Origin of the sequence: Streptomyces gardneri, assembly GCF_006539185.1 — a bacterium.
Taxonomy (GTDB): Bacteria; Actinomycetota; Actinomycetes; order Streptomycetales; family Streptomycetaceae; genus Streptomyces; species Streptomyces gardneri.
In genome coordinates, this window is the sequence record NZ_BJMN01000027.1 from 56,283 (window position 1) to 111,903 (window position 55,621).

The 55,621-nt window shown below is 71.4% G+C and carries 55 protein-coding genes (1 of these 55 running past the window's edge); 21 read left to right on the top strand and 34 right to left on the bottom strand.

What is annotated here, in order from left to right; genetic code table 11:
- The first annotated feature begins 54 nt into the window (after positions 1-54).
- A complete protein-coding gene (locus tag SGA01_RS20910) occupies positions 55-1,212 on the top strand; it encodes an alkaline phosphatase PhoX (RefSeq protein WP_141297965.1) in 1,158 nt (385 codons plus the stop codon).
- Here SGA01_RS20910 and SGA01_RS20915 read toward each other — a convergent pair.
- The 5 genes from SGA01_RS20915 to SGA01_RS20935 form a co-directional block, all read right to left on the bottom strand.
- The gene (locus SGA01_RS20915; RefSeq protein WP_174867404.1) at positions 1,182-2,216 is read right to left on the bottom strand and encodes an ArsR/SmtB family transcription factor; all 1,035 of its coding nucleotides are present in this window, start codon (positions 2,214-2,216) and stop codon (positions 1,182-1,184) included. The two genes, SGA01_RS20910 and SGA01_RS20915, sit on opposite strands and share 31 nt — an antisense overlap.
- A 53-nt stretch (positions 2,217-2,269) precedes the next feature.
- On the bottom strand, positions 2,270-2,566 hold the full coding sequence (locus SGA01_RS20920) for a hypothetical protein (protein WP_141297966.1): 297 nt from the start codon (positions 2,564-2,566) through the stop codon (positions 2,270-2,272).
- Positions 2,567-2,873: 307 nt separating this feature from the next.
- Positions 2,874-5,585: a pyruvate, phosphate dikinase gene (gene ppdK / locus SGA01_RS20925; RefSeq protein WP_141298041.1), complete on the bottom strand. Its 2,712-nt coding sequence runs from the start codon at positions 5,583-5,585 to the stop codon at positions 2,874-2,876.
- Between the two features lie 366 nt (positions 5,586-5,951).
- Entirely contained in the window at positions 5,952-7,088 is a 1,137-nt protein-coding gene (gene dusB / locus SGA01_RS20930) for a tRNA dihydrouridine synthase DusB (RefSeq protein WP_141297967.1), read from the bottom strand.
- A gap of 62 nt (positions 7,089-7,150) precedes the next feature.
- Positions 7,151-8,032: an MmyB family transcriptional regulator gene (locus tag SGA01_RS20935; RefSeq protein ID WP_229917588.1), complete on the bottom strand. Its 882-nt coding sequence runs from the start codon at positions 8,030-8,032 to the stop codon at positions 7,151-7,153.
- A gap of 110 nt (positions 8,033-8,142) precedes the next feature.
- Here SGA01_RS20935 and SGA01_RS20940 point away from each other — a divergent pair, with 110 nt between their 5' ends.
- Positions 8,143-9,582, top strand: coding sequence for an MFS transporter (locus tag SGA01_RS20940; RefSeq protein WP_055643566.1), 1,440 nt, complete (start codon positions 8,143-8,145; stop codon positions 9,580-9,582).
- Between the two features lie 52 nt (positions 9,583-9,634).
- Here the strand turns inward: SGA01_RS20940 and SGA01_RS20945 are convergent, their stop codons facing one another.
- Positions 9,635-9,826: a DUF6243 family protein gene (locus SGA01_RS20945; protein WP_055643565.1), complete on the bottom strand. Its 192-nt coding sequence runs from the start codon at positions 9,824-9,826 to the stop codon at positions 9,635-9,637.
- 279 nt (positions 9,827-10,105) lie between these two features.
- Between SGA01_RS20945 and SGA01_RS20950 the strand changes: the two genes are divergently transcribed.
- The 3 genes from SGA01_RS20950 (at position 10,106) to SGA01_RS20960 (ending at position 12,575) form a co-directional block, all read left to right on the top strand.
- Complete coding sequence (locus SGA01_RS20950; RefSeq protein ID WP_141297968.1) at positions 10,106-11,134, top strand: aldo/keto reductase; 1,029 nt, start codon at positions 10,106-10,108, stop codon at positions 11,132-11,134.
- A gap of 44 nt (positions 11,135-11,178) precedes the next feature.
- Positions 11,179-11,769 (top strand): TetR/AcrR family transcriptional regulator, encoded by a 591-nt coding sequence (locus tag SGA01_RS20955; RefSeq protein ID WP_141297969.1) that lies wholly within the window; start codon positions 11,179-11,181, stop codon positions 11,767-11,769.
- A 107-nt stretch (positions 11,770-11,876) separates the two neighbouring features.
- Positions 11,877-12,575: a VC0807 family protein gene (locus SGA01_RS20960; RefSeq protein ID WP_141297970.1), complete on the top strand. Its 699-nt coding sequence runs from the start codon at positions 11,877-11,879 to the stop codon at positions 12,573-12,575.
- Positions 12,576-12,645: 70 nt separating this feature from the next.
- On the opposite strand, the gene SGA01_RS20965 is transcribed toward SGA01_RS20960, so the two are convergent.
- The gene (locus SGA01_RS20965) at positions 12,646-14,025 is read right to left on the bottom strand and encodes a glycine--tRNA ligase (protein ID WP_141297971.1); all 1,380 of its coding nucleotides are present in this window, start codon (positions 14,023-14,025) and stop codon (positions 12,646-12,648) included.
- 233 nt (positions 14,026-14,258) lie between these two features.
- Here SGA01_RS20965 and SGA01_RS20970 point away from each other — a divergent pair, with 233 nt between their 5' ends.
- The 4 genes from SGA01_RS20970 to SGA01_RS20985 all read left to right on the top strand — a co-directional run bounded on the left by SGA01_RS20970 (position 14,259) and on the right by SGA01_RS20985 (position 17,490).
- A complete protein-coding gene (locus tag SGA01_RS20970; RefSeq protein WP_141297972.1) occupies positions 14,259-15,281 on the top strand; it encodes a metal ABC transporter solute-binding protein, Zn/Mn family in 1,023 nt (340 codons plus the stop codon).
- Positions 15,282-15,307: 26 nt separating this feature from the next.
- Positions 15,308-16,075, top strand: coding sequence for a metal ABC transporter ATP-binding protein (locus SGA01_RS20975; RefSeq protein WP_141297973.1), 768 nt, complete (start codon positions 15,308-15,310; stop codon positions 16,073-16,075).
- A 30-nt stretch (positions 16,076-16,105) separates the two neighbouring features.
- Positions 16,106-16,999 carry a metal ABC transporter permease gene (locus tag SGA01_RS20980; RefSeq protein WP_055643558.1) on the top strand — a complete coding sequence of 298 codons (894 nt, stop codon included), beginning with the start codon at positions 16,106-16,108 and terminating at the stop codon, positions 16,997-16,999.
- A gap of 80 nt (positions 17,000-17,079) precedes the next feature.
- Positions 17,080-17,490: a Fur family transcriptional regulator gene (locus tag SGA01_RS20985; protein ID WP_141297974.1), complete on the top strand. Its 411-nt coding sequence runs from the start codon at positions 17,080-17,082 to the stop codon at positions 17,488-17,490.
- A 59-nt stretch (positions 17,491-17,549) separates the two neighbouring features.
- On the opposite strand, the gene SGA01_RS20990 is transcribed toward SGA01_RS20985, so the two are convergent.
- The 3 genes from SGA01_RS20990 to recO are packed head-to-tail and all read right to left on the bottom strand — an operon-like array spanning position 17,550 to position 19,662.
- Positions 17,550-18,059, bottom strand: coding sequence for a YcxB family protein (locus tag SGA01_RS20990; protein WP_141297975.1), 510 nt, complete (start codon positions 18,057-18,059; stop codon positions 17,550-17,552).
- A gap of 16 nt (positions 18,060-18,075) precedes the next feature.
- Positions 18,076-18,900, bottom strand: a complete 825-nt coding sequence (locus SGA01_RS20995) for an isoprenyl transferase (protein ID WP_141297976.1) — start codon at positions 18,898-18,900, stop codon at positions 18,076-18,078.
- 12 nt (positions 18,901-18,912) lie between these two features.
- Positions 18,913-19,662, bottom strand: a complete 750-nt coding sequence (gene recO / locus SGA01_RS21000) for a DNA repair protein RecO (protein WP_141297977.1) — start codon at positions 19,660-19,662, stop codon at positions 18,913-18,915.
- Positions 19,663-19,850: 188 nt separating this feature from the next.
- Between recO and SGA01_RS21005 the strand changes: the two genes are divergently transcribed.
- Positions 19,851-21,539, top strand: coding sequence for a CocE/NonD family hydrolase (locus SGA01_RS21005; protein ID WP_141297978.1), 1,689 nt, complete (start codon positions 19,851-19,853; stop codon positions 21,537-21,539).
- A 71-nt stretch (positions 21,540-21,610) separates the two neighbouring features.
- Here SGA01_RS21005 and SGA01_RS21010 read toward each other — a convergent pair whose 3' ends face one another.
- A complete protein-coding gene (locus SGA01_RS21010) occupies positions 21,611-21,826 on the bottom strand; it encodes a hypothetical protein (RefSeq protein ID WP_055643552.1) in 216 nt (71 codons plus the stop codon).
- The gene (locus tag SGA01_RS21015; RefSeq protein ID WP_141297979.1) at positions 21,823-22,044 is read right to left on the bottom strand and encodes a hypothetical protein; all 222 of its coding nucleotides are present in this window, start codon (positions 22,042-22,044) and stop codon (positions 21,823-21,825) included. The genes SGA01_RS21010 and SGA01_RS21015 overlap by 4 nt, the downstream gene beginning before the upstream one ends.
- Before the next feature lie 132 nt (positions 22,045-22,176).
- Here SGA01_RS21015 and SGA01_RS21020 point away from each other — a divergent pair, with 132 nt between their 5' ends.
- From SGA01_RS21020 to SGA01_RS21045, 6 genes are all read left to right on the top strand, one after another.
- Positions 22,177-23,010 carry a helix-turn-helix domain-containing protein gene (locus SGA01_RS21020; protein ID WP_141297980.1) on the top strand — a complete coding sequence of 278 codons (834 nt, stop codon included), beginning with the start codon at positions 22,177-22,179 and terminating at the stop codon, positions 23,008-23,010.
- A complete protein-coding gene (locus SGA01_RS21025; protein WP_141297981.1) occupies positions 22,992-23,192 on the top strand; it encodes a DUF397 domain-containing protein in 201 nt (66 codons plus the stop codon). Before SGA01_RS21020 ends, SGA01_RS21025 begins: the two co-directional genes overlap by 19 nt.
- Positions 23,193-23,232: 40 nt before the next feature.
- Complete coding sequence (locus SGA01_RS21030; RefSeq protein WP_141297982.1) at positions 23,233-24,045, top strand: hypothetical protein; 813 nt, start codon at positions 23,233-23,235, stop codon at positions 24,043-24,045.
- 153 nt (positions 24,046-24,198) lie between these two features.
- Positions 24,199-25,569, top strand: coding sequence for an FAD-dependent oxidoreductase (locus SGA01_RS21035; protein WP_141297983.1), 1,371 nt, complete (start codon positions 24,199-24,201; stop codon positions 25,567-25,569).
- A gap of 60 nt (positions 25,570-25,629) precedes the next feature.
- A complete protein-coding gene (locus SGA01_RS21040) occupies positions 25,630-27,402 on the top strand; it encodes a LuxR family transcriptional regulator (protein ID WP_141297984.1) in 1,773 nt (590 codons plus the stop codon).
- Positions 27,403-27,653: 251 nt separating this feature from the next.
- On the top strand, positions 27,654-29,027 hold the full coding sequence (locus SGA01_RS21045) for an FAD-binding oxidoreductase (protein ID WP_141297985.1): 1,374 nt from the start codon (positions 27,654-27,656) through the stop codon (positions 29,025-29,027).
- Positions 29,028-29,031: 4 nt separating this feature from the next.
- On the opposite strand, the gene SGA01_RS21050 is transcribed toward SGA01_RS21045, so the two are convergent.
- The 3 genes from SGA01_RS21050 to leuA all read right to left on the bottom strand — a co-directional run bounded on the left by SGA01_RS21050 (position 29,032) and on the right by leuA (position 33,275).
- The gene (locus tag SGA01_RS21050) at positions 29,032-29,724 is read right to left on the bottom strand and encodes a TerB family tellurite resistance protein (RefSeq protein ID WP_055643543.1); all 693 of its coding nucleotides are present in this window, start codon (positions 29,722-29,724) and stop codon (positions 29,032-29,034) included.
- Positions 29,725-29,855: 131 nt separating this feature from the next.
- Positions 29,856-31,262, bottom strand: a complete 1,407-nt coding sequence (locus tag SGA01_RS21055) for a choice-of-anchor A family protein (protein WP_141297986.1) — start codon at positions 31,260-31,262, stop codon at positions 29,856-29,858.
- Between the two features lie 249 nt (positions 31,263-31,511).
- Positions 31,512-33,275, bottom strand: a complete 1,764-nt coding sequence (gene leuA, locus SGA01_RS21060; protein WP_141297987.1) for a 2-isopropylmalate synthase — start codon at positions 33,273-33,275, stop codon at positions 31,512-31,514.
- Positions 33,276-33,571: 296 nt separating this feature from the next.
- On the opposite strand from leuA, the gene SGA01_RS21065 reads away from it, so the two are divergent.
- Entirely contained in the window at positions 33,572-34,624 is a 1,053-nt protein-coding gene (locus SGA01_RS21065) for a M4 family metallopeptidase (RefSeq protein ID WP_141297988.1), read from the top strand.
- Between the two features lie 20 nt (positions 34,625-34,644).
- Entirely contained in the window at positions 34,645-34,908 is a 264-nt protein-coding gene (locus SGA01_RS21070) for a protealysin inhibitor emfourin (RefSeq protein ID WP_141297989.1), read from the top strand.
- Between the two features lie 64 nt (positions 34,909-34,972).
- Here the strand turns inward: SGA01_RS21070 and SGA01_RS21075 are convergent, their stop codons facing one another.
- The 9 genes from SGA01_RS21075 to SGA01_RS21115 all read right to left on the bottom strand — a co-directional run bounded on the left by SGA01_RS21075 (position 34,973) and on the right by SGA01_RS21115 (position 42,941).
- A complete protein-coding gene (locus SGA01_RS21075) occupies positions 34,973-35,863 on the bottom strand; it encodes a hypothetical protein (RefSeq protein WP_141297990.1) in 891 nt (296 codons plus the stop codon).
- 4 nt (positions 35,864-35,867) lie between these two features.
- On the bottom strand, positions 35,868-36,218 hold the full coding sequence (locus SGA01_RS21080; RefSeq protein WP_141297991.1) for a peptidase inhibitor family I36 protein: 351 nt from the start codon (positions 36,216-36,218) through the stop codon (positions 35,868-35,870).
- Positions 36,219-36,314: 96 nt separating this feature from the next.
- Positions 36,315-37,340, bottom strand: coding sequence for an AraC-like ligand-binding domain-containing protein (locus tag SGA01_RS21085; RefSeq protein ID WP_141297992.1), 1,026 nt, complete (start codon positions 37,338-37,340; stop codon positions 36,315-36,317).
- A gap of 85 nt (positions 37,341-37,425) precedes the next feature.
- Positions 37,426-38,376 (bottom strand): GTPase Era, encoded by a 951-nt coding sequence (gene era / locus SGA01_RS21090; protein ID WP_099054281.1) that lies wholly within the window; start codon positions 38,374-38,376, stop codon positions 37,426-37,428.
- Positions 38,377-38,427: 51 nt separating this feature from the next.
- The gene (locus SGA01_RS21095; RefSeq protein WP_229917530.1) at positions 38,428-39,399 is read right to left on the bottom strand and encodes a WxL protein peptidoglycan domain-containing protein; all 972 of its coding nucleotides are present in this window, start codon (positions 39,397-39,399) and stop codon (positions 38,428-38,430) included.
- A 65-nt stretch (positions 39,400-39,464) separates the two neighbouring features.
- Complete coding sequence (locus tag SGA01_RS21100; protein ID WP_055643536.1) at positions 39,465-40,799, bottom strand: hypothetical protein; 1,335 nt, start codon at positions 40,797-40,799, stop codon at positions 39,465-39,467.
- Positions 40,800-40,990: 191 nt separating this feature from the next.
- A complete protein-coding gene (locus SGA01_RS21105; protein ID WP_055643535.1) occupies positions 40,991-41,470 on the bottom strand; it encodes a hypothetical protein in 480 nt (159 codons plus the stop codon).
- A 199-nt stretch (positions 41,471-41,669) separates the two neighbouring features.
- Positions 41,670-42,032, bottom strand: coding sequence for a cytidine deaminase-like protein (locus tag SGA01_RS21110; protein WP_055643534.1), 363 nt, complete (start codon positions 42,030-42,032; stop codon positions 41,670-41,672).
- 87 nt (positions 42,033-42,119) lie between these two features.
- Positions 42,120-42,941 carry a helix-turn-helix transcriptional regulator gene (locus SGA01_RS21115; protein WP_141298044.1) on the bottom strand — a complete coding sequence of 274 codons (822 nt, stop codon included), beginning with the start codon at positions 42,939-42,941 and terminating at the stop codon, positions 42,120-42,122.
- A gap of 230 nt (positions 42,942-43,171) precedes the next feature.
- Between SGA01_RS21115 and SGA01_RS21120 the strand changes: the two genes are divergently transcribed.
- Positions 43,172-44,578 (top strand): MFS transporter, encoded by a 1,407-nt coding sequence (locus SGA01_RS21120; RefSeq protein WP_141297993.1) that lies wholly within the window; start codon positions 43,172-43,174, stop codon positions 44,576-44,578.
- Positions 44,579-44,603: 25 nt separating this feature from the next.
- On the opposite strand, the gene SGA01_RS21125 is transcribed toward SGA01_RS21120, so the two are convergent.
- The 5 genes from SGA01_RS21125 to SGA01_RS21145 all read right to left on the bottom strand — a co-directional run bounded on the left by SGA01_RS21125 (position 44,604) and on the right by SGA01_RS21145 (position 49,042).
- Entirely contained in the window at positions 44,604-44,957 is a 354-nt protein-coding gene (locus SGA01_RS21125) for an MmcQ/YjbR family DNA-binding protein (protein WP_141297994.1), read from the bottom strand.
- 4 nt (positions 44,958-44,961) lie between these two features.
- Positions 44,962-46,257 (bottom strand): hemolysin family protein, encoded by a 1,296-nt coding sequence (locus tag SGA01_RS21130; RefSeq protein WP_141297995.1) that lies wholly within the window; start codon positions 46,255-46,257, stop codon positions 44,962-44,964.
- A gap of 4 nt (positions 46,258-46,261) precedes the next feature.
- Positions 46,262-46,759 (bottom strand): rRNA maturation RNase YbeY, encoded by a 498-nt coding sequence (gene ybeY, locus SGA01_RS21135; protein ID WP_141297996.1) that lies wholly within the window; start codon positions 46,757-46,759, stop codon positions 46,262-46,264.
- 12 nt (positions 46,760-46,771) lie between these two features.
- Positions 46,772-47,818 carry a PhoH family protein gene (locus tag SGA01_RS21140; protein WP_055643529.1) on the bottom strand — a complete coding sequence of 349 codons (1,047 nt, stop codon included), beginning with the start codon at positions 47,816-47,818 and terminating at the stop codon, positions 46,772-46,774.
- A 105-nt stretch (positions 47,819-47,923) separates the two neighbouring features.
- Positions 47,924-49,042, bottom strand: coding sequence for a carbohydrate kinase family protein (locus SGA01_RS21145; protein ID WP_141297997.1), 1,119 nt, complete (start codon positions 49,040-49,042; stop codon positions 47,924-47,926).
- Positions 49,043-49,298: 256 nt separating this feature from the next.
- Between SGA01_RS21145 and SGA01_RS21150 the strand changes: the two genes are divergently transcribed.
- Positions 49,299-50,630 (top strand): MFS transporter, encoded by a 1,332-nt coding sequence (locus tag SGA01_RS21150; RefSeq protein WP_141297998.1) that lies wholly within the window; start codon positions 49,299-49,301, stop codon positions 50,628-50,630.
- A 223-nt stretch (positions 50,631-50,853) separates the two neighbouring features.
- Positions 50,854-51,600, top strand: a complete 747-nt coding sequence (locus tag SGA01_RS21155) for a class I SAM-dependent methyltransferase (RefSeq protein WP_141297999.1) — start codon at positions 50,854-50,856, stop codon at positions 51,598-51,600.
- 19 nt (positions 51,601-51,619) lie between these two features.
- On the opposite strand, the gene SGA01_RS21160 is transcribed toward SGA01_RS21155, so the two are convergent.
- The 5 genes from SGA01_RS21160 to SGA01_RS21180 all read right to left on the bottom strand — a co-directional run.
- Positions 51,620-52,615, bottom strand: coding sequence for an adenosine deaminase (locus SGA01_RS21160; protein ID WP_141298045.1), 996 nt, complete (start codon positions 52,613-52,615; stop codon positions 51,620-51,622).
- 34 nt (positions 52,616-52,649) lie between these two features.
- Positions 52,650-53,552, bottom strand: a complete 903-nt coding sequence (locus SGA01_RS21165) for a ribonuclease Z (protein WP_055643525.1) — start codon at positions 53,550-53,552, stop codon at positions 52,650-52,652.
- A gap of 3 nt (positions 53,553-53,555) precedes the next feature.
- A complete protein-coding gene (locus SGA01_RS21170; protein ID WP_055643524.1) occupies positions 53,556-53,915 on the bottom strand; it encodes a histidine triad nucleotide-binding protein in 360 nt (119 codons plus the stop codon).
- A gap of 90 nt (positions 53,916-54,005) precedes the next feature.
- Complete coding sequence (locus SGA01_RS21175; RefSeq protein ID WP_141298000.1) at positions 54,006-55,100, bottom strand: tetratricopeptide repeat protein; 1,095 nt, start codon at positions 55,098-55,100, stop codon at positions 54,006-54,008.
- Positions 55,097-55,621: the 3' end of an ATP-binding protein gene (locus tag SGA01_RS21180; RefSeq protein ID WP_141298001.1), read on the bottom strand. 798 nt of this gene lie beyond the right edge of the window; the window shows 525 of its 1,323 coding nt (coding positions 799-1,323); its start codon lies off the right edge, out of view; it ends in the stop codon at positions 55,097-55,099. Before SGA01_RS21180 ends, SGA01_RS21175 begins: the two co-directional genes overlap by 4 nt.

A 55,621-nucleotide genomic window follows, 5' to 3' on the forward strand; every position in this document is an offset into this window, starting at 1 on the left:
GACCCCGCCGCCGACCGGCGCGGGGCGGTTCATCACCCTCTTCAGGAGTGAGACGTGGAGCGACGCAGTTTCCTGCGTGGAGCGGTCATCGGCACCTCCGCCGCCGCCTTCGGCGGCAGCCTCTGGCACGGGGCGGCCTTCGCCGCCCCCGCCCAGCCCGGCGCCGGCCCCTACGGGGCGCTCGGTGCGGCGGACTCGAACGGCATCCTGCTGCCGGCCGGGTTCACCAGCCGGGTGATCGCCCGGTCCGGCCAGACCGTGTCCGGCACCTCCTACACCTGGCACAACGCCCCCGACGGCGGCGCCTGCTTCGTCGACGGCACCGGCTGGATCTATGTCTCGAACTCGGAGATCAACCCGAGCGGCGGCGCGAGCGCGGTGAAGTTCAACTCCGCGGGCACGATCACCGGCGCGTACCGCATCCTCTCCAACACCCGGCAGAACTGCGCGGGCGGCGCCACCCCGTGGAACACCTGGCTCTCCTGCGAGGAGGTGTCCCTCGGCTACGTCTACGAGACGAACCCCTGGGGCGGCACCGCGACCCGCCGGGACGCGATGGGCCGGTTCAAGCACGAGGCCGCCGCGGCCGACCCGGTCCGCCAGGCGATCTACCTGACCGAGGACGAGTCGGACGGCTGCTTCTACCGCTTCCTGCCGACCACCTGGGGCAACCTCTCCTCCGGCACGCTCCAGGTCTTCAAGGCGAGCACGGCCACGTCCGGCACCTTCACCTGGCAGAACGTGCCGGACCCGGACGGCTCCCCGACCACCACCCGCAACCAGGTCTCCGGCGCCAAGCGCTTCAACGGCGGCGAGGGCTGCTACTACGCCGACGACACCGTCTGGTTCACCACCAAGGGCGACAACCGCGTCTGGCAGGTCAACCTCGCCGCCGGGACGTACGAGCTGGCCTACGACGACTCGCTGGTCTCCGGCGGCGGCGCCCCGCTGACGGGTGTCGACAACGTCACCGGCACCACCTCCGGCGACCTGTTCGTCTCCGAGGACGGCGGCAACATGGAGATCTGCGTCATCACCCCGGACGACATCGTCGCCCCGTTCCTCCGGATCACCGGCCAGTCCAGCTCCGAGATCACCGGACCGGCCTTCTCCCCCGACGGCTCGCGGCTGTACTTCTCCAGCCAGCGGGGCACGACGGGCAGCTCCTCGGGCGGCATCACCTACGAGGTGACCGGCCCGTTCCGCGCGTAGCTCCCCGTGTGACAGCGCAGTTCCACCGTCCGTTGGGCGCCGCCGAGCAGGGCGGCGCCCAACGGCGTCAGTGTGTGCAGGACCGCGTTTCCGTGGCGCAGGGTCGCGATGAGCCCTGCCTCCCGGAGCACGCCCGCGTGCTGGCTGGCGGAGGCGAGCGAGACCCCCGCGCGGCGCGCGAGCTCGCTCGTCGTCCCGCCGTCCCCGATGGCGTGCAGGACCGTCGAGCGGGTCTGGCCGACCAGCTTGGCCAGTGAGGAGCCGCCCGGCTCGCGGACGGTCGGCGCCTCGCCGTGGGTGACGGGGTAGACGAGGACCGGCGGCAGCGCGGGGTCGCGCAGCACCACGGGTGTCCCCCGGCAGAAGTACGAGGGCTGGAGAAGCAGCCCCCGCCCGTCGAGGTGGACGTCCCGGTCGACCGGGTAGTCGGCCTCCAGGACGGGCGCGCGCCAGCGCAGCATCGGCGGCAGCGAGGCGAGCAGTTCGTCGGCTCCGCCGTCGAGCAGGGCCCGGCCGCGGCGCGCCCGGTCGGCCTCGACACGGGCCCGGATGTGCGGCCAGTACGGCTCGATCGCGGCCCGGTGATAGCTCCGCAGCGCCCCCACGAGCCGGTCGAAGGGCTCCCCTCCGCCGTCGGCGAGGGCGCGCAGCGAATGGGGCACGGTCCGGGCGCCGGAGCGGTCCGCGGCGAGCAGGGAGAGCTCGCCGCGGAGCCGGCCGGCGTCGGTCGCGCGGATCGCCTGGAGGCCCTCGTCGAGGCCGTGGACGCCTTCGGCGGGCGTCAGGAAGTCGGGAAAATAGCCGCGGCTGGGAACGAGCGCGGCGAGGAGGCGGGTCTCACCGCCGAGCCTCGCCCGGGCCGCCGAGCGCCATTCCCGGTAGACGACGGATCCGCGCCGGTCCCTTAAGCGGTGAAAGCTGAGAATGGTTTCCCACAGAACATCCGGTCGGGCGGCCGTCCGCACCCCCGCCAAGTCGTTTCCGGTGAAATGAATCCGCAGCATGACGTCCCCACCTGTGCACTCGCAACCACCCCCGACGACGAGTATGCACAGCATCACAGCACGTTACCAGGGTGTTTCAGCCACAGTTGAAAAGCATCGCGGCGATCAGGGGAGAAACGAAAAGCTGTGCGGGTCGGGCAGGAAACCTTCAGGACCGAGGTGACGTGGCGAAGACCGTGGGGGGCTTTGCGCGTCCGGCGGCGGTCGGCGAGGTTGCGGCTCACCTGCCCGACATCGGTAAAGGGCGCGGCCTCCGGGTGGGGATCCGGGGGTCGCGCCCGCCCCGTTCTTTGCGTCGAGGAAACAGAAAAGTTCAATGGCCAATAATTCAATCGGCCGAAATTGAACACGAACTCACATCTGACCGACGGGCAAGCAAAATGAGCGGCCTCGATCGGGGCGAAATACGACGGGGCGGACACCTCCGCACAAAGGTGTCCGCCCCGTCTCTCTTTGGTGCCCGAGGCCGCCGCCCGTCGGTGAGGGTCGAAAGTGACCGACGGCGGCCCCGGTGGTTCCGCTATTTCCGCTGCTGAACGGGGGTTCAGCAGGGATCGACACCGCTGCTGAACCGGCGTTCAGCAGGGGTGGGTACTGCTGCTGAACCGGCGTTCAGGAGGGCCCGACCGCCACTCCTGAACCCCGGTTCAGCAGGACTCAGCGGCTGTCGCTGCCCTTCGCCTCGGCCGCCGCGCGGCCGGCCTCCAGACGCGCCACCGGGATCCGGAAGGGCGAGCAGGAGACGTAGTCGAGGCCGACCTCGTGGAAGAAGTGCACCGACTCCGGGTCGCCGCCGTGCTCGCCGCAGACACCGAGCTTGATGTCGGGGCGGGTGGCCCGGCCGGCCTGGACGGCGCTGCGCACGAGCGCGCCGACACCGTCCTTGTCGATGGTCTCGAAGGGGCTGACGCCGAAGATGCCCTTCTCCAGGTACGCGGTGAAGAACGAGGCCTCCACGTCGTCGCGGGAGAAGCCCCAGACCGTCTGCGTCAGGTCGTTCGTGCCGAAGGAGAAGAACTCCGCGGCCTCGGCGATCTGGCCGGCGGTCACGGCGGCGCGCGGCAGCTCGATCATGGTGCCGAGCGCGAGCTTCAGCTCGATGCCGGTCTGCGCCCGGACCTCGGCGATGACCTGCTCGGCCTCCTCGCGGACGATCTCCAGCTCCTGGACGGTGCCGACGAGCGGGATCATGATCTCGACGCGCGGGTCGCCCTTGGCGTCGATGCGGTGGGCCGCGGCCTCCGCGATCGCCCGGACCTGCATGGTGAACAGGCCGGGGATGACCAGACCGAGGCGGACACCGCGCAGACCCAGCATCGGGTTCTGCTCGTGCAGCCGGTGCACGGCCTGGAGCAGGCGCAGGTCGTTCTCGTGCGGCTCCTTGCGGGACTCGGCGAGGGCGACGCGCACCGACAGCTCGGTGATGTCGGGCAGGAACTCGTGCAGCGGCGGGTCGAGCAGCCGGACCGTGACGGGGAGCCCGTCCATGGCCTCGAAGAGCTCGATGAAGTCCTGCTTCTGCAGCGGGAGCAGCGCCTTCAGCGACTCCTCGCGCTCGACGTCCGTGTCGGCCAGGATCAGCCGCTCGACGTACTGGCGGCGCTCACCGAGGAACATGTGCTCGGTGCGGCACAGGCCGATGCCCTGGGCGCCGAAGCGGCGGGCGCGCAGCGCGTCCTCGGCGTTGTCGGCGTTGGCGCGGACGCGCAGCCGGCGGACGCGGTCCGCGTAGGCCATGACGCGGTGGACGGCGGCGACGAGCTCGTCGGCGTCGTCGGCGCCGGCGTGCATGCGGCCCTCGAAGTACTCGACGACCGGGGACGGTACGACGGGTACCTCACCGAGGTACACCTTGCCGGTGGAGCCGTCGATGGAGACGACGTCGCCCTCCTCGACGACCTGGCCGTCGGCCGTGGTCATCCGGCGGCGCTTGGTGTCGACCTCGAGCTCCTCGGCGCCGCAGACACAGGTCTTGCCCATGCCGCGGGCGACGACGGCGGCGTGCGAGGTCTTGCCGCCGCGCGAGGTGAGGATGCCCTCGGCGGCGATCATGCCGTCCAGGTCGTCCGGGTTGGTCTCGCGGCGGATCAGGATGACCTTCTCGCCGGAGCGGGACCACTTGACCGCGGTGTACGAGTCGAAGACGGCCTTGCCGACGGCGGCGCCCGGGGAGGCGGCGATGCCGCGCCCGATCTGCTCGACCTTCGCGTTCTCGTCGAACTTCGGGAACATGAGCTGCGCGAGCTGGGCGCCGGTGACGCGCTGGAGCGCCTCGGCCTCGTCGATCAGGCCCTGGTCCACGAGCTGCGTGGCGATGCGGAAGGCGGCACCGGCGGTGCGCTTGCCGACGCGGGTCTGGAGCATCCAGAGCTGGCCGCGCTCGATGGTGAACTCGATGTCGCAGAGATCCTTGTAGTGGGTCTCCAGCGTCTCCATGATGTGCATGAGCTGGTCGTACGACTTCTTGTCGATCGACTCGAGGTCGGCCAGCGGCACGGTGTTGCGGATACCGGCGACGACGTCCTCGCCCTGCGCGTTCTGCAGGTAGTCGCCGTAGACGCCGGCGTGGCCGGAGGCGGGGTCGCGGGTGAAGGCGACGCCGGTGCCGGAGTCCGGGCCGAGGTTGCCGAAGACCATCGAGCAGACGTTGACGGCGGTGCCGAGGTCGCCCGGGATGCGCTCCTGGCGGCGGTACAGCTTCGCGCGGTCGGTGTTCCAGGAGTTGAAGACGGCCTCGATGGCGAGGTCCATCTGCTCACGCGCGTCCTGGGGGAAGTCGCGGCCGGTCTGGGCCTTCACGATCTTCTTGAAGTGCTTGACGACCTTCTTGAGGTCGGCGGCGTCCAGGTCGGTGTCGCTGGCGACCTTCTTCGCGGCCTTGGCCTCGTCGAGGGCCTCCTCGAAGAGCTCGCCCTCGACGCCGAGGACGGTCTTGCCGAACATCTGGATGAGGCGGCGGTACGAGTCCCACGCGAAGCGCTCGTTGTCCGCCTGGCGGGCGAGGCCGGCCACGGACTCGTCCGAGAGGCCGATGTTGAGGACCGTGTCCATCATGCCCGGCATGGAGAACTTGGCTCCGGAGCGGACGGAGACGAGCAGCGGGTCGTCGGCCTGGCCGAGCTTCTTGCCCATCTGCTGCTCGAGCGCGTCGAGGTGGGCACTCACCTCGTCGCGCAGCGCGACGGGCTCCGAACCGCTCTCGAGGTAGACCTTGCACGCCTCGGTGGTGATCGTGAAGCCGGGGGGAACCGGCAGGCCGAGGTTGGTCATCTCGGCGAGGTTCGCGCCCTTGCCACCGAGCAGGTCCTTCAGGTCCCTGTTGCCCTCGGTGAAGTCGTAGACGAACTTCTGATCATTAATTTCCGACACGTGTCCCGACTCCTCGATGACTCGGTTGGCTGCCCTGACGGCGAGGAACATACCCAGATCGAAGGCGTCTGTGGAGGTACGCCTGCCGGTCACATGGTCTTAACCACCCGTCCGCCAGCACATCGAAAGTAACTGAGAGGTAGCTTCCGCTTTCAGGCCCCGAAGCTCAGATGACCCAAACTAGAGGTTTAGCGCTCAGACGAGCGCCCATCCGAGCACTTGCGTTCACTTCTTGAACGCAAAAAGGGTGGCACCCGGTGCCACCCTTCAGGCGATGCAGCCGTCCGTAACCTGCTCATGTGAGCGCCACCCCCCTCAGGGGTGGCGAGGATCACTCCTCAGGAAAGGTCGATTCCCGCACGGATCTCACCCGCCGGACGTGTCCAGCTCGGCGTCCTCGCTCACGCCCGAGCAGTCGTAAGGGTCCTTCAACCAGCCATCCGGCAGGACGACTCGGTTGTTTCCGGACGTACGGCCCCGAGGACCGTCCGCACCCACGGGCCACGGCTGGTCCAGGTCGAGCTCGCTCAACTGAGCGCGGAGCTCGTCCAGGGAGGAGGTGATGGCGAGCTTCTTGCGCATCTCGGAACCGACCGCGAAGCCCTTCAGGTACCAGGCCACGTGCTTGCGGAAGTCGATGACACCGCGTGCCTCGTCGCCGAGCCACTCGCCGAGCAGCCGCGCGTGCCGCACCATCGCGTCCGCGACCACGCGCAGACCCGGCTGCGCGTACTCGCCGGTGCCCTCGAAGCCCGCCACGAGGTCGCCGAAGAGCCACGGACGGCCCAGGCAGCCGCGCCCGACGACCACGCCGTCGCAGCCCGTCTCCCGCATCATCCGCAGGGCGTCGTCGGCCGACCAGATGTCGCCGTTGCCGAGCACCGGGATCTCGGGCACGTGCTCCTTGAGGCGCGCGATGGCGTCCCAGTCCGCCGTACCGCCGTAGTGCTGGGCCGCCGTCCGCCCGTGCAGGGCGATCGCCGTGACACCCTCCTCGACCGCGATCCGGCCCGCGTCGAGGTAGGTGATGTGGTCGTCGTCGATGCCCTTGCGCATCTTCATCGTGACCGGCAGGTCGCCCGCGTTGCCCACGGCCTCGTTCAGGATCGCGCGCAGCAGCGGCCGCTTGTAGGGCAGGGCAGAGCCGCCGCCCTTCCGCGTCACCTTGGGGACCGGGCAGCCGAAGTTCAGGTCGATGTGGTCGGCGAGGTCCTCGTCGACGATCATCCGCACGGCCTTGCCGACCGTCACGGGGTCCACCCCGTACAGCTGGATCGAGCGCGGCTTCTCGGTCTCGTCGAACCGGATGAGCTGCATCGTCTTCTCGTTGCGCTCGACCAGGGCGCGCGTCGTGATCATCTCGCTCACGAACAGCCCCTTGCCGCCGCTGAACTCACGACAGAGGGTACGGAAGGGGGCGTTGGTGATGCCGGCCATCGGGGCGAGCACCACCGGCGGCTGCACGATGTGCGGCCCGATGGCGAGGGGGGTGAACGCGGTCATTCAGCCATTGTCGCGCACTGTGGCGGTCATGAGTCAGCCGTACTATCCGCGCATGCCGGAGCTCACACGCGCGCGGCTCCCGCTCCCTCGGTCACCAGGGCGAGAAGCCGCTCGACGCCCGCCCGGGTCGCCTCGTCCACGGGGACGTACGTCACGAGGCACGGCCCGGAGGTCGGGCCGAGCCACAGGTTGGTGTGCTCGAAGCGGAGCACACCGACGAGGGCGTTGTGGATGACCTTGGTGCGCCCGCCCGGGGCGACCACGTCGTGCCGGGCCCAGATCTCCCGGAACTCGGGCGAGGCCCCTTCGAGCCGCTGGACGAGCGCCTTCCAGGCGGGCTCCGCCAGGTGCTCGGCCATGGCGGCGCGGAGCTTCCCGGCGAGGATGGGGAGGAGGTCCGGCAGATCGGTGGCGGCGGCCCGGAAGTCCCGGTCGGTGAAGGCCAGCCAGAGGGAGTTGCGGTCCTCGCGGGGCAGGGCGTCCAGGTCGCGGAAGAGCCGGCCGAAGGTGCGGTTGTACGCGAGGAAGTCGAACCTGCTGTTCTGGACGGCGGCGGGCAGCGGTTCCAGCTGGTCGAGCATCTTCCGCAGCGCGGGGGTGACGGCCGGGGAGGTCGTCCCGGGGTGCGGATCGGACTGCCCGGCGAGCGCGAAGAGGTGGGTCCGCTCGGTCGGGTCGAGGAGCAGCGCGTCGGCGAGGGCGTCGAGGACCTGCGGGGAGACCTGGATGTCGCGGGCCTGCTCCAGCCAGGTGTACCAGGTGACGCCGACGGCGGAGAGGTGCGCGACCTCCTCGCGGCGCAGGCCGGGGGTCCGGCGGCGGCGGCCTCTCGGGAGGCCGACCTGTTCGGGGGTGATGCGCTCGCGGCGGCTGCGCAGGAAGGCGGCGAGCTCGTGCCGCCGGGCCCCGGGCGAAGCCGCGGCCTCCACGACGGGCATCGTCATGATCGTCACGCCTCCAGGGTGCCGGGTCGGCCGGCCGGTTGCCAGGTAGCGGTTGTACCAGGATAAGAAGACTCTGGTACCAGGCTGAGCGCGGGCGGATCGTCGACCGTGTGACTACGACCTCCACCTCTGCCAGAGCCGCTGCGCCGGCCGTCGGCCACGGCCCCGCTGCGCTCGGCCCGCTGGGCCTGTTCACCGTCCTCCTCGGCGCCGCGCTGCCGCTGATCGACTTCTTCATCGTCAACGTCGCCCTGCCGTCCATCGGCCGGGACCTGGCAGCCGGTCCTTCGCTCCTCGAACTGGTCGTGGCCGGGTACGGCCTGTCGTACGCCGTCCTCCTCGTCCTCGGCGGACGCCTCGGCGACCTCTTCGGACGCCGCCGCCTCTTCCTCCTCGGCATGACCGCCTTCGGCCTGACCTCGCTGGCCTGCGGGCTCGCGCCGGACGCGTGGACGCTCGTCGGGGCCCGGGTGGCCCAGGGCGCCGCGGCGGCGCTGATGCTGCCGCAGGTCCTCGCGACCATCCACGCCTCGACGGAGGGACCGCGCCGGGCGAAGGCGCTGAGCCTCTACGGGGCGACCGCCGGCCTGTCGATGGTGACCGGTCAGATCCTGGGCGGCGTCCTCGTCGCCGCCGACCTCGCGGGCTCGGGCTGGCGGTCGGTCTTCCTGGTGAACGTGCCGGTGGCGGTCGCGGGCCTGCTGCTCGCCCTGCGGACCGTGCCGGAGACCCGTTCGGACCGCCCGGCCCCGGTCGACGTCCGCGGCACCCTGCTCCTCGCGGTCGCGCTGCTCAGCCTGCTCGCCCCGCTGACGGAGGGCCGGACGGCCGGGTGGCCGGTGTGGACCTGGGTCTCGCTCGCCGTGTTCCCGTGCGCGGCGGCCGCCTTCTGGCGGGTGGAGCGGCGGGCGGAGGCCCGGGGCGACACCCCGCTGGTCCCGCCGAGCCTGCTCGACCTGGTCCCGCTGCGGCGCGGGCTGCTCCTGGTCCTGCCGCTGTCGGGGGGCTTCGGCGGCTTCATGTTCGTGATCGCGGTGGCGCTCCAGCAGGGCCTGGGCCTGGGGGCGGTGGCCTCGGGTCTCGCGCTCGTCCCGATGGCGGTGGCCTTCTTCGGGGCCTCGCTGGCGGGCCCCCGGTTCGTACGGCGCTGGGGCACCCGGGTGGTTCCGGCGGGCGCCCTGCTCCAGGCCCTCGGCTTGGGGCTGCTCGCCCTGACGGCCTGGCGCTCCTGGCCGGACCTGTCGGTGGGAAGCCTGCTTCCCGGCATGGCGCTCGCGGGACTCGGGCAGGGCCTCCAGCTTCCGGTGCTCTTCCGGGTGGTGCTCTCGGAGGTGCCGCAGGAGCAGGCGGGCGTGGGCAGCGGTGTCCTGGTGACGACCCAGCAGGCGGCGCTGACCCTGGGCGTCGCCACCCTCGGCACGCTCTTCCTGAGCCTGTCCGCCTCCGGCCCGGACTCGGGGACGGCCCTGACGGTGACGCTCCTCCTCCAGCTCGCGACGGCGCTCCTGACCGCGGTGCTCGCGCTGCGGCTGCCGAAGCGGGTGGGATGAGGAAAGGGCCCGGGGTGTTCACCACCCCGGGCCCCTCGTCACTCGGTGACCGCTACTCCTGGCCGGTCTCGGCGCTCTGGGCTCCCTGCGCGCGCTCGCGCATCTTCCTCAGGAGCTCCTGCTTCTGCTCGTCGGCGGTGCGGCGGACGGTGCCGCGGCTCCGTCCGGTGCCGTGCTGGTCGGCGCGGGACAGCTTCTTCCGCTGTCCGCCGACGCCGAGGAGGTCGTTTCGGCTCTTGCCCATGGGGGTTCTCCCAATCAGTGAGGTGTGCGGTGGTCGGTCGGCCTGTGCGGCGCGCTCACTCGTAGATCTGGAAGAACAGAGACATGCCGCCGACGCTACCTCGGCACCACGGCGTCGGCACCCGTTTTTGCCCCCACGCCCTCCCTGCCCTCCCCCTGTCCGCCCCCTCTCCACCCCTCAACGAATGACAGATATTGAAATCTGTCATCGGTCATGTCATGGTTGTCCTGTCACACCTCCCCACCGGGACTCCCTCCACACCCCTCCCAGGAGACCGCCATGACCACCACCACCCACCGCCCCGTCCCCACCCGCCCGCTCGGCACCACCGGCCCCGCGGTCTCCGCCCTCGGCCTCGGCTGCATGGGCATGTCCGCGCTGTACGGGGAGAGCGACCGCGCCGAGTCGATCGCCACGATCCACGCCGCCCTGGACGCCGGGGTGACGCTGCTCGACACGGGCGACTTCTACGGGATGGGGCACAACGAACTCCTGATCGCCGAAGCCCTCCGCAGCGCCCCCGCCGCCGCCCGCGAGCAGGCCCTGACCAGCGTGAAGTTCGGCGCCCTGCGCACGGTCGAGGGCGGCTTCACCGGATACGACGGCCGTCCGGCCGCGGTGAAGAACTTCGCGGCGTACTCGCTCCAGCGCCTCGGCACGGACCACATCGACATCTACCGGATCGCCCGCGTCGACCCCGACGTCCCGATCGAGGAGACCGTCGGCGCCATCGCCGAGCTGGTCGAGGCGGGGCACGTCCGGCACATCGGCCTCTCCGAGGTCGGCGCGGACACCCTGCGCAGGGCGGCGGCGGTGGCCCCGATCGCGGACCTCCAGATCGAGTACTCGCTGATCTCCCGCTCCATCGAGGAGAAGATCCTCCCGACCGCGCGCGAGCTGGGCATCGGGATCACGGCGTACGGAGTGCTGTCGCGCGGCCTGATCAGCGGCCACTTCACCCGGGACCGGGAGCTGGCGCCGGGCGACTTCCGGGGCATGAGCCCGCGCTTCCAGGGCGAGAACCTCGGCCGGAACCTGGACCTGGTGGACCGGCTGAGGGCCCTCGCCGAGACGAAGGGCGTCACGGTCGCCCAGACGGCGATCGCCTGGGTCCTGGCCCAGGGCGCGGACATCGTCCCGCTGGTCGGCGCCCGGCGCCGGGACCGGCTCGCGGAGGCGCTCGGCGCCCTGGACGTCACACTCGACGCCGCCGACCTCGCGGCCATCGAGGAGGCCGTCCCGGCGGGCGCCGCGGCCGGCGAGCGCTACCCGGCCGCACAGATGGCCCACCTGGACAGCGAGCACTGACCGGTGCCCCCGGGGTCCCGACGACTGACGGGTACTGTCATTCCATGGCCGCCACCGAGACCCTGACCGCCGAGCGCATCCTCGAAGCCACCGAGGAGGTGCTCCGGCGCTACGGCCCCGCGAAGGCGACCGTCGTCGACGTGGCCCGGGTGCTCGGCGTCAGCCACGGCAGCGTCTACCGCCACTTCCGTACGAAGGCGGCCCTCCGCGAGGCGGTCACCGAGCGGTGGCTGGAGCGGACGATCGTCGCGCTGCGGCCGTACGCCGAGGGCCGGGAGCCCGCGGACGAGCGGCTCACCGGCTGGCTCACGGCTCTCTTCGCCCTGAAGCGCCGCAAGGCGGGCGGCGACCCGGAGCTGATGGCCACCTTCCAGGTCCTGATCGGCGAGAACAGCGCGGTGGTCGACCGCCACGAGGACCATCTCGTCGAGCAGATCGCCCGGATCCTGGCGGACGGCCGCGACGAGGGCCTGTTCGCCGCCCCGGAGCGGGACGCCACGGCGACGGCCCGCGCGGTCTTCGACGCCACGGACCGCTTCCACAACCCGGCCCACGCCGCCGACTGGTCGGCCCCGGACATCGAGGTCGCCTTCACGGCGGTCGTCTCCCTGGTGCAGCGGGCCCTGCGGGCCTGACAAGCAGGACCTTTTGAAGATCACTTGGCTCGGAGTTTCCCCTTTCGTGTCCGGTGCCTCACTAGCGTTCTCCCGCACTTCGACCGCAGAGGCTTCCAGGGGGAACCATGTCCGCACCCACACCGCCGGCCCGCTCGGGCGCCGCCTCCGCGATCGGCTGGGTCCTCACCATCGGCCTCAACGTGGTCGCGCCGATCCTCACGTACAACACCCTGACCGAGAACCACGGCTGGTCCGAGTTCTCCGCCCTGCTCGCCGGGAGCGTCTGGCCGGTCCTGGACAGCGCGATCATGGTCGCCTGGCGGCGCAAGCTCGACGAGTTCGCCGTCGTCACCCTGGTCTTCCTGGCGATCACGGCACTCGTCTCGCTGATCGGCGCGCACACCGCCCGCGCGCTGCTGATCAAGGACTCGGGTGTGACGGGCCTGTTCGGCCTGCTCTGCCTGGTCACGCTCCTGGCCCCGCGCCCGCTGATGTTCTACTTCGGCCGGAAGTTCGCGACCGACGGCACCCCGGCGAGCACGGCCTGGTGGAACGGCATGTGGCAGTACGAGGGTTTTCGCTCCACCATGCGCACGATGACGCTGGTGTGGGGCGTGGCGTACGTCGTCGAGGCGCTGGTCCGGATCGCCCTCGCGTACGCACTGCCGACGAAGACCATGGTCACGCTCAGCCCGCTCATGATCTACGGAGTCCTCGGCGCCCTGGGCGTGTGGACGGCCTGGTTCGGCAAGCGCCGTGCGGCCGAGGGCGCCCGGCGCCAGGCGGAGGCCGAGGCCGAGGCGGCGGCCGCTGCGGCCGCCTGACCGCACGTACGGGAAAGCCCCCGGTTCCGACATCCGGAACCGGGGGCTTCGCCGTACGCGATCAGGCAGTTCAGCAGCCGAGCAGGCGGCTGCCCAGGTAGCTCTGGATCTGGTCGAGCGAGACGCGCTCCTGCTTCATGGTGTCGCGCTCGCGCACCGTCACCGCGTTGTCGTCGAGGGTGTCGAAGTCGACGGTCACGCAGAACGGGGTGCCGATCTCGTCCTGGCGACGGTAGCGGCGGCCGATGGCGCCGGCGTCGTCGAACTCGATGTTCCAGTTCTGGCGCAGGTCGGCCGCGAGGCCCTTGGCCTTCGGCGAGAGCTGCGGGTTGCGCGAGAGCGGCAGGACCGCGACCTTGATCGGGGCCAGGCGGTGGTCGAGGCGCAGGACCGTGCGCTTCTCCATGACGCCCTTGGCGTTCGGGGCCTCGTCCTCGATGTACGCGTCGAGGAGGAAGGCCAGCATCGCGCGGCCGACACCGGCGGCAGGCTCGATGACGTACGGCGTGTAGCGCTCGCCGGACTCCTGCTCCAGGAAGGTGAGGTTGGCGCCGGAGGCCTTGGAGTGCGCGTTCAGGTCGTAGTCGGTGCGGTTGGCGACGCCCTCGAGCTCGCCCCACTCGCTGCCGCCGAACGAGAAGCGGTACTCGATGTCGGCGGTGCGCTTCGAGTAGTGGGAGAGCTTCTCCTTCGGGTGCTCGAACCAGCGCATGTTCTCCTCACGGAGACCCAGGCCCGTGTACCAGTTCCAGCGCTGCTCCATCCAGTATTCCTGCCACTGCTCGTCCTCGCCCGGCTTGACGAAGAACTCCATCTCCATCTGCTCGAACTCGCGCGTGCGGAAGATGAAGTTGCCCGGAGTGATCTCGTTCCGGAAGGACTTGCCCATCTGCGCGATGCCGAACGGCGGCTTCTTGCGCGAGGTGGTCTGCACCTGGGCGAAGTTGGTGAAGATGCCCTGGGCGGTCTCGGGACGCAGGTACGCGACGGAGCCGGTGTCCTGGGTCGGGCCGAGGTGCGTGGCGAGCAGGCCGGAGAACTGCTTGGGCTCCGTGAAGGTGCCCTTGTTGCCGCAGTTGGGGCAGTTGAGGTCGGTGAGGCTCTCGGGGAGACGACCGTGCTTCTCCTCGAACGCCTCCTCCAGGTGGTCGGCGCGGTAGCGCTTGTGGCAGGAGGTGCACTCGGTCAGCGGGTCGGTGAAGGTGGCGACGTGACCCGACGCCTCCCAGACCTCGGTGGCCAGGATGACCGACGAGTCGATACCGACGACGTCCTCGCGCGCGGTGACCATGTAACGCCACCACTGACGCTTAAGGTTCTCCTTCAGCTCGACACCCAGCGGTCCGTAGTCCCAGGCGGCGCGCTGGCCACCGTAGATCTCGCTGCACGGGTAGACGAAGCCACGGCGCTTGCTCAGGCTGACGATGGTGTCGATCTTGTCGGCGGCCACGGTGCTCTCTTCATTACGACGACGAAGTGCGAATGCCACAGGTTACCGGCGCCCGTACCCCCCGCATCAAATCGGTTCGGTGCCAGGAGCCCTGGGAGGGGCCGGGGAGGGACCGTGAAGGGGCCTGGGAGGGACCGGGGAGAGGCACGGGGAGGGACCGGAGAGGGCGGCGTGGGCCGGACCACACATACGACAATTGACAATCGTTTCCAGTTTTGTTGAAAATGAGTGTCATGAACGTACGTCGACTGATACCCGCCACCGCCGTCACCGGAGCCGTCGCGCTCGGGCTCGTCTCCCTGTCCGCCTGCGCCGGAACGTCCGACGCCGCCGACAAGGGGAGCAGCGGCAAGCTGGACGTGGTCGCGTCGTTCTACCCCATGCAGTACCTGGCCGAGCAGATAGGCGGCGGTCACGTCGCCGTGAACACGCTCACCAAGCCCGGCGTCGAACCCCACGACCTGGAGCTCAAGCCGCGGCAGATCGGCGAGCTCGGCGAGGCCGACGTCATCCTCTACCTCAAGGGCATCCAGCCCGCCGTCGACGACGCCATAGCCCAGGCCGGCGTCAAGAACACCGTCGACGCCGCCACCCTCACGAAGCTCGAGGCGCACGGCGACGAGGTCGGCCACGAGCACCACGAGGGCGAGTCCGCCGAGGAGCACGCCGCACACGGCGAGGAGCACGGCGCCGAGGAAGCGGGCCACGAAGGCCACGACCACGCCACCGAGGCCGGCACCGACCCGCACATCTGGCTCGACCCGGTGAAGTACGCCGAGGTCGCCAAGGGCGTCGGCGCCGCCCTGGAGAAGGCCGACCCGGCCCACGCCGCGGACTACGCGAAGAACACCGACGCCCTGGTGAAGAAGCTCGGCGATCTGGACAGCGCCTTCGAGACGGGCCTGAAGAACACCACCACGAAGACCTTCATCACCACCCACTCCGCCTTCGGCTACCTCGCCGAGCGGTACGGCCTGGAGCAGGAGGGCATCACCGGCATCGACCCCGAGTCCGAGCCGAGCCCCGCCCGCATCAAGGAACTCCAGGACATCGCGAAGAAGGACAAGGTCTCCACCGTCTTCTTCGAGACCCTCGCGAGCGACAAGACCGCGAAGACCCTCGCGGGCGACACCGGTCTCACGACCGACGTGCTCGACCCGCTGGAGGGAATCACGGACAAGTCCCAGGGCGATGACTACATCGAGGTCATGCAGTCCAACCTCGCCGCGCTGAAGAAGGCCCTCGGCGCCAAGTGACCACAGCTCAGCAGGAGGTACGCGCCATGACAGCCCGGGAATCCGTCATTTCCGTCCGCGGAGCCACGGCGACCCTCGGTGCCCGGCCCGTCCTCCGGGGCGTCGACCTCACCGTCCACCGCGGTGAGGTCGTCGCCCTGCTCGGCGCCAACGGCTCCGGCAAGTCCACCGCCGTCCGCTCCGTCATCGGCCAGGTGCCGCTGACCGGCGGCCGGATCGAGCTGTTCGGCACGGAGCAGAAGCGGTTCCGCGACTGGGCCCGCGTCGGCTACGTACCGCAGCGCACCACCGCGGCGAGCGGTGTCCCCGCCACGATCCGCGAGGTCGTCGCCTCCGGCCGGCTCTCCCGCCGCCGGTTCGGCTGGCTGACGAAGGCCGACAAGGCCGCCGTCGAAGCGGCCATCGACCTCGTCGGTCTCTCCGACCGCGCCAAGGACTCCGTCTCCGCGCTCTCCGGCGGCCAGCACCAGCGCGTCCTGATCGCCCGTGCGCTCGCCTCCGAGCCCGAGCTGCTGATCATGGACGAGCCGATGGCCGGCGTGGACCTCGCGAGCCAGGAGATCCTGGCGTCGACGCTGCGCGAGCAGGTCGCGGGCGGCACCTCCGTCCTCCTCGTCCTGCACGAGCTGGGCCCGCTGGAGCCGCTGATCGACCGGGCGGTCGTCCTGCGCGACGGCTGTGTCGTCCACGACGGCCCGCCGCCCGAGGCCGTCGGGCAGCACGCGCTCCCCGGCCACGACCACGTCCATCCGCACGCGGCCGGTGAGCCGCTCCGTACGGGTCTGCTGACCTGAGACAGCCGACTCTAGGAAGCTGACCTGATCATGGAAATGCTCGATCTCGCCTTCATGCAGCGCGCGCTCCTCGCGGCCGTGCTCGTCGGCATCACCGCGCCCGCCGTCGGCATCTACCTCGTCCAGCGCCGCCAGGCGCTGATGGGCGACGGCATCGGCCACGTCGCCATGACCGGCGTCGGTCTCGGCTTCCTGCTGAACTCCAGCCCGGTCTGGATGGCGACCCTGGTCGCCGTCGTCGGCTCGGTCGCCATGGAGCTGATCCGGGCGTACGGGAAGACCCGCGGCGACCTCGCGCTCGCGCTGCTCTTCTACGGCGGCATGGCCGGCGGCGTCCTGCTGATCAACCTCTCGCCGACCGGCTCCAACGCCAACCTCAGCTCGTACCTCTTCGGCTCGCTCTCCACGGTCTCGTCCGAGGACATCACCGCGATCGCGATCCTCGCGGCCTTCGTGGTCCTGGTCACGGTCGGCCTGCGCCGCCAGCTCTTCGCCGTCAGCCAGGACGAGGAGTTCGCCCGGGTCACCGGCCTGCCGGTGCGCGCCCTGAACCTGCTCATCGCGGTCACGGCCGCGGTGACGGTCACGGTCGCGATGCGGGTCGTGGGCCTGCTGCTCGTCAGCGCGCTCATGGTGGTGCCGGTGGCGGCGGCCCAGCAGCTGTCGAAGTCCTTCCGCACGACCTTCGTCCTCGCCGTGGCGACCGGCATCACGGTCACCCTGGCGGGCACGGCCACCTCGTACTACCAGGACGTCCCGCCGGGCGCGACGATCGTCCTGTACGCGATCGGTGTCTTCGTCCTCCTGACGCTCCTGGCCACCCCGCTCGCCAAGCGGCGGGCCCGGGCCGCCGAGGCGGGCGCGGAGAGCTGCGACGCACCGCTTCCGCCGCGGCCGCGGACGAGCGACGACGTGCAGGTCTGACCGGGGCCACGCGGGCTGGCCGCGGGCACACGGGGGGCTGGCAGAATGGCGGGGGCAGACAAGCATTCAAGGAGGCCCTCGTGGTGACGGCAGGACCCCCCGTACGAGGCCGCTCGACCAAGCAGCGGGCCGCCGTGTCGGCGGCGCTGAACGAGGTGGACGAGTTCCGCAGCGCCCAGGAGCTGCACGACATGCTCAAGCACCGCGGCGACTCGGTCGGCCTCACCACCGTCTACCGGACGCTCCAGTCCCTCGCGGACGCCGGCGAGGTCGACGCGCTGCGCACGAGCGACGGCGAGACGGTCTACCGCCGCTGCTCGACCGGCGATCACCACCACCATCTGGTCTGCCGTGTCTGCGGCAAGGCCGTGGAGGTGGAGGGCCCGATGGTGGAGCAGTGGGCCGAGACGATCGCCTCGGAGCACGGCTTCGTGAACGTGGCGCACACGGTCGAGATCTTCGGCACGTGCGCGGAGTGCGCCGCGAAGTGAGCTGACGTACGAAGAAGGGCCCGCACCGAATCGCTTCGGTGCGGGCCCTTCTTCGTACGTCACATGCGGGCGGCGTTCCGGTCCAGGACCGTACGGAGCCGGTCCACGTCGGCGGGGTCGGCGAAGGCCCGCTTGGGCAGCGCGCCCACGCCCGCGCCGCTCTTGTCTGCGGAGAGCAGGACGAACTGGGTCGGCGTCTCGGCGTACCGGGCCATCAGCTGCCAGCGGCCCACGACCTCGCTCTGGCCGGTCACCCAGCGGACCCCCGTCTCGTCGACGCTCGCCCGGTGCTCCCCCTGCCGCTCGATCATCGGGAACATCAGCCGGGCGACGAGCCGCGGCATCGCGGGCACGAGGACGGCTGCGACGAGGCCGAGCGACACCATCAGCGCCAGCGGCCCCGTCTCCGCCCCGCCGGGGCCGGTCATCATCAGGCCGACGGTCAGGAACGCCAGCACGGCCGCGGCCGGCAGCACCCACCGCAGCCACCGGAACAGGCCGTACCGCAGCTGCACCCGCACCGCGTCGACGAGGTCCTCGCGCGTCGGCGTGTACACGACCTCCATCACGTCCCCCCGCTCCCGCTCAGGCCTTTTCGAGGACGGCCAGGTCCGCCGGGTCGACGCCGCCGAAGCGGCGGTCGCGGGACGCGTACTCGACGCAGGCGCGCCACAGGTCTCGGCGGTCGAAGTCCGGCCACAGCACGTCCTGGAAGACCATCTCGGCGTACGCGCTCTGCCAGATCAGGTAGTTGGAGGTGCGCTGCTCGCCGCTGGGCCGCAGGAAGAGGTCCACGTCCGGCATGTCCGGGTAGTACAGGTACTTCTGGATGGTCTTCTCGGTGATCTTCGCCGGGTCGAGCTTGCCGGCCTTCACGTCCTCCGCCATCGCCTGCGCCGCGTCCGTGAGCTCCGCGCGACCGCCGTAGTTCATGCAGAAGTAGAGCGTGAGCTTGGTGTTGTCCTTGGTCTGCTCCTGCGCGACCTGGAGCTCCTTGGCCACCGACTTCCACAGCTTGGGCATCCGGCCGACCCAGCGCACCCTGATGCCGAGCTCGTCGAGCTGGTCGCGGGTCTTGCGGATGAAGTCGCGGTTGAAGTTCATGAGGAAGCGCACCTCCTCGGGCGAGCGCTTCCAGTTCTCGGTGGAGAAGGCGTAGAGCGAGATCGATCCGACGCCCATCTCGATCGCACCCTGGAGCACGTCGAGCACCTGCTCGGCGCCCACCTTGTGGCCCTCGGTGCGGGGCAGGCCGCGCTCCTTGGCCCAGCGGCCGTTGCCGTCCATGACGATCGCGACGTGCTCCGGGACGAGCTCGGACTGGAGCTTCGGCGGGCGGGCACCGGAGGGGTGCGGCTCGGGGGTCGTGTACTCCCGGCGCTGGCGACCGAGCAGTCGTGCGATGGCCATGGGTGGTCTCTCCTAGCTCTTTTCTACATACCGCAGGGAGCGCAGGCCGCGCTCCAGGTGCCAGTGCAGATAGGCGGACACGAGTCCGCTGCCCTCTCTGACGTGACGCGGCTCGCACGCGTCCGCCGTCGCCCAGTCGCCGGTGAGCAGCGCGCTGAGCAGGCCGATGGCCTCCGCAGAGGGTACGACGCTTCCGGGCACCCGGCAGTCGCCGCATATGACCCCGCCCGCTCCGACCGAAAAGAACCGGTTCGGCCCGGGGAGTCCGCATTTCGCGCAGTCGTCGAAGCTGGGCGCGTAGCCGTTCACGGCGAGCGAGCGGAGGAGGAAGGCGTCGAGGATGAGGTGGGGTGCGTGCTCGCCCCTGGCGAGCGTCCGCAGGCCCCCGACCAGCAGCAGGTACTGCTGCACGGCGGGTTCGCCCTCGTGGTCGGTGAACCGTTCCGCCGTCTCCAGCATGGCCGTGCCGGCGGTGTACCGGGCGTAGTCGGTGACGATCCCGCCGCCGTACGCGGCGATCGTCTCGCTCTGCGTGCAGAGCGGCAGCCCGCGTCCGACCAGCTCACTCCCCCGGGCGAAGAACTGCACGTCCACGTGCGAGAACGGTTCGAGCCGCGCCCCGAACTTCGACTTCGTCCGCCGCACCCCGCGCGCGACGGCGCGTACGCGCCCGTGACCGCGCGTGAGGATCGTGATGATGCGGTCCGCTTCACCCAGCTTCTGGGTGCGCAGCACGATGCCGTCGTCGCGGAACAGACTCATGCGGCCCATTCTCCCGTACGGGAGAAACCCTCCGGACCGATTACCGGTACGAGACCTTCCAGGGTTTGAAGCGCACCGGTCACTCGAACGAGCGGTCGGGGCCGTTCTCTCCCCTGCGGGGATCACCGCACGGAGATCCTGGCGCTGTCACTTCGACACCACCCCTGCCATGGAAGGCGGCAACAGCCATGTCCGTTGACGACTACTCGGAGAACCCGTTCGCACTCAGCGCCGACGACGCCGCCAAGCTGGACGCGATCGAGCAGGCGTTACTCGACCCGTCGCCGCGTCGCATCGGCCGGCTCGATCAGTGGGGCCTGGCCGACACCTACGAGGTGCACGCGGAGATCGCCGAGTACCGGCAGCTCTCGATCGCCATGGCGGACGGGACGATGATCGACGCGTCGCTGAGCCTGCCGCGCAACCTCGCGCCCGGACAGACCTGTCCCGCGATCCTGATGCCCGCCCCGCTGAACGACCTCGGCCACCGGGCCTACCTCCCCATGATCCCGCGCTGGGCCCTCGGCGGCTACGCCGTCCTGGCCTACAGCCAGCGCGGCCTGGCCAAGTCCACGGGCGAGATCCACGTCGCCGGACCCCAGGACGTGGCCGACGCCACCGAGATCGTCAACTCGCTGATCCAGATCGAGGGCATCGACCCGGAGCGGATCGGCTGCTTCGGCGCCTCCTACGGCGCCGGTACGAGCCTGCTGGCCGCCGCGAACGACCTGCGGATCAAGGCCGTGGTCGGCACCAGCGCCTGGACCGACCTCTTCGCCTCGCTGTACGAGAACGGCACCCGGCACCTGGCGGCCTTCGAGGCGCTGGTGAAGCTGTTCAAGGAAGAACGGTGCTCGGCGGAGTTCAAGGGCATCATCCAGAAGATCCGCGGCAACATCATCGACGACGAGGTCAGGAAGTTCGCCGGGGACCGGTCGCCTAAGAACCACCTCCAGGCGTACAACGACCGCCAGGTCCCGATCCTGATGACCACCGCCTGGCACGAGACGATCTTCTCCGTGCCGGCCGTCATCGACACGTTCAACGACCTCACCGGGCCCAAGTCGCTGCTCGTCCAGATCGGCGACCACGGCAACAGCGAGCTCCCCGGCCTCCTGGGGCTCGTGTCCAAGCCCACGGAGATGGCCTACCGGTGGATGGACCACCACCTCGGCGGCACCGCCGGCGACGGAGCCCAGCCGCAGTTCGGGGTCCGCTCGGAGTACATGCACAACCTCCTGTCCGACCTCCGCCACGAAGACTGGCAGAGCTACGCCCTGCCCAAGAAGCGGTTCCACCTCGCGGACGCCGCCGCCGGTGAGCGCGACGGGCGGATGGCCGAGGGCACGCCTCACCAGGGCTGGACCCGCTCCGTCAAGGTCGCCGTCCACGACACCGAAGCCGTCGTCGCCCCGAAGCTGATCCAGACCGGCCTCGCCGAGCGGGCGGGCCTCCCCCACGTCTACAAGACCGCGGACATCGACCGCGGCCTCGCCGCGATCTGGACCACCGCGCCGCTGCCGCAGGCCATGCGCGTCCAGGGCGAGCTGGAGCTGCGGGTGACCCTGACGCCGCAGGCGCCGGACGCCACGATCGTGGCCTACCTGATGGACTGCGACCCGGCCACCGGCACGGCCAACATCATCACGAACGCGCCCTGCACGGTCACCAACGAGGAGCCCGGCCAGGCCACGACGGTGACCTTCCCCCTCCAGCCGGCCCACTACGTCCTGCGCAAGGGCCACCAGCTCCAGCTGATCATCGACACCCACGACCAGTTCTACGCCGGCGCCAACCGCGCGCCGTCCAGCATCGACCTCACCTCCCCGCAGGGCAGCGAGTCGTACCTCGACATCCCGCTCAGCACCCTGTCGTAGCCCCCGCACGAGGAACGCCCGGCCGGAGGTCCCCTCCCGGCCGGGCGTTCCGCGTTCCGCGTCGGGCGCTCTCAGGGCACCTCGCCACGGCTCCGCGCGTTCACGTGGGCCGTGGCGGCGCTCAGCCGCTCGGACGAGGTCGCCTCGCGCACGCCCTCGGGCTCCACGTCCCACTCGCGCCCGCCGCCGAGCGGGCGGATCTGGACGTAGGGCCCTTCGTGCCCCATGACTCTTCCGACCCGTCCGGTGCGGATCTCCACGACGTACGACCCGATGGGCAGTGTCATGTCCTGTTCTCCTCCCCCGGCAGTAGGGCGGCGGCGATGAGCCGCGCCGTTTCCGCCGTGCAGCATCCCAATTCGACGAGCGGCCTCGGGGGGTCGGCGGCGAGGGTGACGACGTCGAGCCCGAGCGAGGGAAGAGTGATTCCCGCCCTCGCGAGCGCCTCGCGCAATTCCGTCACTGCCTCTTGCGTGGCTTCGATGGCCCCCGTGGTCGTCTTCATGATGTCTTCCTTCACCAACGTATGCCTTTCTGAATCCATTTCCCGCTTCGCCTCACCAGGGTGGGCCCGGATCCGTAGAATCGGCAGATGCGCAGGTCGTACAACTGCGGCGTAGGGTTGGGGAGTTAATCCATGGCCAAGGGCAAGCAGGACGAGGCTTGGGAGTTCTTCGGGGAGCTCCTCAAGGAGCGCCGGGAAGCTGCGGGGCTCTCGCAGAGCGAGCTGGGCAGACGGGTGTTCGTTTCTGGCGGATACATCGGACTATTCGAGCAGGGAATTCGAAAGCCCCAGCTGGACGTGGCCGAGCGGCTCGACGAGGTGCTACAAACCGGCGGTATTTTCGAACGAACGTGGCGCAAACTCATCGACAAGTCGCCGTACGCTTCCTATTTTCAGGCCACTGCCGACCTGGAGGACATCGCCACAAAGATCTGCGAGTTCGAGTCCACCGCCATCCCAGGTCTCCTCCAGACACCGGCGTACGCAGAGGCCGTCATCCACGCAAGCAACCCGCTCGCCACCGACGAGTACGTCGCAGACACGGTCAAGGGCCGGATAAGGCGCTCCGCGATTCTCAAGGACGCCACAAGGCCCATGTACTGGGTGATCCTGCACGAAACGGCCTTGCGCATCCCGGTGGGTGGACCGGCGGTCATGGCCGAGCAACTGGACCACCTCGTGGCCCAGGCACGCGCGCGCGTGGTCCTGATCCAAGTGCTGCCGTACGCAGCGGGCGCCTACCCTCAGATGGGCAAGCCGCTCAAGCTCATGGAGTTCGCGGACGCTCCCCCAACCGCCTATACAGAGGCGGTGTATTCGGGAAATCTGCTGGACGATCCGGCGGTGGTGAAGCGCGCGCAGGGCACCTACGATCTGCTCAGGGCCGCCGCTCTGTCGCCGGAGGCGTCCCTGGCCCTGGTCGAATCGGCGGCGGAGGACTACAGACGATGCGCGCGTACGACCTGAGCAACGCCCGCTGGCGCAAGAGCTCCTACAGCGACGGCGACGGCGGCAACTGTGTCGAGGTCCTCGACGACGTCCCCGGCGTCGTCCCCGTCCGCGACAGCAAGAACCCCACCGGCCCCGCCCTCCTCGTCCCGGCCGCCGCCTGGTCCGCCTTCGTCACCGGTATCACCGCCTGCGACTGAGCGACTTCACGGACCGTCAGCGCGCCCCTACGATCGCGCCATGTCGATCACGCCGTCCATACCCGCCATCAGAGGCCCCCAGGGCACCGGCCTGCGCGCCGAGGGCGATGCCCTGCTCCTGCGTCGCCCCCAGGAGGAGATGCACATCCCCCTGAAGGCCATCGGGCGTGTCCGCGCCGAGGGGCGGGCCGTCGCCATCGAGCTGACCGCCGCCGCCGGGGCCGTACCGGCGGTCCACCGGTACGAGGACGTGGACGAGGCCGCCGCGACGGCGTTCGCCGAAGCCGTGAACGCGGCCCTGCCGGAGGAGAAGGAGGCGGTGGACGGCACCCGGTACCTCTCGGGCAACCGCCTGACCGACCTGCACGTGACGAAGCTCTTCCGCCGGCTCAAGCGGGCGGCGCTCTACGGCGCCCTCGTGATCGTCGCCCTGTGCGTGCTCCTGATCGCCACCGGCCACGCGGTCGCCGGCGTCGCGATGATTCCGGGCGGTGCTTTCGCGCTGTTCTTCCTGGTGATCGGCTCGGGGGCCGGCTACCCCTCGTACGAGGAGTGGCATCTGCGCAAGCGCGGTGTCACGGTCGCCGCCGAGCAGGTCCCGGGCGAGCCGGGCATGTACGTCTACGTCGACCCCGTCGGGCTGCACCGCACCGTGCGGAAGTTCGCCGGCACCTGGACCATCGATGTCGCCTACGATCCGCAGGACCCGGGGCGTGTGGTCGTCCTCCGGTCGCGGGGCCGGCGGTGGCTGGACATCGGCCTGGTGGCGTCGGGGATCGGCATCGGCCTGCTCGCCGCGGCCGGGGTGCTCACGGTCGCGGTCCTCGGGTTCCTCGGCATGAGCGGCCTCTGACCCCCACCCCCTATAGGACCCCCTATAGACCCCATAAGTTCGCCTTATGAGTCCATAGACCGGGCCCGGGTACCACTTTGCGCGTGTTGTTATTTAGGGTGACCTAAGTGTCGGCGGCTCCGCCGCCACCTCGCTTGCGAAGGGAATCCCGTCATGCCCCGCCCCCTCCGGGTCGCGATCGTCGGCGCCGGCCCCGCCGGAATCTACGCCGCCGATGCGCTGCTGAAGTCCGAGGTCGCCGCCGAACCGGGCGTGTCCATCGATCTCTTCGAGCGGATGCCGGCCCCCTTCGGCCTCATCCGCTACGGCGTCGCCCCCGACCACCCGCGGATCAAGGGCATCGTCAACGCCCTCCACCAGGTCCTCGACAAGCCGCAGGTCCGCCTCTTCGGCAACGTGAACTACGGCACCGACGTCCACCTCGACGACCTGCGCTCCTTCTACGACGCGGTGGTCTTCTCCACCGGCGCCATGTTCGACCGCGAGCTCCGCATACCGGGCGTCGAGCTCGACGGTTCGTACGGCGCCGCCGACTTCGCCTCCTGGTACGACGGCCACCCGGACGTCCCGCGGACCTGGCCCCTGGAGGCCGAGAAGGTCGCGGTCCTCGGCGTCGGCAACGTGGCGCTCGACATCGCGCGCATCCTCGCCAAGACGGCGGACGAGCTCCTCCCGACCGAGATCCCGGCCAACGTCTACTACGGCCTCAAGGTCAACAAGGCCGTCGAGATCCACGTCTTCGGCCGTCGTGGCCCGGCCCAGGCCAAGTTCAGCCCCATGGAGCTGCGCGAGCTGGACCACTCCCCCACCATCGAGGTCATCGTCAACCCCGAGGACATCGACTACGACGAGGGCTCGATCGCCGAGCGGCGCAAGAACAAGCAGACCGACATGGTCGCGAAGACCCTGGAGAAATGGGCGATCCGCGACGTCGGCGACCGCCCCCACAAGCTCTTCCTGCACTTCTTCGAGTCGCCGGTCGAGATCCTCGGCGAGGACGGCCAGGTCGTCGGTCTCCGCACCGAGCGCACCGAGCTCGACGGCACCGGCAACGTCAAGGGCACCGGCGCCACCACCGACTGGGACGTCTCCGCCGTCTACCGCGCGGTCGGCTACCTCTCCGACGAGCTCCCGAAGATCCCGTGGGACACCACGACCGGCACCATCCCCGACCAGGGCGGCCGCGTGATCGAGGAGTCCGGCGAGCACATGGCCTCCACGTACTGCACCGGCTGGATCCGGCGCGGCCCCGTCGGCCTCATCGGCCACACCAAGGGCGACGCCAACGAGACCGTCGCGAACCTCCTGGACGACTTCGCGAACGGCCGTCTGCTGACGCCCGAGACCCCTGAGACGGACGCGGTCGTGTCCTTCCTGGAGGGCAAGGGCATCACGTACACGACGTGGGAGGGCTGGTACGCCCTGGACGCCGCCGAGAAGGCGCTCGGCGAGCCGCAGGGCCGCGAGCGCGTGAAGATCGTCGAGCGCGAGGACATGCTGCGCGCGAGCGGCGCCATCCAGTAGTCACGCGAGCCTTCGCCTCTTCCCGGTCCTACCCTGAAAGGACCGGGAAGAGGCGAAGCCATGTCCGCACCCACTCTCCACCCAGCGCACACCGCCGACGCGGTCGAGCGCGCCCGGGACGCGGCCGAGCGGGAGTCCTGGGCCGAGGCGTACGCGCTGCTGCACGCCCACGACCTGCACCCCTCCCGCGCGCTGACCGCCGACGACCTGTCCGTCCTCGCCGACGCCGCCTGGTGGTCGGGGCACATCGACGAGTCCGTCACCGCCCGCCTCCGCGCCCACGCCGCCTTCCTCGCGGCCGGTGACCACCGGGGCGCCGGGCTCGCCGCCTGGTGGCTGCACTACGAGTACCGCAGCCTCGGGCGGCCCGCCGCCGCGGCCGGCTGGCTCCACCGCTCCCGGCACCACCTGGAGGACCAGCCGCCCTGCCCGGAGCAGTGCTTCCTGGCCTGGACGGACGCCGAGGAGGCCGAGCAGCACGGCGACCGGGCCGCCGCTCTCGCCGCGGCCCGCCGGATGACCCGCCTCGCGCTCCGCTCCGCAAGCCCCGACCTCGTCGCCCTCAGCCGCCAGGCCGAGTCCGCCGTCCTCCTCGCGAACGGCCGCAGGACCGAGGCGCTCGCCCTCCTCGACGACGCGATGTGCGCGGTCACCGCCGGCGAGCTGAGCGGCGTCTTCACGGGCTGGCTGTACTGCCTGGCCCTCACCCAGTGCATGGAGGCCGCGGACTTCGGCCGGGCCGTGGAGTGGACGAACGCGGCGATGGAGTGGTGCGGGCCCCCGTGGACGGGCCGCCCGCCGGAAGCGGTGCCGGGGGCCACGTCGGAGACCGGTCCCGAGAGCGGGCCCGCGAGCCTGACCACGCCCGCCGCCAGGGCCGTGGCCTCCGGCGAGAACCCCTTCCGGGGCGTCTGCCGGGCCCACCGCGTCGAGGTCCTCGACCTCCTCGGCACCTGGGCGCTCGCTGAGGAGGAGGCGCGGCAGGCGTGCCGGGAGGTGCCGGTGGACTGCCTGGAGTCGGCCGCCGCCGCGTTCTACGCCGCCGGGGACGTCCAGCGGCGGCAGGGCCGCCTCGACGAGGCCGCCGTGTCGTACGCGCACGCCCATGAGCTGGGCAGGATCCCGCAGCCGGGGCTCGCGCTGCTGCGCCTCGCGCAGGGCAGGGCGGACGCGGCCGTCGCGGGCGTCGACCTCGCCCTCGCCTGCCAGAGCGACCCGCGCCACGACCTCCTGGGCCGGGCCCGGCTGCTCGCCGCCCGCACGGAGGTGGCGCTCGCCGTCCGGGACGTGCCGGGCGCCTCCAAGGCCGCTCGGGAGCTGGACGCGCTGGCCGGGGACGTACCGCTGCTGCGGGCGACGGCCGACACGGCCCTGGGCGCGGTCGCCCTGGCCGAGGCCCGGTCCGGCCCCGCGCTGCGGCTGCTGCGGCAGGCGCTCGCCGGCTGGCTGGAGCTCCGCGTCCCGTACGAGGCCGCGCAGGTGCGGATGCTGCTGGCGGCGGCCGACCGGACGGTGGGCGACGAGGAGGCGGCGCGGCTGGAGCTGGCGGCCGCGCGGACGGTCTTCGAGCGTCTCGGGGCCGTACCGGACGCCCGGCGCGCGGCGGCGCTGCTCTCCGGCGGGAAGCGGCGGCGGCTGCCGGGCGGGCTCACGGCCCGCGAGGCGGAGGTCCTGCGGCTGGTCGCCGGGGGCGGCACGAACAAGGACATCGCCCAGGCGCTCGTGATCAGCGAGCACACGGTCTCCCGGCACCTGAACAACATCTTCGCCAAACTGGGCGTGGGCTCCCGAGCCGCCGCGACCGGTTACGCGTACGCCCACGACCTGGTCTGACCGCGCCCGCCCACCCGCCTCGACGCGCACCCCGTGCGCTGTACAGCCGGTGCGGGTCCAGGCGCAGAGGGCGGAGGCGCCCGCAACGGCGCCGTCCCGTGTGCCCACCCTCCCCCAGAGGGGGACCCCCAGCCCAGCGGGACGATTGCCCACACGGGGGGGGGTGGGCCGAACCGCCCATGCCGTTCCCACCCCACCCATGGGCCTTTCCGGCGATGCGCGCCCCGGAGGCAGCGGGCTACACCGGAAGCATGACCACCACGACCAACCCCCTGGACACGCTCCGCGGTGCCGTGCGCGGCACCGTCGTGACCCGTGGCGACCCCTCGTACGACGAGTCCCGCCGGGTCTACAACGCCCTGCACGACCGCCACCCGGCCGTCGTCGTCCACGCCGTGGACGCCGGTGACGTCATGGCGGCGGTGCTCCACGCCCGGGAGCACTCCCTCCCGCTCGCCGTGCGCGGCGGCTCCCACTCGGTCGCCGGTTTCGGCACCGTGGACGACGGCCTCGTGGTCGACCTGTCCCGCATGCGGGGCATCCGGGTCGACCCGGAGGCGCGCACGGCCCGGGCCGAGGGCGGTGCCACCTGGGGCGACTTCAACCACGCCACCCACGCCTTCGGTCTCGCCACCACCGGCGGGGTCGTCTCGACGACCGGTATCGCCGGCCTGACGCTCGGCGGCGGCATGGGGCATCTGGCCCGCCGCTGCGGCCTGAGCTGCGACAACCTGATCGCGGCGGACGTCGTGACCGCCGAGGGCACGCTCGTCTCCTGCGACGCCGAGCGGCATCCGGACCTCTTCTGGGCGCTGCGCGGCGGCGGCGGGAACTTCGGGGTCGCCGTCTCGCTCGCGTACCGGCTGCACCCGGTCTCGGACGTCTTCGCCGGCCTGACCTGCTACCCGCTCGGCCCGGACGTGGTCCGCGCCTGGCAGCGGATGAACGAGGACGCGCCGGTCGAGCTCAACACGATCCTCGTGCTCGCGCTCGGCCCCGAGGAGCCGTTCCTGCCGGAGCGCTGGCACGGCCGCCCGATCTGCGCCGCGTTCACCTGCTTCAGCGGCCCGACGGCGGACGACGAGAAGGTCCTCGGCCTCCTCGACGGGCTCGGACCGGTCGTCGGCCGGTTCATGGAGCGGATGCCGTACCCGGTGATCAACACCCTCTTCGACGAGCAGCTGCCGCCGGGGCTCTTCCACTACTGGAAGGGCGCGTTCAGCCGTGATCTCCCGGACGGCGCGATCGACGCCCACATGGAGTACGGCGGGACGATGCCGTCGATGGAGTCGGACACCGCGATCTTCCCGATCGACGGGGCCTGCCACGAGGTGGGGCCGGAGGAGACCGCGTTCGCCTACCGGGACGCCGTCTTCTCGCACTCCATCGGCGCGACCTGGTCGACCGGCACGGCGGACGCGGAGGCGAACATCGCCTGGACCCGCGCCTACGAGAAGGCGCTGCGCCCGCACACCGGGGAGGGCGGGTACGTGAACTTCATGGACAGCGACGACCAGGACCGGGTGCGGGTCAACTACCGGCAGAACTTCGACCGGCTGCGTACGGTCAAGCGCCGGTACGACCCCGACAACGTGTTCCGGCTCAACCAGAACATCGTGCCCTAGGGCCCTAGGAGACGGTGCGGGCCGAGGCGAGGAGGCGGACGGTGTCGTCGGGCGCGAGTGCGAGCGCGTTCCCGACGGTCCCGAGGACCTCCATCTCGGTCGGGCTGTAGACGCCGTCGGCGAGGGCGATACGGGCGGCCTGGAGCAGGATCGACTCCCGCCCGGCGGGCGCCAGGTGCGGGGTGAGCGGCTCCAGGGCCTCGTGGAGTTCGATCGCGAGGAGGCTGCCCTCGGGGTTCACCTCGGGCATGAAGCGCCCGGTGTCGGCCTCCAGGGCCTCGACGAGGTCGACGAGCTGGACGGCCGTGCACTCGGCGAAGCCGGCGGACCGGACCGCGCTCACGGCCCGGTCGAGGACCGCGCGGGAATCCGTACCGCCGGCCGCGAGCACGGCCAGGGCGACGGTGTGCACGCCGTCCCGGAGCATGGCCGAGAAGCGGCTCGTCGTGGGGCGGTCGAGGACCTCCGTGCCGAAGTGCGTGTGACAGGCCGCGCACTCGACGACGGGGCCCGTACAGCCCCTGGGCAGGACCGGGACGCCCAGGACGGCGAACCTGCGGCGGCCGGTGCGCCGCCGGTAGTTCCGGTCGCCGCCGCACTCCTCGCAGAAGAACTCGCCGTCTCCGACCGTGTTCCAGGAGGTGCGGATTCCGCAGACGCCCACTTTCCCACCACGTGAATTCCGGGCAGACCGCACACGCACCTCCTCAACGGCCCGGCTGCACTGCCGGCGTTGGCGTGATGTTAGCCACATCCTTGATGTGGCGTCAGCACCCCGTCAGCAGATCGCCGTGGAGATGGCCGAGACACGACACCGTCCGCGGGCCCTCAGGAGGCGCGGCGGCGACGCTTTGCGAAGGCCAGGAAGCCTCCGCCGACGAGGACCGCGGCCGCGGCGGCGGCGATCGTGCCGGGTCCGATGGCCGAACCGGTCGTCGCGAGATCACCCTCCGGGGTGGCGGACGGCGCGGGGGTCGAGCCGGCCGGGGCGGTGGTGGCCTCGCCGGGCGTCGACGGGGAGACGGAGCCCTCGGGGGTCCCGGCGCTCTCGGCGGGCGTCGACGGCGACGCGGAGGTCTCGGGGGTCTCCGGGGACTCGGAGGCGCCCGGGGTCGCGGGGGCCGTGGGCGTCCCGCCGCCCTCGCTCGGGGTCGGCTCGGGGGTCGCGGGCGGGGTGGGGACGGGCGTCTCGGTCGGCGTGGGCGGCTCGGGGGTGACGACGGGGCCGGGCGCGGTCTCCTTCGGGAGGCAGCCGCCGAAGTTCATCTGGTGGGTCTCGGCGCCGGGGACGGTGACGAGCTCCTCGGCGACGACGGAGCCGTTGACGTGGCCCGGGCCGATGTTCGCGCCGCCCATCTCGACCTTGGCGTTCGGCGCGAGGATCGTGCCCGGCCAGGAGGTGTAGTTCTTCTTCACGCTCTCGGCCTGCGGGAAGTTCCACAGCAGCTTGGAGCGGATCTGCCGGTGCTCCTCGCTCGCCAGGGCGTAGTCGTCGATGACCGGGGCCGTACCGTCCGCGCCCTGGTAGTAGACGCCGTAGGTGGCGTTCTTGCTCATGTCGTACGAGGCGCCGAGGACGTTCACGAGGGTGGAGGAGCCGGCCGGGACCTTGAGCGTGATCGCCCGGGCCTTCTCCAGGTCGGCGGCGTCCACCGCGAAGACGTTGAGCTCGGTGTCCGCGCCGGTGAGGAAGAGGCCCTGGGAGCCCTTGTCGCCGGCGACCGTGCCGTTGGGCGTGGTCGCCGCCCAGCCGGTGGAGAGCGCGCGCAGCTCCGCGAACTCCTTGCCGAAGTCGATCGGGGAGGTCGCGGAGGCGCCCTTCGCGTGCGAGCCGTCGACGGCGAAGCCGGCGCCCTTCACGGAGCGGTCGTCGAGCGATCCGTACACGCCGGAGCCCTTGTTGATCACGACCTGGTTGGCATGGAGGGTGCCGCCGACGACGAGGCTGTGGCCGCCGGGCAGCTTGGCGAGGTCGGCGCCGGTGAGCTTGTGGCCGATGGAGAAGCCCTGGCCGACCTTCGCGTCACCGAAGTACGCGTCGCCGCCGACCGCGACCGCGCCCTCGGAGTCCGAGTAGCGGGTGGAGTCCTTCTCGACGAACTCGGCGTAGAGCCCGGCCGTGCCGAGCGGATTCGTCACGCACGACGTGGCGGGGGCGGCGGAGGCGGCGGGGGCCCAGGCGAGGGCGGTGCCGGTCACCGCGAGAACAGCGGCCACGGCAGCGGTCGTGCGCATGCGAAACTCCAGGTCAGGGAGGTGCGAAGGGGGCGCGTGGGGGGAGTGTCCAAGGGAACGAGCCGACCTTCCGCCATTCCCCGATGTGCCGTCAACTCACCTGATATGACGCCGATTCCGACATGACGTCGTGATCTTCCTTAAGCGAACCTGAAACCGTGACGCAGCTCACACATGCCGCTGCCCCGCACCCTCCGGGAGGAAGAGTGCGGGGCAGCGGACGTGAGGAACGCCGGGAGGCGTCGCGGGTCAGCGGGCGGAGCGGTTGACCGCCGAGATGACGGCCTTCAGCGAGGCGCGGGTCGTGTTGGCGTCGATGCCGATGCCCCACAGGACCTGACCGTCGATGGCGCACTCGATGTACGAGGCGGCCTGCGCGGAGGCGCCCTCGCTCATCGTGTGCTCCTGGTAGTCCAGCAGGCGGGCGTCCACGCCGATCGCCTGCAGGGCGGCGAAGAAGGCGGAGATCGGGCCGTTGCCGGAGCCGGACAGGACGGTCTCGGCGCCGTCGACGATCGCCTCGACGGTCAGCGTGTCCGTGCCGTCCGTGTCGGAGGTGGTCTGGCCGGAGCGCAGCTGGATGCGCCCCCAGGCGTTGTCCGGGTTGGGCAGGTACTCGTCCTGGAAGACGGACCAGATCGCGGCCGGCGTGACCTCGCCGCCCTCGGTGTCGGTCTTCTGCTGGATGATCTTCGAGAACTCGATCTGCATCCGGCGGGGCAGGTCCAGCTTGTGGTCGTTCTTCAGGACGTACGCGATACCGCCCTTGCCGGACTGCGAGTTGACCCGGATGACGGCCTCGTAGGAGCGGCCGACGTCCTTCGGGTCGATCGGCAGGTACGGGACGGCCCACTCGATGTCGTCGACGGTGACGCCCTTGGCGGCCGCGTCGGCCTCCATGGCGTCGAAGCCCTTCTTGATGGCGTCCTGGTGGGAGCCGGAGAAGGCGGTGTAGACCAGGTCGCCCGCGTAGGGGTGGCGCGGGTGGACCTCCATCTGGTTGCAGTACTCGCTCGTGCGGCGGATCTCGTCGATCTGCGAGAAGTCGATCTGCGGGTCGACGCCCTGGCTGAACAGGTTCATGCCCAGGGTCACCAGGTCGACGTTGCCGGTGCGCTCGCCCTGCCCGAACAGGCAGCCCTCGATGCGGTCGGCGCCGGCCATGATCGCCAGCTCGGCGGCGGCCACGGCCGTACCGCGGTCGTTGTGCGGGTGGACCGAGACGCAGATGTGCTCGCGGCGGGTCAGGTTCCGGGACATCCACTCGAAGCGGTCCGCGTGCGTGGACGGCGTCGAACGCTCCACGGTGGCGGGCAGGTTCAGGATGATCTCGCGGCCCGGACCGGGCTGCCAGACGTCACAGACCGCCTCGCAGACCTCCAGGGCGAAGTCCAGCTCGGTGTCGGTGAAGATCTCGGGGCTGTACTGGTAGCCGAAGATCGTGCGCTCGTCGAGCAGCTTCTCCGCGTACTCCATGACCAGGCGGGTGCCGTCCACGGCGATCTGCTTGATCTGCTCCTTCGAGCCGCGGAAGACGACCCGGCGGAAGGTGGGCGCGGTGGCGTTGTACAGGTGGACGGTGGCGCGCTTCGCGCCGACCAGGGACTCCACGGTCCGCTCGATCAGGTCCTCGCGGGCCTGGGTCAGTACGGAGATGGTGACGTCGTCCGGGATCGCGCCCTCTTCGATGATGGAGCGCACGAACGCGAAGTCGGTCTCGCCGGAGGACGGGAAGCCGACCTCGATCTCCTTGTAGCCCATGCGCACGAGCAGGTCGAACATCTCGCGCTTGCGGGCCGGGGACATCGGGTCGATCAGGGCCTGGTTGCCGTCGCGCAGGTCGGTGGACAGCCAACGCGGGGCCTTGGTGATCCGCTGCTCGGGCCACGTGCGATCGGGGATCTGCACCTGCTCGTACTGGCCGTACTTGTGGATCGGCATCCCGGACGGCTTCTGCAGCTGCGTCGCGTTGGTGATCGGCGTGGGGCGGCTGACGAAGGGGGACTGGCTCATTGCGTTGGGCTCCTCGGGTCCAGCATCAAGAAGGACGGCCGACTGTCGAACGCAACACCAGGTCCCGCGGGGAGGGGGTCGGCCTACGACTACAGGCCCTCGCCGCGGCAGCTAAGGAGAAGCAGCCCGAAACGCATGATGTGCCGCAGCTTAGCCGAGGGACGTCGGAGGCGGACGTCCCGTTTCAGTATGCGGGACGGGTCGTACGTCAAGGCCGATCAGTGACGCATCACTCCATTTCGCCAATCCTCGTCTCAGCTCGTGACAGTGGCGTCACGCAGTGCCACATTGCTGGGATGAATCCCCACACGCCCGTCTTCTGCACGATCGTCCCGCCGCACCTCCTGGAGCACCTGGCGCGCTCCTCGAACCCGGCCGTCGCCGCCGCCGCGCGCCGCACCCTCATCGCGGACGCCTCGGCCCGTACGAGCCGGGTGCTGCCGCTGCCCGGCAGCGCGCCGACGCTCGCCCCGGCCGACGTCGGCCGGCCCCACCGCACCGTGTACGACTGCCAGCGCGGCACGGAGCTGCCGGGCGTGCGGGTGCGCGCCGAGGGCGAGGAGGCGACCGGCGACGCCACGGTCAACCGCGCGTACGCGGGCCTCGGCGCCACCTTCGACCTCTTCCTGGACGCCTTCGGGCGGGACTCGATCGACGGCTCGGGGCTGCCGCTGCTGGCCTCCGTCCACTACGACGAGAACTACGGCAACGCCTTCTGGAACGGCGAGCAGATGGTGTTCGGCGACGGCGACGACGAGATCTTCCTCGACTTCACGCTGCCCGTGGACGTCATCGGCCACGAGCTGGCCCACGGCTTCACCCAGCACACGGCGAACCTGGAGTACTTCAGCCAGTCCGGCGCCCTCAACGAGTCCGTCTCGGACGTCTTCGGCTCCCTCGTGAAGCAGTACGCCCTCGGGCAGAGCGCCGACCGGGCCGACTGGCTCATCGGCGAGGGGCTCTTCCACCCGAACGTGGAGGGCACGGCCCTGCGCTCGATGAAGGCCCCGGGGACCGCGTACGACGACGACGTCCTCGGCAAGGACCCGCAGCCCGGCCACATGGACGACTACGTCCGCACGAGCCGGGACAACGGCGGGGTGCACATCAACTCGGGCATCCCCAACCACGCCTTCTACCTGTTCGCGACCGAGCTGGGCGGGAACGCCTGGGAGCGGCCCGGACAGGTCTGGTACGACGTGATGACCGGCGGCACCCTCACCCCCGAGACCCGGTTCTCCGAGTTCGCGGCGGCCACGGTGGCGGCGGCCAAGGCCCGGTACGGCGACGGCGAGGAGATCCAGGCCGTCCTGAAGGCCTGGGCGGCCGTGGGGGTGCCCACCGACTGACCGGCTGGTAGACAGGGCCCATGCGGATTCGAGTGCGGCGCACGGGCGGTTTCGCGGGCATCGAGCGGTCGGCGGAGGTGGACACCGCCGGCCTGGCCGACGCCGACGACTGGCACACCCTGGCCGTGGCCGTCCTCGCGGACGGCGACGACGACGGCCGGGGCGTGCCGGACGGCTTCTCGTACGAGATCAGCGTCGACGGCCGGACGGTCCGCTGCTGCGACCCGCGCCTCACGGACTCCCAGCGGTCCCTCATCGCGAAGGTCCTCAAGGAAGGCGCCTGAGCCGCGGGCTCGCCCTCTGTTCGTTGCGGGTCGCAGTTCCTTGCAGGTCACGCCTCCTTGCGGGTCACGCGCCGCCCGTCCTCCGCAGGGCGCGCTCGCGCAACTCCCTGACCTGGGTGGCCTTGGCCCACGAGGTCTTCGGCAGCTCGGCCTGGACCCGCTCCTGGGCGGCGCGGGTGACCGCCGCGAGGTCGCCGCGGCCCTGGCAGAGCGCGTCGCGCCGGGCCAGCTCCCGCTCGCGGCGGCCCGCCGTCAGCAGGGCCTGCCGGTCGTCGCCGGCCGCGGCCACCGCGTCCTGGACGAGGCCGCGGGCCTCCTGGAGCGTGGTGACCCGCTCCCCCTGCTCCGCCATGCAGTCGGCCCACGTCCGCTGCGCCGCCCGGAACTCGGGGGCGGCGGCGACCCGGGCGACGACCTCCGTGCTCGCTCCGGTGGCGTCGACCTCCGCCTGCTCCCATGCCTCGCCGTACACCTCGCGGCGGGCCAGGTAGACACAGCCGTCGGTGTTGACGAGCAGTGACGGGGCCCCGCTCGCCGTCAGCGTGACCTGGCGCTTCCCCGTGCCGATGAGCGCCTGCTGCCAGGCCGTGCGCCGGGCCTCGGGCAGTTTCGCCAGGGCGGGGCCGTTGGGGTCGGCCGGGCGGTCGTCGAGCGCGGCGGACGCGAGGCCGTACCCGTCGGCCCTGGCCGCGTCCTCCGTGAGGAGGCCGTAGGGGTTGGCGGAGACGGGCCGGAAGGCCGGCACCGGCTCGTAGGCGAAGCCGCGCCGGGTCATGCACGCGTCGACGGCCCGTTCCTCGGCCTCGTACAGCGTCCCGGCCTGCCGCTCGGGGACGACGGTGGCCCCGTCCAGGGGGACGGGGAGGGTGCTCGCGTCCCGGTGGGCGGGTGCCGAGGAGCACCCGCCCACTGCCAGCAGGCACAGGACGAACAGAGCCGCTGGTCGCAGGTTCACGGCATCAGCACCAGTGGTTCGAGGCGACGTTCTTGTAGAAGGCGCTGCCGGCGAGGTTGCCGATGCCGTAGCCCCTGGGGATGTTCACGGAGGAGCCGGTGCGGCCGGTGCCGCTGTAGATGCGGACGGCGCACTGCGTACCGGAGTTGGACACCGACACCGCGTTGTTGAACTTGTTGTACTGGAGCAGGTTGCTGTTGTTGCCGTAGACCGTGCCCGGGTCGCCCGCGTAGTTCGTGGACAGGTAGGCGCAGAGCGCCCCCGACGGGCACGGGTCCGCGGCGGCCGGCGTGGCGGTGACGCCGAGTCCGGCCGCGGCGATGACGGCGACGCTCGCGATCAGCTTCTTCAGCATGGGTTTCCTCCCGTTGCGGTCGGTGGGGGTTCCACCGCCGGGCAGGACGCTAGCCAGCCCGGTACCGCCGGGGCATTCGCACTCCGTGCCCAGTCGTTACCTCTGCGTGCCCGCGCGGAGCAGCGCCCGGTGGCGGTACTCGCCGGGCGGCATGCCGTACGCGGTGCGGAAGACACGGCTGAAGACGGCGGGCCGCGGGAAGCCCCAGCGGGTGCCGATCGCGTGCACGGTGAGGTGGCTGAGGTGTCGGGCGGCCAGGTCGCGGCGGCAGTGTTCCAGGCGCTGGCGCCGGATGAACTGGGCGACCGTCGTGTTGTGGTGCCCGAAGAGCCGGTGCAGGGCGCGGAGGGACATCTGGTGCGCCGCGGCGACGGCGGCCGGGGTCAGCTCCTCGGAGCCCAGGTGGGCGCGGATGAAGGACTCGATCCGCAGGAACAGGACGTGCTGATGCGTGTGGGCCGGCAGTGAGCGCTCCCGGTCGAGGTGGTGCGCGAGGACCGCGCCCGCGAGGTCGAGGGCGGCGCTCTGCAGCCTGCCCGTGTCCTGGGGCGTGCAGTGCGGTGCCTCCTCGCCGAGGCCGGTGAGGAAGCGGGCGAGGATCCCGCCCACGCCCTGCCGGGCGGGGAGCGGGACGGCGAGGAGCCGGGAGAGCTGGGCGTCACGGAAGGGCAGGAGGCGCTTCGGGACGTTCAGGATGAGCGAGTCGGCCAGGGCCCCTTCGGCGGTGACCGAGGCCTCGTACGGCCGTGAGGAGTCGTACAGCACCAGTTCGCCCCGGCCCAGCGACACCCGCCGGCCGCACTGCTCCAGGTTCTGGCGGCCGCCGGTGATCAGGGCGAGCTGGTACAGCTCGGGATCCGACCTCCTGATGAGCGCCGGAGTCCGCCGGCAGGCCAGGGAGCCGTAGGTCAGCGCCGCGAGCTGGACGCCGTCCCGCAGGGCCACGGCCTTGAGCCGGACCTTCAGGCTGCCCTCGTCCGGGAAGCGGACCTGGGTGACGCAGAGGGCCTGGTCGGCGAGCTCCTGCCAGCCCGCGGCCCTTGCGGCGGCCGGTAACAGGTCGCTGTCGAAGACGACGTCCATGTGTTCCCCCATGTTCGACCGGTCGGTACGCGTCGACACGTACCGACCGGATGATGGCGCCGCATCCACGGGGGGACAACGCGGCGCGAGGGGGCGTGGCGGGAAGGCCGGAGGACCTCCCCGACTAGAAGCCGAGCTTCCGCAGCTGCTTGGGGTCGCGCTGCCAGTCCTTCGCGACCTTCACGTGCAGGTCGAGGAAGACCGGGGTGCCGAGCAGCGCCTCGATGTGCTTGCGGGACTTCATGCCGACCTCCTTGAGGCGGCTGCCCTTCGGGCCGATGATGATGCCCTTCTGGCTGGGGCGCTCGATGTACACGTTGGCGTGGATGTCGAGCAGCGGCCGGTCCGCCGGGCGGTTCTCCCGCGGGATCATCTCCTCGACGACCACGGCGATCGAGTGCGGCAGCTCGTCCCGGACGCCTTCGAGCGCGGCCTCGCGGATCAGCTCCGCGACCATGACCTGCTCCGGCTCGTCCGTGAGGTCGCCCTCCGGGTAGAGCGGCGGGGACTCGGGCAGCAGCGGGATGAGCAGGTCCGCGACGAGCTGGACCTGCTTGTCGCCGACGGCCGAGACCGGGACGATCTGCTGCCACTCGAAGCCCAGCTCCTTGCCGAGCTGGTCGACCGCGATGAGCTGCTCGGCGAGCGTCTTGGAGTCGACCAGGTCGGTCTTGGTGATGATCGCGACCTTCGGGGTCTTCTTGATCGCGGCGAGTTCCTTGACGATGAACTTGTCGCCGGGGCCGAGCTTCTGGTCGGCGGGCAGGCAGAAGCCGATCACGTCGACCTCGGCCCAGGTGGTGCGCACCACGTCGTTGAGCCGCTCGCCGAGGAGGGTGCGCGGCTTGTGGAGGCCCGGGGTGTCGACCAGGATCAGCTGCGCGTCCGGGCGGTGCACGATGCCGCGGACGGTGTGCCGGGTGGTCTGCGGCCGGTTCGAGGTGATGGCCACCTTCTGGCCGACCAGAGCGTTCGTGAGGGTGGACTTGCCCGCGTTGGGGCGGCCGACGAAGCAGGCGAAGCCGGCCCGGTGGACGGCTTCGGTTTCAGGGTTGCGAGCGCTCATGGGGGCCATTGTCCCCGATGAGCGCCCGCCTCACGCACTCAGGACGTCCCGGGGCCCGCCTCAGGCCTCGCTCAGGGCCCGGCGGCGGCGCATCCGGAGGCCGAAGAAGCCGGTCACGGTCGCGACGAGGAGGATCCCGGCGGCCAGCCAGGGCAGGGCCGCGAAGGACACGGTCCCGGTCTCCTTCACGTCCTTCGCGCTGGCGGTGAGCGTCACATCGCCCCAGTCGAACTGCGGGGAGCCGTCCCATCGCTCGGTGAGCCGGATCTTCTGGCGTGGCAGCAGCTCGGACGGCACCTTCGCCAGGTCGCGGTCGAGGAGCGTGCGGCCGAAGAGCCCCTCGGCCTTCAGGACGACCTTGGGGTTGAGGGTGACGTTGCCCCGGTTGTGCAGGGTGTACGAGACGAGGGCGCTGCTGGCGCCGACGCCGGGGACGAGCGGCCGGTCCTGGTCGAGGGTGACGTCCTCCACCGCGAGGGCGGGGACGGTCGGTCCGTTGACCCGGAGGTAGACGCGGGCGCCGACCGCGCGCTGGACGCCGACGGCGACGGAGCCCTGCCCGCTCGGGCTGATCCGCTCGTCGAGGGCGACGAGGGCGCCGGGGTGGTCGCCGGGGTCGGCGTCGGCAGGGACGGTCAGCGTGTACGGGACGGTGACGGCGGAGCGCGGCGGGACCGTGACGCGGGTCCGCTGCGGCTTGATCCAGGCCCCGGCGCCGGTCTGCTTCTCCGCCTGCGTGCGGATGGCGAAACCGCCGTCCCGGTCGGTGTTGTAGGCGTCGGCGCCGTACAGCCGGAAGGTGAGCGGGGCGGCCGTCTTGTTGGTGACGGTGACGCGCTCGGTGAGCGAGGTGCCGGGGTCGACGGAGAGGTAGAAGTACGGGCGGCTGCCGAGCTTCGCCGCGGCCGGGTAGACGGCCCACTCGCCGTTCTCGGCGGCGGCGGCCCGCGGCGCGGCGCCCAGGAGCACCAGGAGCGCGCCCAGGAGGAGCGGCAGGGAGAGCGGCAGGAGGACGTACGGCTTGCTGCGCACAGTGCGGAGAACCCCCGGGTGCGGAGCGGGCCGGCCGGGGGTCGCCCGGCCGGCCCGCCGGGTGGTCAGGACAGGGTCAGCGTCAGCACGCCCGCGTACGAGCCGGGCGCGGTGAACGCCGGGACGTCGAGGGAGAGCTTGGCGTCGACGGTGAACTCGCCGCCCGTGAGGGTGCCGTTCGGCGTGGAGGCGAGGGTCGCGCCGCCGCTGCCGACGGGACCGGCCGAGCCGGCCGCGCAGGTGCTGGGGCTGCCGGCCTTGGCGGCGCAGGCAGGGGTCCAGCTGAGGTTCCCGGCGCCGATGGCTCCGCCGGGGCCGGTGAAGTCGGTGACCTTGCCGGTGAGGGACCAGCCCGCGGGGCCGCCGCGGAAGTCCTTGACCGTCACCGTCTTCAGATCGCCGGTGGCCGCGCCGCCCTGGCCGAAGTCGACCGAGGTCAGCTCGACGGCGTCGCCGGCCTGGCTCATGGAGAGCTCGCCCGCCGTGACGGCCGCGGTGATCGTCTGGCTGTTCGGCGGGGCCGGTACGACGACCTTGTACGCGGCGGGTCCGGCGCCCTTCTCCGGGTCCCAGGCCGCGCCCTCGTATGCCACGACACCGGTGGTGGCCGGGTCGTTGACCTTCAGGCGCGCGGCGAAGCCGCCCTCGCTGTCGGTCGTGACGGTCATCTTGTCGGCGGTCTCCGCGCCGCCGGCCCGGCCGACGACGGTGACCTCGGCGAGCGGGGTGAACTTGGCGCCGGTGACGGTCACCCGGACCCCGGGGTCGCCCGAGGCGCTGTCGAGCTGGAGCGTCCGCGCGTTGGGGCTGGTCACGGGGCTCGCGACGACCGTCTCGGAGACCGGGGCGGGCGGGTTGAGCACCGTACAGGGGGTGTCCAGCTCCATGAGGTAGCTGGTGTGGATGTTGTAGTCGCCCGGCGAGAGGGTGATCGATCCGGCCTCGGTGACCGTGAAGGTGCCGGTCATGGAGAAGGCCGGGAAGGAGCCCTTGCCCGGGATGGGCGGGTTCTTCTTGGGTCCGGTGACGTTGACCGCGCCGGCCTGGGCGCCGCCGAGGACGACCTTGCCGCTCGGGGTCATGATGTCGGCCGGGAGCGCGAGGTCGACGGGGTTCGACGCGGCGGGCTTGGTGATCGTGTAGGTCACCGTGACCGTGTCGCCGACCTTGGGCGCGGCCTTGTCGACCGTGATCTCGGCGGTCGTGGTGCCCGTGATGGGCGGGATGCCGGCGATCGGCGGCGGGACACACCGGGTCTGGAACTCCACGGGGGTGGAGTTGGTGGTCGCGTGGGCCGGAGCGGCGATGGCGCCGCCTGCGGCGACCGCGAGGGCGGTCGCGCCGAGGACGGCCGTCCAACGCCGTCTTCGGGTCGCCGCCCTGGATCGGTTGAGTGCCATGTGTGGGCCCCCTCCTGAGGGATGAGAGGGCGCCATTGACGGCTGCGGGCCAAGAGAAGTCAATGGAATCGAAAACCATCGACTGATGACCCATCAGATTCTGTCAAGATCAGCTCATACCTGACATTTGCCCAGGTCACGCCAGAGACCGGTGCCGCCGTCGGCGGCACCGGTCAGGGGTGGGGCAGGGCTCAGCTGAAGACGAACGGGCCAGGAGTCTGCGAGGTCACGGCGTCACAGTTCACCGTGACCCCGAAGATCACCATCTTGAGGGCGACACCCGCGAAGTACGAGTTGAGGCTGTCGCCCGAGGCCACGGTCCCGCTCAGGGGACCGATGGTGACGGGCTGCCCGGCGGCGACCGCCGGGTTCTTCTTCCCGGTGAACACCCGGGTGCCGCCGCCCGCCTTGGCCAGCGTCAGCGTCGCGTTGATCTGGTTGGCGCCGACCGCGATCGGCGTCGTCACGGCCGTGCTGATGGTCATGGTCGCGGCCGTGCCGCTCTGGGTCGCGGTGATGTTGGCGGTGCCGCCACCCCAGCTGCCACAGTCGTACTGAGCCGAGGCGGACCCCGGCGAGACGGCTCCGGCCGTCGGGGCGAAGGCGAGTCCGGCGGCGGCGAGCGCTCCGGTGAGTACCGCGACCGTCCCTAAGGTGCTTCTGCTTCTCATGGCGAGTTCGAACCCCTTCCGATGACGAACGCAGGGGTGCGGGCACTGCGTGAATGGCGAATATCTGACGGTCCGTCGGGCGAACCGATGCTCATTGAGACGCAGACCGCCGGGGAAGGCAAGAGAAGATGCGGTGATCCTTCACAAACGCGCAAGGGCCCGGCGTCCCGCCGGGCCCTCGATGTCCTGGTTCCGTTCCTCAGCCCGCGGTGACGGCCTCGCGCAGCTTCCCGTCGGGACCGGCGAGCAGCACCGGCGTCTCCGGGCCGCCGAGGTCCCGTACGGCCGCGCGGTCCTCCGCCGAGGCCGCCCCGGCGTTCGACACGACGGCCGCCGCCTCCAGGGACTGGGCGCCGCTGGCCACCGCCATCGCCACCGCGGTCTGCAGCGCGCTCAGCTTGAGCGACTCCAGCTCCACGGTCCCCGCGACGTAGGTCCGCCCGGTCTCGTCCCGTACGGCCGCCCCCTCGGGCACGCCGTTGCGCGCGCGGGCGCTGCGCGCCAAGGTGATGATCTTGAGGTCCTCGGCGCCGAGGTCGCCGTGCTCGCTGCTGAGTGTCATGGCCCGAGCATAGGTCGGAGGCCGCGCACACCCGGTCGCCGTCTCACCCCACGGCCGTACGGATCTCACCCCACGGCCCGACGGAACTCAGCCCGCGACCGGGTACATCGCCCCGCGACGCCCCTCCGGGGAGACCAGCCACTCCAGCTTCGCGGCCGTGTCGGCCTCGGGCAGCGGGGTGTGCATGACGATGACCAGGTCCGGCCGGGCCGGGACCCTGAGCTGCGTGGCCTCGACGACCAGCGTGCCGACCAGCGGGTGCTCCATCTCCTTGCGGTTCTGGCCGCCCGGCAGGATGTCCCGCCGCTCCCACAGCTCGGCGAACTCCGGGCTCAGCTCCTTGAGCTCCTCGACGACCGTCCGGAACCCCTCGTCGTCCGGGCACTCCGAGCAGGCGGACCGGAACTGGGCGACGACCCGGGGCGCGAGCTCCTCCCAGTGGCCCATCCGCGAGCGGTACAGCGGGTCGGTGAAGAAGGTGACGAGACAGTTCTGCGAGGCTTCCGGCCGCATCCCGAGCACGATCGCCGCCGCGTCGTTGTAGATCACCGTGTTCCAGTACGCGTCCATGATGTGCGCGGGGAACGGCATCCACGTGTCGATCAGCCGCCGCAGCCCCTGGCACATGTCCCGGTCCTCCGGGGCGGCCTCCAGGGCCGGCGGGTTGAGCGCCGCGAGGACGTACAGATGGCGCCGCTCCGCCGGGCTCAGCCGCAGCACGCGCGCCACCGAGTCCAGCACCTGCGGCGAGACCGTGATGTCGCGGCCCTGCTCCAGCCACTGGTACCAGGACACCCCGACGCCCGCGAGGACCGCGACCTCCTCGCGGCGCAGGCCCGGCGTGCGGCGGCGCGCCCCGCCGTCCGGGAGCCCCGCCTCGGCCGGGCTCACCCGGGCCCGGCGGCTCATCAGGAACTCGCGCAGTTCGCCGAGGCGGTGCTGCTTCGCGCTGGTGCTCTCAAGAGCGGTGGCCACGTCTGCTTCCTCCCCCTGGATGCTGCCTGTGGTGCTCGGTGGTGCGTGGTGGTGCCTGGTGGTGCTCGGTGGTGCTCGGTGGTGCCTGGTGGTGCCTGGTGGTGCGACCAACAGGATAAGTACCCGCTCCCCACCCTTGTTCCCGTGGCGCGAGAGTCGTCGGCATGGCAACGACGACCACTTCACCCGCTCCGCCCGCCACTCCCCCGGCCGCCCCGGCCGCCCTCACCGGCCGCAACCGGCTCATCCTCTTCGTCCTGTGCGCCGCCCAGTTCATGGTGGCGCTCGACTTCTCCGTCCTGAACGTCGCCCTGCCCGCCCTCGGCGCCGACCTCGGCCTCGGGCAGTCCGCCCTCCAGTGGGCCGTCACCGCCTTCGCCCTGCCCTCCGGCGGCTTCCTGCTCCTCTTCGGACGGATCGGCGACCTCTACGGGCGCAAGAAGCTCTTCCTCGCCGGGCTCGCGCTCTTCGGTGCGGCCTCGCTGCTCGCCACCTTCGCCTGGAACCCGGCCGCCTTCCTCACCGGGCGCGCCCTCCAGGGCATCGGCGCCGCCGCGATCGTGCCCACCGGCATGTCGCTCCTGACGACGACCTTCCCCGAGGGCCCCCTGCGGGACAAGGCGCTCGGCATCTCCGGCACCCTGCTGTCGCTGGGCTTCACCGTCGGCATGGTGCTCGGCGGGGTCATGACCGACACCCTCGGCTGGCGTTCCACGATGGGCCTGCTCGCGCTCTTCACCGTGGTCGTGCTGCCGCTGGCGCCGGGCCTGCTGCCCGAGTCCCGCACCCCCGAGAGGCCCCGGCTCGACGTGCCGGGCGCGGTGACGGTCACCGGTGGCCTGCTCGCCCTGATCTACGCCCTGTCGACGGCCGCCGAGCACGGCTTCGGCCGTACGGACGTCCAGGTCACGCTGGTGGCGGGGCTGCTGCTGCTCGCGGTCTTCGTCCGGGTCGAGTCCCGGCACGCGGCCCCGCTGGTCTCGCTGCCGATGCTGCGGCGGCGCACGGTCGCCTTCGGCAACCTGGGCGGTCTGATCACCTTCGCGATGATGTCGACCGTCGTCTTCGTCCTGACCCTGTACCTCCAGGAGACGCTGGACCTGTCGTCCTTCGCCACCGGTCTCGTCTTCGGCGTCCAGGGCGTCTTCGCGGTCGTGGCCGGGATGCTCGCGCCGAAGGTGATCGGCCGGCTCGGCGCACGCCGGGTCCTGGTCGGCTCGCTCGCCGGGCAGGGCCTGCTGACGGCCGCGATCCTCGGCGTGGGACGGGACTCAGGCGTGCTCCTGGCGACGGTCGCGGCCTCGCTGGCCTGCATGTTCCACCTCGGCGCGATCATCTCGTACGGACTGATCGTCACCTCGGGCGTCCCGGACGAGGAGCAGGGCCTGGCGACCGGCCTGGTGACGACCACCCAGCAGGTCGGGCTCACGATCGGGATCCCGCTGCTCGGGGTGCTCGCGACCACGGGCGGAGACCTGTTCGGGGGTGTCCGCACGGTCCTCGCCCTGGACGCGGCGATCGTGCTCGGTACGGCGGTCCTCGTCGCCCTCGGCCTGCGGCGACGCGCCTGACCCGACGGGAATTGTCAGACAGGCCCTAGGGCCGGTCGAGGCGGAGCCGGACCGCCTTGGGCAGGCCGGCGACGACGAGGTCGTACGAGTCCTCGACGAGCTCCCGGACCATCCGGTCCGGGAGCTCTCCGACGGTCACGGTGTTCCAGTGCCGCTTGTTCATGTGATAGCCGGGGGCGACGGCCGGGTGCTCCTCGCGGAGGCGTACGGCCTCGTCCGGGTCGCACTTGAGGTTGACCCGCAGCGGCTCGCCGTCGAGCGCCGACAGCGCGAACAGCTTCCCGGCGACCTTGAAGACGGAGGTCTCCGGGCCGAAGGGGAACTCCTCCGTCGCGTCGTTGAAGTCCAGGCAGAAGGCGCGCAGCTGGTCGGGGGTCATGCGGCTACTCCTCGGGTTCCTGCGGTTCCAGGGGTTCCACGAGCACGGTGACGATCTTGTTCCGGCGGCCGGCCGGGGACTCCGCCGTGAGCCGCAGCGAGCGCCCGTCCGGGAGCTCCACGACGGCCTTCGCGCCCGCGATCGGGACGCGGCCGAGGGCCTTGGCGAGCAGTCCGCCGACGGTCTCGACGTCCTCGTCGTCGTACTCGTCGGGGCCCAGGCCGTACAGCTCGCCGAGGTCGCCGATGTCGAGCCGGGCGGTGACGCGGTGGCGGTCCTCGCCCAGCTCCTGCACGGGCGGCAGCTCGCGGTCGTACTCGTCGGTGATCTCGCCGACGATCTCTTCCAGGATGTCCTCGATGGTGACGATGCCGGCCGTGCCGCCGTACTCGTCGATGACGACGGCGACGTGGTTGCGCTCCTGCTGCATCTCGCGCAGCAGGTCGCCGGCGTTCTTGGTGTCGGGGACGAAGGCGGCGGCCCGCATCGCGGTCGACACGAGGTCCGCCTCGGACTCGCGGTTGATGTGCGTCTTCCGGACGAGGTCCTTCAGGTACACGATGCCGACGATGTCGTCCTCGTTCTCGCCGGTGACCGGGATCCGGGAGAAGCCGGAGCGCAGCGCGAGCGTGAGGGCCTGACGGATCGTCTTGTACCGCTCGATGCAGATGAGGTCGGTGCGCGGCACCATGACCTCCCGGACGAGCGTGTCGCCCAGCTCGAAGACGGAGTGCACCATGCGGCGCTCCTCGTCCTCGATCAGCGACTCCTGCTCGGCGAGGTCGACCATGGCCCGCAGCTCGGCCTCGGAGGCGAAGGGGCCCTTGCGGAAGCCCTTGCCCGGGGTGAGCGCGTTGCCGATGAGGATCAGGAGCTGCGGGATCGGCCCCATGATCCGGGCCAGCGGCAGCAGGACGTACGCGGCGGCCGTCGCCGTGTTCAGCGGGTGCTGGCGGCCGATGGTGCGCGGCGAGACGCCGACGGCGACGTACGAGACGAGGACCATGACGACGATCGCGACGAGCAGCGCCTCCCAGGTCTCCGGGAAGGCTTCGAGGCAGGCGTACGTGACGAGGACGCCGGCAGCCATCTCGCAGGCGACGCGCACGAGCAGCGCCACGTTGAGATAGCGGGTCGGGTCGGAGGCGATCTGGGCGAGCTTCTCGGCCCCGCGCCGCCCGGACCGTACGGCCTCGGCGGCGCGGAAGCTGGTGACGCGGGCGAGACCGGCCTCGGCGCATGCGGCGAGCCAGGCGACGACGACCAGCGCGACGGCGCCGAGGATCAGCGAGACGTCCATCGGGTCAGGAGACGGTCGGCGCCGGGGACGGGCCGGTGTGGCCCTTCTCCGCGCGCCAGCCGTCGACGATCGCCGCCTGGAGGCCGAACATCTCGGCCTTCTCCTCGGGCTCCTCGTGGTCGTACCCGAGGAGGTGGAGCACGCCGTGGACGGTGAGGAGCTGGAGCTCCTCGTCCATGGAGTGCTCCGTCGGCGCGTCCTTGCCCTGCTGGGTGGCGACCTCGGGGCAGAGCACGATGTCGCCCAGGAGCCCCTGCGGGGGCTCCTGGTCGTCCTTGGCCGGCGGACGCAGCTCGTCCATCGGGAAGGACATGACGTCCGTCGGCCCGGGCAGGTCCATCCACTGGATGTGGAGCTGCTCCATCGCCTCCGCGTCCACGACGATCACCGAGAGCTCGGAGAGGGGGTGGATGCGCATGCGCGCGAGCGCGTAGCGGGCGATGTCGAGGATCGCCTGCTCGTCGACCTCGGTACCGGACTCGTTGTTGACGTCGATCGACATGGTGCTGTTTTACTACTTCCCGTTGCGGCCGTTGCGGCTGTCGTACAGCTCGTACGCGTCGACGATACGGCCGACGAGCTTGTGCCGGACGACATCCTGCGACGTGAGCGTCGAGAAGTGGACGTCCGGGACACCGTCCAGGATGTCGCGGACCTGACGAAGACCGCTCTTCGTGCCGTTCGGCAGGTCGACCTGGGTGACGTCACCGGTGATGACGATCTTCGAGTCGAAGCCGAGGCGGGTGAGGAACATCTTCATCTGCTCGGGGTTCGTGTTCTGTGCCTCGTCGAGGATGATGAACGCGTCGTTGAGCGTCCTGCCTCGCATGTAGGCCAGCGGCGCGACCTCGATCGTCCCGCTCGCCATGAGCTTGGGGATCGAGTCGGGGTCGAGCATGTCGTGCAGTGCGTCGTAGAGCGGGCGCAGGTAGGGGTCGATCTTCTCGTAGAGCGTGCCGGGCAGGAAGCCGAGCCGCTCGCCCGCCTCGACGGCAGGCCGGGTCAGGATGATCCGGGTGACCTGCTTGGACTGCAGGGCCTGGACCGCCTTGGCCATGGCGAGGTAGGTCTTGCCCGTACCGGCGGGTCCGATGCCGAAGACGATCGTGTGCTTGTCGATCGCGTCGACGTACCGCTTCTGGTTGAGCGTCTTGGGACGGATCGTGCGGCCCCGGCTGGAGAGGATGTTCTGCGTGAGCACCTCGGCGGGGGTCTCGCCGCCGCCGTCCGCCGATCCGTTGTCGCTCGCCCTGAGCATCGCGATCGAGCGTTCCACTGCGTCCTCCGTCATCGGCTGACCGGTGCGGAGCACCAGCATCATCTCGTCGAACAGGCGCTGTATCAGGGCGACTTCCGCCGCGTCTCCGACCGCGCTGACCTGATTGCCCCGGACATGGATGTCGGCCCGCGGGAAGGACTTCTCGATGACGCGGAGCAGCGCGTCACCGGAGCCCAGGAGGCTCACCATCGGATGCTTGGCGGGGACGGTGAAGTGGGCGCGGGCCTGGTCGGGCTTCCCGTCGAGGGACGCTCCGTCGTGGGCTGTGGGTGTCTGAGTCATGGGCCGGCACTGTGGCCTGCGCATACCTCCCGTTGCGGGGTTCTCGCTGCTCGACAACCTCTCGGCTTCCAAGCCTACGACTTGGCGGCGACGGTCCGAAGGGATTTACGAAGCGGCCGCTCGGAAGCCGATCGTGGGCACCGCGCGGCGCAGCGGCCAGGGGCGCGCGGGGGCCGGCAGGAGCCGCTCCAGGAAGGCGTACCGGCCGCGCAGGGCCTCCGGGTCCTGCTTGGCGTGGCCCTGGACGTGCTGCCACCAGGCGGCGATCTCGCCCCAGGTGGGGGCGGACAGCGAGCCGCCGAACTCCTGGACGGAGAGGGCGGCGGTGAGGCCCGCGAAGGCGAGCCGGTCGGCGAGGGGCCAGTCGGCGAGGGTGCCGGTGACGAAGCCGGCGACGAAGACGTCCCCGGCGCCGGTCGGGTCGAGGGCGGAGACCTGGATGGCGGGGACCTCGGCGGTCTCGCCGGTGGCGCCGTCGACGGCGTAGGCGCCCTCGGCACCGAGGGTGACCACGGCGTAGCGGACCTTGTCGGCGAGGGCGCGGGCGGCGGCCCGGGGGCAGTCGGTGCGGGTGTACCGCATGGCCTCGGCGGCGTTGGGCAGGAAGGCCTCGCAGTGCTCCAGGTCGGTGAGGCCCGCCAGGTCCCAGCGGCCGGTGTCGTCCCAGCCGACGTCGGCGAAGACCTTGGCGCCGCCGCGCGCGGCCTGCGCGACCCACTCCTCGCTCCGGCCGGGAACGAGGGAGGCGACGGCGGCGCGGGCGTGCGGCGGATAGGCGGGCAGGGCGCCGTCGAGCGGCGGGGCCTCGTGGCCGTGGGAGACCATGGTCCGCTCGCCCTCGTAGGCCATGGAGACGGTCACCGGGGAGTGCCAGCCGGGGACGGTGCGGGAGAGCGTCAGGTCGATGCCCTCGCCCTGCTCCAGGGCGTCCCAGCAGTACTCGCCGTAGTGGTCGTCGCCGAAGGCGGCGGCGAGGGAGGTGCGCAGGCCGAGGCGGGCGAGGGCGGTGGCCATGTTGGCGACGCCGCCGGGGCTGGAGCCCATGCCGCGGGCCCAGGACTCGGTGCCCCGGACCGGGGCGCTGTCGAGTCCGGTGAAGATGATGTCGAGGAAGACGGTGCCGGTCAGAAAGACGTCGCAGTCGGGGTCGGTGGGCTCGCGCAGGCACACCAACGGGTCGACCCCGGCGTGGTGTTGCGGCTGGTCTCCCCTTGGTGTGGTCACGGCGGCTCCCCGAACGTGGTGCGGATCAAATCAGTGTGCCCGATGAGGGACGGGTGACGGGTGGGACGCACGAGGAAGGACGACCCCATACCCGTAAACCCGCACGCCAAACCGATAGTGACCCGGATCACACACTTTACTCTCGGGAACCACCTTTTCGGGCAACTCACCTGCTTGATACACATGGTTCCGCGACCCCGTGCCCCGTGCACCACCGGGCGCTCCACCCCTCCCCTTTTCGTTCCCGGGAACGCCCATGTCGTCGCGGCCTCGCGGCTCGGGGGCCCTCGTCGCCCTCGTCGCCCTCTTCACCGCCGGTTACCTCGCCCCGTACCTGCTGCCGACCGTCGTCGGCCGCCTCGCCTCGGGGCTCGGCATCGGCCCCTCCCAGGCGGGCCTGGTCGGCTCCGTCCTGCTGCTCGGCTCCTCCACCGCCGGCTTCACCCTCGCCGCGCGCGGGGAGCGGATCGGCCCCCGCACGGCGGCCCGCGCGGGTCTCCTCGCCATGGCCGTCGGGTACGGCTCCGCCGCCGCGACCCACTCCGTACCGCTGGTGGTCGCGGGCGCGGTCCTCGGCGGCCTCGGTTCGGGCACGGCGACGGCGGTCGCCGCGGCCGGGATCGCGGGCCAGAGCGACCCGCACCGGGCCTCGTCACTGGGCCTGCTCACGGTCTCGGCGACCGCGGGCGCCCTCTACCTCACCCTTCCGCACCTGAGCGCGGGCCACGCGCCCCCGCTGCTCGCCATCGCCTGCGCGGCGGCCCTGGTGTGGCCGCTGACGAGCCGGCTGCCGGGCGCCACCCGCTCGGTACGGGAGGCCGCGCCGGCCGCCGGCCCGCTGCCCTACCGCCGGGCCGGGGCCGTGCTCGCCGGCGGCATCCTGTGCTGGTCCCTCGCGCAGAACGCGCTCTGGGGCGTGAGCGGCCGGATCGGGCTCACCCAGGCCGGACTCTCCGAGGTCACCGTCGGCGCGGTCTTCGCGGCGGCGCTCGGCGCGGGGCTCGCGGGGGTCACCGCGGCGGGCGCGCTCGGCTCGCGCCTCGGCCGGGCGGTGCCGATCGGCGTGGGCACCGCCGTCATCGCCGCCTGTGTGCTGCTGAGTTCGGCCGCCGGGAGCCTGGCCTCCTTCGCGACCGGCGAGATCCTGTGGAACGCCGTCTACCCGGTCGTCCTCTCCTACCTCCTGGGCCTGGCCGCCTCCCTCGACCCGCGCGGCCGCTGGGCCGTCCTCGTCGGCTCGGCGTCCTCCCTGGGCGTGGCCTGCGGCCCGGTCGTCGGCAGCCTGCTCTCGGAGAGCGCCGGGTACACGGGCATGGGCGTGGTCCTCTGCGCCCTGCTCCTCCTCGTCGCGGTCCCCATGACGGCGGTGGCCCGCCACGCCTCCGGCCGCCCCCTCGTCCCGGGCTCCGTCCGGCGCCGCGGCGGCGCCCCCGCCGCCGTCCTCGCGGGCACGGCCTCGGCCTCCTCCGCCCTCGTCCCGCAGATGGGCGCCCCGGAACAGCCGGTGACCGAGTTCCCCGTCCGCGCCGCACGCCGACGCACGGTGAAATCGGCCTTCCGTCTGGCGCGTCCGTCGGACCGCGGGTAGCGACGGTTCCGCCCCCTGCCACCTGCGGCGTTCCTCCCGCCGTGGATCTGCTTGTTGGGTGATACGAGGATCGCCCTGCCGACTTCTTCGTGTGATCCGCTCATACGACAGCCGGACGGCGCGGGCGCAGACTCACTGCCACGACCGCCGCCCGGTAACCCTCCTCTTCCGGAGGGCTGTTCGGCGTGGCCACCCACAGGCGAACCGTAGTTGGGGGAAACACGTGAACGTGCAGGATCAGTACGACGAGATCGGCGAGGCCTTCGAGGGCTTCAAGTCCCTGCCGCTGATGCGTTACGGGGAGGTGCCGAGCTTCCTGGGCCTGGTCGGGGACGTGACCGGCAAGTCGGTGCTCGACCTGGCGTGCGGCACCGGCTTCTACAGCCGGGAGTTCAAGCGGCGCGGCGCGACCGAGGTCTTCGGCGTCGACATCTCCGTCGAGATGATCGCCGCCGCGCGGGAGATCGACCAGCGCGCTCCGCTGGGCGTGGTCTACGAGGTCGGCGACGTGGCCGAGCTGCGGCAGCTCGACCGGCGCTACGACATCGCGCTGGGCGTGCAGTGTCTCAACTACGCCGGGGACATCGCGGAGACGGAACGGATGTGCGCCAACATCCACCGGAACCTGGTGCCGGGCGGGGAGTTCTTCCTGCTCGTCCAGACGCCCGACTACCGGTACGACGGCCCGCCCCTGGACAAGTACGGCTTCCGCATCGAGGCGACCGGCGAGGAGATCGAGACGGGCAGCCGAGGGCGGCTCACGGCCCTCCTCGACCCGCAGCCGATCACCATCATCACCACGTGCCCGCGCCGTGAGGTCTACGAGCGGTCCCTCAAGGCGGCCGGGTTCGGCGAGCTGGAGTGGGTCCCGCTGTCGGTGTCCGAGGCCGGCATCCGCGAGTACGGCGAGGAGTTCTGGGCGGACATGCTCTCCAACCCGCCGCTGGAGCTGTTGCGCTGCCGCGCCTGACGCCCCTCGCCCCTCGCCTCTACGCCCCGAAGTCGTAGGCCTCCACCTCCGCGAGGTACCGGGCCCTGCGGGGCTCGTCGTCCTCCAGGAAGGAGGCCTCGAAGGAGTTGCGGGCGAGGGCGCGGAGCTGCTCCGGCTCCAGGGCGAGGGCGGCTTCCACCGCGTCGAAGTTGTCGCCCGCGTAGCCGCCGAAGTAGGCCGGGTCGTCGGAGTTCACCGTCACCAGCAGGCCGGCCGCCAGCATCGCGCGGAGCGGGTGGTCGGCGAGCGTGTCGATGACGCGGAGCCGGACGTTCGACAGGGGGCAGAGCGTCAGCGGCACCCGCTCGCGGGCCAGCCGGCCGACCAGCTCCGGGTCCTCCATGCAGCGCAGCCCGTGGTCGATCCGCTCCACGCCGAGGACGTCGAGGGCCTCGCGGACGTACTCCGCGGGGCCCTCCTCGCCCGCGTGGGCGACGCGGCGCAGCCCGAGCCGGGCGGCCTCCTCGTACACCTCGCGGAACTTCGCGGGCGGGTGGCCGACCTCGGCCGAGTCCAGGCCGACGCCGGTGATCCGGTGCAGGTACGGCTTCGCGGCCTCCAGGGTGGCCATGGCCGACTCGGCGGACTCGTCGCGCAGGAAGCACATGATGAGCCGGGTCGAGATCCCGTACCGCTCCTCGGACCGGTCGAGGGCGGCGCCGAGGCCCTCGATCACGGTGCCGATCGGGACTCCGCGGGCGGTGTGCGCCTGCGGGTCGAAGAAGATCTCGGCATGCCGGACGCCCTGGGCCGCGGCCTTCTCCAGATAGGCGTCGGCGAGCTCGGTGAAGTCCTCGGCGGTGCGCAGGACCGCCATCAGGCCGTAGTAGAGGTCCAGGAAGGACTGGAGGTCGCTGAACTCGTACGCCTCGCGCAGGGCGGTGGTGTCCGCGTACGGCAGGGTGACGCCGTTGCGTGCGGCGAGCGCGAAGGCCAGCTCGGGTTCGAGGGTGCCTTCGATGTGGAGGTGCAGTTCGGCCTTGGGAAGGCCCACGGGGAGGTGCTGGGGGAGGTGCATGGGTGGTGCTCTATCTCTTCGGTACGGGGACCCTCATGAGGTCCTGGGCAATGCTCAGTTCGCCGTCGAACCCGGCCGCCCGCGCCTGCCGCTCGAACTCGCCCGGGTCGCTGTAGCGCTGGGAGAAGTGGGTCAGGACGAGGTGCCGCACGCCCGCGTCCCGCGCGACCGCGGCGGCCTGTCCGGCCGTCAGATGGCCGTGGTCCGTGGCGAGCCTGACGTCCTCGTCGAGGAAGGTCGACTCGATGACGAGCATGTCGGCGCCCTCGGCGAGCGCGTGCACCCCGTCGCAGAGACGGGTGTCCATGACGAAGGCGAAGCGCTGCCCGCGCCGCACCTCGCTGACCTCGTCGAGGGAGACGCCGTTCAGGCTGCCTTCCCGCTGGATCCGGCCCACGTCGGGGCCCTTGATGCCGTGCGCGGCGAGCTTCTCGGGCAGGATCCGGCGCCCGTCGGGCTCGGTGACCCGGTAGCCGTACGACTCGACGGGGTGCGAGAGCCTGTGCGCGTCGAGGGTGTACGCCTCGGTGACCGCGAGGGGACCGTCGGCGGCGACCGGCGACTCGGTCAGCCGCACGGTCTCGCGGTAGGCCGTGGCGTACCGCAGCCGCTCGAAGAAGTGCTGCCCGCTCGCCGGGTAGTGGGCGGTGACCGGGTGCGGGACCTGGTCGAGGTTGATCCGCTGGATCACCCCGGCCAGGCCGAGCGAGTGGTCGCCGTGGAAGTGCGTGACGCAGATCCGGTCGAGGTCGTGCGCCGCGACCCCGGCCCGCAGCATCTGGCGCTGGGTGCCCTCGCCCGGATCGAAGAGGATGCCCTGGCCGTCCCAGCGCAGCAGGTAGCCGTTGTGGTTGCGGTGCCGGGTCGGGACCTGGCTCGCGGTCCCGAGGACGACCAGTTCGCGTACGGACACGGCTTAGCCGGGAGGCCAGTTGAGACCGCGGCCGCCCAGCACGTGCGCGTGGGCGTGGAAGACGGTCTGGCCCGCGCCGGCACCGGTGTTGAAGACGATCCGGAAGCCGTGGCCGTCGATCTTCTCCTGCGCGGCGACCTCTCCGGCCTCACGCAGTATGTCGGCGGCGACGGTCGGCGCCGCGGCGGCCAGCGAGGCGGCGTCCGGGTAGTGGAGGCGCGGGATGACCAGGACGTGCGTCGGCGCCTGCGGGTTGATGTCGCGGAACGCGACGGTCGTCTCCGTCTCGCGCACGATCGTCGCCGGCACCTCCCCTTCCGCGATCTTGCAGAACAGGCAGTCGCTCTGCGGCTCTCCGGCCATGGCCCGGGCCTCCTCGCTGTTGTGGATGGGTCCACCAGGCATGCTATCGGCCGCCGCCGACATGATCTCGACGTCCGGCCGCTCGCCCGATCAGTCCTTCGGCGCGCGGCGGTTCAAGGCCGAGCGGCTCACCCAGTACGTGATGATCACGCCCCAGAACAGAGGCGTCCCGAATCCGCTCACCACCCCCGAGTCGAAGGACCACAGGGCGAGCTCCGCCAGCGAGTAGAGCCCGAGAAGCCCGACGGCCCCGGCCATGAACAGCACGGGCCGGCAGTTGCGTGCCACGAGGAGCAGGGGGCGGCGCAGCCGGGGCGGCACCCGGCGGGCCATCCACACCGCCCACCCGGCCCAGGCGCCGACGAGCACGGCCCCGCCGAGCAGGAGCGGGACGGCCGCGTCGGACCAGGTCGCGCCGACGGGGATCCAGGCGATGGCGACGGCGGAGGCGATGAAGCCGAGGAGGGCCACCCAGCGGGCCCCGGCCGCGGTGTTCCAGGCCATGGCCTCCAGGTTGTAGCGGGCCTTGCGGTCGTCGAGGTCGAGCGCGGCGGAGGCCACGAAGCCCTCGGCGGCCTGCGTCCAGGCCCCGCGCCGGAACCAGCGGCGCCGCAGCCGCAGCAGCGAGAGGTTGTTGTGGGCCTCGCTGCTCTGCGGGTTGAGCCGCAGGGCCGTCTCGTACGCCCGCTGCGCGGTGGCGTGGTCGCCCCGGCGCTGGGCGGTCAGCCCCACCAGGAAGTGCGCCGCGTCCTCCTCGGGGCCGAGGGCGACGGCGACGCGCGCCGCCTCGTACGCCTCGACCGCGCGGCCCCGGGCGCGGGCGCGCTCGGCGTGCTCGGCGAGGGCCGTGCCGAGCGCGTAGTGGCTGCCCCAGTACTGCGGGGCGAGTTCCACGGCGCGCCGGGCGCTCAGCTCGGCCTCCGGGAACCGCTTCAGGGCCAGCAGGATCTGGACCCGCATCAGCCAGCCCATGAGCAGCTCGGACCGGGCGCCCAGCGCCTGGTCCACGGCGGCCAGGGCGGCCGGGGCGTCGCCGGCCCGGTGGTGGCAGCGGGCGAGCAGGACGAGGGCGTCGGCGTCCTCCGGGTCGGTCGCCAGGTGCTGGGCGACGAGTACCCCGGCCTGCTCGTACCGTCCCGTGTCGTACAGCGCCTCGGCGCGCAGGAGCGCGGTCGGAGTGGTCACAGCTTGCGCTTCCGCTTCAGGTAGGCGAGGAGGTCGTCGTACAGCCCGCCCTCGTTGGCGAACATGGCCACGTTCCGCGCGGCGGCGAACCACGGCTCCGTGGACGGCTTGATCTGCTTGGCCGCGCCGAGGAGGTCCTTGGTGGTGATCAGGCGTACGGAGCCGCTGCGGGCGGAGTCGAGGAGCGCGGCCTCGGCGGCGGACTCGCAGAGGTGGGCGAGGTCGGCGCCGGAGAAGTCCTCCGTGACCTTGACGAGCTTGCCGAGGTCGACGGCCTCGATGGGGCGCTCGCGCAGGTGGTAGCGGAGGATCGCCTCCCGGGCGGCGGCGTCGGGCGGCAGCACGAGGAGCGTGCGGTCGAGACGGCCGGGGCGGCGCAGCGCGATGTCCACGTCCCAGGGCACGTTGGTGGCGGCGAGCACGAAGACGCCTTCGTTGCCGGCGCCGCTCGCGATGCCGTCGAGCTCGGTGAGGAGCTGGTTGACGACATTGCGCAGGCCGCTGTGGTGCGTACGGGAACG

Coding starts and splice junctions, on each gene's coding strand:
- SGA01_RS20915 (WP_174867404.1), bottom strand. CDS start 2,216: ATGCTGCGGATTCATTTCACCGGAAACGACTTGGCGGGGGTGCGGACG.
- dusB (WP_141297967.1), bottom strand. CDS start 7,088: ATGACCGCGTTCACCCCCCTCGCCATCGGGCCGCACATCGTGCAGCCG.
- SGA01_RS20935 (WP_229917588.1), bottom strand. CDS start 8,032: ATGACGATGCCCGTCGTGGAGGCCGCGGCTTCGCCCGGGGCCCGGCGG.
- SGA01_RS20945 (WP_055643565.1), bottom strand. CDS start 9,826: ATGGGCAAGAGCCGAAACGACCTCCTCGGCGTCGGCGGACAGCGGAAG.
- SGA01_RS20950 (WP_141297968.1), top strand. CDS start 10,106: ATGACCACCACCACCCACCGCCCCGTCCCCACCCGCCCGCTCGGCACC.
- SGA01_RS20955 (WP_141297969.1), top strand. CDS start 11,179: ATGGCCGCCACCGAGACCCTGACCGCCGAGCGCATCCTCGAAGCCACC.
- SGA01_RS20960 (WP_141297970.1), top strand. CDS start 11,877: ATGTCCGCACCCACACCGCCGGCCCGCTCGGGCGCCGCCTCCGCGATC.
- SGA01_RS20970 (WP_141297972.1), top strand. CDS start 14,259: ATGAACGTACGTCGACTGATACCCGCCACCGCCGTCACCGGAGCCGTC.
- SGA01_RS20975 (WP_141297973.1), top strand. CDS start 15,308: ATGACAGCCCGGGAATCCGTCATTTCCGTCCGCGGAGCCACGGCGACC.
- SGA01_RS20980 (WP_055643558.1), top strand. CDS start 16,106: ATGGAAATGCTCGATCTCGCCTTCATGCAGCGCGCGCTCCTCGCGGCC.
- SGA01_RS20995 (WP_141297976.1), bottom strand. CDS start 18,900: ATGGCCATCGCACGACTGCTCGGTCGCCAGCGCCGGGAGTACACGACC.
- recO (WP_141297977.1), bottom strand. CDS start 19,662: ATGAGTCTGTTCCGCGACGACGGCATCGTGCTGCGCACCCAGAAGCTG.
- SGA01_RS21005 (WP_141297978.1), top strand. CDS start 19,851: ATGTCCGTTGACGACTACTCGGAGAACCCGTTCGCACTCAGCGCCGAC.
- SGA01_RS21010 (WP_055643552.1), bottom strand. CDS start 21,826: ATGACACTGCCCATCGGGTCGTACGTCGTGGAGATCCGCACCGGACGG.
- SGA01_RS21015 (WP_141297979.1), bottom strand. CDS start 22,044: ATGAAGACGACCACGGGGGCCATCGAAGCCACGCAAGAGGCAGTGACG.
- SGA01_RS21020 (WP_141297980.1), top strand. CDS start 22,177: ATGGCCAAGGGCAAGCAGGACGAGGCTTGGGAGTTCTTCGGGGAGCTC.
- SGA01_RS21025 (WP_141297981.1), top strand. CDS start 22,992: ATGCGCGCGTACGACCTGAGCAACGCCCGCTGGCGCAAGAGCTCCTAC.
- SGA01_RS21030 (WP_141297982.1), top strand. CDS start 23,233: ATGTCGATCACGCCGTCCATACCCGCCATCAGAGGCCCCCAGGGCACC.
- SGA01_RS21035 (WP_141297983.1), top strand. CDS start 24,199: ATGCCCCGCCCCCTCCGGGTCGCGATCGTCGGCGCCGGCCCCGCCGGA.
- SGA01_RS21040 (WP_141297984.1), top strand. CDS start 25,630: ATGTCCGCACCCACTCTCCACCCAGCGCACACCGCCGACGCGGTCGAG.
- SGA01_RS21045 (WP_141297985.1), top strand. CDS start 27,654: ATGACCACCACGACCAACCCCCTGGACACGCTCCGCGGTGCCGTGCGC.
- SGA01_RS21055 (WP_141297986.1), bottom strand. CDS start 31,262: ATGCGCACGACCGCTGCCGTGGCCGCTGTTCTCGCGGTGACCGGCACC.
- leuA (WP_141297987.1), bottom strand. CDS start 33,275: ATGAGCCAGTCCCCCTTCGTCAGCCGCCCCACGCCGATCACCAACGCG.
- SGA01_RS21065 (WP_141297988.1), top strand. CDS start 33,572: ATGAATCCCCACACGCCCGTCTTCTGCACGATCGTCCCGCCGCACCTC.
- SGA01_RS21070 (WP_141297989.1), top strand. CDS start 34,645: ATGCGGATTCGAGTGCGGCGCACGGGCGGTTTCGCGGGCATCGAGCGG.
- SGA01_RS21080 (WP_141297991.1), bottom strand. CDS start 36,218: ATGCTGAAGAAGCTGATCGCGAGCGTCGCCGTCATCGCCGCGGCCGGA.
- era (WP_099054281.1), bottom strand. CDS start 38,376: ATGGCCCCCATGAGCGCTCGCAACCCTGAAACCGAAGCCGTCCACCGG.
- SGA01_RS21100 (WP_055643536.1), bottom strand. CDS start 40,799: ATGGCACTCAACCGATCCAGGGCGGCGACCCGAAGACGGCGTTGGACG.
- SGA01_RS21105 (WP_055643535.1), bottom strand. CDS start 41,470: ATGAGAAGCAGAAGCACCTTAGGGACGGTCGCGGTACTCACCGGAGCG.
- SGA01_RS21110 (WP_055643534.1), bottom strand. CDS start 42,032: ATGACACTCAGCAGCGAGCACGGCGACCTCGGCGCCGAGGACCTCAAG.
- SGA01_RS21115 (WP_141298044.1), bottom strand. CDS start 42,941: ATGAGCCGCCGGGCCCGGGTGAGCCCGGCCGAGGCGGGGCTCCCGGAC.
- SGA01_RS21120 (WP_141297993.1), top strand. CDS start 43,172: ATGGCAACGACGACCACTTCACCCGCTCCGCCCGCCACTCCCCCGGCC.
- SGA01_RS21125 (WP_141297994.1), bottom strand. CDS start 44,957: ATGACCCCCGACCAGCTGCGCGCCTTCTGCCTGGACTTCAACGACGCG.
- SGA01_RS21130 (WP_141297995.1), bottom strand. CDS start 46,257: ATGGACGTCTCGCTGATCCTCGGCGCCGTCGCGCTGGTCGTCGTCGCC.
- ybeY (WP_141297996.1), bottom strand. CDS start 46,759: ATGTCGATCGACGTCAACAACGAGTCCGGTACCGAGGTCGACGAGCAG.
- SGA01_RS21140 (WP_055643529.1), bottom strand. CDS start 47,818: ATGACTCAGACACCCACAGCCCACGACGGAGCGTCCCTCGACGGGAAG.
- SGA01_RS21150 (WP_141297998.1), top strand. CDS start 49,299: ATGTCGTCGCGGCCTCGCGGCTCGGGGGCCCTCGTCGCCCTCGTCGCC.
- SGA01_RS21170 (WP_055643524.1), bottom strand. CDS start 53,915: ATGGCCGGAGAGCCGCAGAGCGACTGCCTGTTCTGCAAGATCGCGGAA.